Below are 56,817 nucleotides of genomic sequence, written 5' to 3' on the forward strand. Positions count from 1 at the left end.
AGCTTGAGGCCGTGTCCCTCGATGACCTGGCCGGTGTCGGGCTTCTCGGCGCCGCCGAGCAGCCGCAGCAGGGTCGTCTTGCCGGCGCCGTTCAGCCCCAGGATGACGACGCGCGAGCCCTTGTCGATGGCCAGGTCGACATCGGTGAAGATCTCCAGCGATCCGTACGACTTCGACAGGCCCTCGGCCATCAGGGGGGTCTTGCCGCAGGGTGCGGGCTCCGGGAAGCGGAGCTTGGCGACCTTGTCCGACTTCCGCTCGGCCTCGAGGCCGGCGAGCAGCTTGTCGGCGCGGCGGGCCATGTTCTGCGCGGCGACGGTCTTGGTGGCCTTGGCCCGCATCTTGTCGGCCTGCGAATGGAGTGCGGACGCCTTCTTCTCGGCGTTCTGCCGCTCGCGCTTGCGGCGCTTCTCGTCGGACTCGCGCTGCTGCTGGTAGAGCTTCCAGCCCATGTTGTAGACGTCGATCTGGGCGCGGTTGGCGTCCAGGTAGAAGACCTTGTTGACGACCGTCTCCACGAGGTCGACGTCGTGGGAGATCACGATGAAGCCGCCGCGGTAGGACTTGAGGTAGTCGCGCAGCCAGACGATGGAGTCGGCGTCGAGGTGGTTCGTCGGCTCGTCGAGCAGCAGCGTGTCCGCGTCCGAGAAGAGGATGCGGGCCAGCTCGACACGGCGGCGCTGACCGCCGGAGAGCGTGTGCAGGGGCTGGCCGAGGACCCGGTCGGGCAGGTTGAGCGCGGCGGCGATGGTGGCGGCCTCGGCCTCGGCGGAGTACCCGCCCTTGGTGAGGAACTCCGTCTCCTGGCGCTCGTACTGCCGCATGGCCTTCTCGCGGGTGGCGCCCGAGCCGCCCGCGATGCGCTGTTCGTTCTCCCGCATCTTGCGGATCAGGGTGTCGAGGCCGCGGGCGGAGAGGATGCGGTCGCGGGCGAGCACGTCGAGGTCGCCGGTGCGCGGGTCCTGCGGCAGGTAGCCGACCTCGCCGGAGCAGGTGACGGTGCCCGCGGCGGGGATGCCCTGACCTGCGAGGACCTTGGTGAGCGTGGTCTTGCCCGCGCCGTTGCGGCCGACCAGACCGATGCGGTCGCCCTTGGCGATGCGGAAGGTGGCGGACTCGATGAGGACACGAGCGCCGGCGCGCAGCTCGATACCGGAGGCGGAAATCACGGACAGACTCCTGGGCAGGGTCGTTGACGGACTGGACGGCTGATGACGTTCCCGCCGTCTAATGCGCGAGGAGAATGGCCATGGGCCAAGTCTAACGGGGCTGTGCAAGCACTTTTTCTGCGTGCGGGTGTCCGGTGCCCGGCCGCCCGTTGCCCAGCGGTGTCCTGCGGGGTGTGACCCGGCCGAGGTCGTCCACGGCGACGATCTGGCCCGTCCAGGCGGCGTCGGCGGCGCACGGCTGCGCGAGCAGCAGTGTTCCGCCGTGGCGCGCGGCCCGTCCGGGGGTGAAGGCGCAGCCCGGCTGGGCGGGCAGGACCCAGCGCAGATCCCCGTCGGCGGTGCGGTAGGCGGCGATCCGCTCCGGGGTGATCACGGCGAGCATGCGGGCCGCCGGGCCGAGCGTCCGCAGGACGCCGCGTCCCCCGCGGGCGGCGAGCCAGCCGGCGGCTCCGGGCAGGGCGCGATGCCAGCGGACCGAGGCGCCGTCCGGCGCGGTGTCGGTGACCAGCCCGTCGTCCCAGAGGGTGATCGCGTGCACGCGCGCGTGGAGCACGGCCAGGGGGCGCCGCCCGGCACGGGTGTAGGTCCAGCGGGGGCTTCCGGTCGCCCCGTCGTACGCCTCGACGGCGTTGCCGCCGGTCCGCAGCCGGACCGGTGCCGTGTGCTCCACGCGCGCGGGGACGGTGAGGTGGTCGCCGTAGGGGGCGGGCCTGGCCCGGTGGGCCGCGGCCAGGAGGGGAACGGCGAGGAGAAGGGCGACGGCGGCGGGGAGGAACCGGCGCAGGATTCGGGGAACGGTTCGCGGGTACAGGGGACGCGCCGTGGTGGTCACCCGGCCGGAGTCAGTGGCCGACCCCTTGTACGGGGCCGCCGGATCCGGCCTGGTCTTCTCGATCGGCAGTACGACCACCCTTGTCCCCCTGCGGTTGCCCGGCCCCACGGATCAGGCGCAGAGCGTAGGCGGGGCCGGGTGGCGGGGGCGTCGGGACACGGCGGCCGGACGGGGGCGCGTCGCCCGTTCGGACGTCCGCCCGACGCTGGACAGGGCGCCGCACAGAGGATGGCCGCCGCGGAACGACAGACCCAGAGGGTGGTACGCCCATGCAGTTCGACGACGACGCACGTCTGGACACCTCGGAGGTGCAGGATGTGCGGGGCAGCCGGATTCCCGGCGGCGGCGCCACCATCGGCGGTGGCGTCGCGGGCGTGATCGCCCTCCTTCTGGGCCTGTTCTTCGGGGTGGGCCCCGACCAGCTGGGGCTCTCGTCGGACGACGGGCCCGCCCCGGCCTCCTCCTCCCTCGACCAGGTCCGCCAGGACTGCCGGACGGGGCGGGACGCCAACGCCAAGGAGGACTGCCGCGTCGTGGCGGTGGTCAACAGCGTCCAGGACTACTGGGGGCAGGAGCTGGAGCGCCGCGGTGCCGCGTACACCTCGTCGCCGACGGTGTTCTTCAGCGAGCGGGTCGGCACCGGGTGCGGGACGGCGACGTCCGCCGTCGGGCCCTTCTACTGTCCCGGGGACCGCAAGGTCTATCTGGACCTGGACTTCTTCGGTGAGCTGCGGTCGAAGTTCGGTGCGCGGGGCGGCCCGTTCGCGCAGGCGTACGTGGTGGCCCACGAGTACGGACACCATGTGCAGGACCTCACGGGAACGCTGGGCCGGGCGCAGGACGGGCGCACCGGCGCGGACAGCAACTCGGTACGGGTGGAGCTGCAGGCCGACTGCTATGCGGGCGTGTGGGCGCATCACGCGACCACCGCGAAGGACGAGTCCACCGGTCGGCCGCTGATCACCAGCCTCACGGCCGCCGACATCAGTGACGGCCTGGACGCGGCGGCGGCCGTCGGCGACGACCGGATCCAGGAGAAGTTCCAGGGCGGGGTGAACACGGACTCGTGGACGCACGGCTCGGCGGAGCAGCGCCAGCAGTGGTTCCGCGAGGGTTACCGCACCGGCGACATGACGCGGTGCGACACGTTCCGCTGAGGCGCGGCGTCTCCGCCGAGGCGGGGTGCGGGCCGTCGTCCGCTCGCCGGGGCGTTGTCAGTGGGCGGTGGGAGACTGTGGAACAGGTCACATCGGGCACGGAGACGAGAGGGAGTGGTCGGTATGGCGGGCAGGGACGGCAGCCGCCCGAGCATCTACCCGACGCTGCTGTACGCGGACGCCAAGGCGGCGATCAGGCAGCTGACGGAGGCCTTCGGCTTCACCGAGCTGTCGGTGTACGAGGGTGAGGACGGCGCGGTGACGCACGCGGAGCTGGTGCAGGGCAACGGCGCGGTGATGCTGGGCTCCAAGGGTCGCGGCGGCGTCTTCGACACGGCCATGAAGGACGCCGGGCCCGCCGGGGTGTACGTGGTGGTCGACGACGTCGACGCACATCACCAGCAGGCCGTGGACCACGGCGCGGAGATCCTGATGCCCCCCACGGACCAGGACTACGGGTCCCGGGACTATATGGCCCGCGACCTCGAGGGCAACATATGGAGCTTCGGGACGTACGCCCCGGAGACCGCGGCGTAGCCGCCTCGCCCGAGACCGGGCGTGGGCGCCCGGGACGGGGGCGCAGACGTCCGGGAGATGGGCCGTAGACGTCCGGGACTGGGGCGTGGGGGCCCGCGGCCGGGGCCTGGGCCCCTCCGTCAGCTCCCTCCGGTGTGCACCTGGAACGCGGCCCGGCGCACGGCCTTGGCGAGGGCGGGGTCCGGGTGGGCCGCGGCGAGCGCGACCAGCACCTGGACGGTCCGGGGGTGCCCGACCGCGCGCACCTCGTCGAGCAGCGCCGGCACGGTCGGCTGCACGGCGGACTCCAAGTGCCGCACGAGCAGCGGGGCTTCCCCGTGGTCGGCGACGGCGGCCGCCGTGTCCACCCACAGCCAGGTGGCCTCCTCCCGGGTGAGCACCTCGTGGACGTCCTCCGGGTCGTGGCCCTCGTGCTCCGCGAGCCACAGCAGTGCGTAGGGGCGCAGCGGGGTCTCGTCGGAGACGGCGCGCACGTCGGGCTCGGCGGGGGCACCGACGACGCGCAGGGCCTCGAAGGCGAGACCGCGCAGCAGGGCGTCCTCGCCGCGGGCGGCGTTCAGGAGTTCGGTGACGGCGCTGCCGACGGGACGGGCGGCGAGCCACGCCCGGTACTCGGCGCGGGCCGCGTTGGGGCGCAGTTGGGCGCAGCCGCGGAGCATGTCCTCGGCGGGCTGCTCGATGTTCCCCGCGGGGCTCTGCGCGGCGACGCAGATCTGCTCCAGCTTGACCCAGACCGCCCAGCTGCCGAGCGGGGTGAGCGTGGCCTGCCCGTCGGCGAAGGTGAGAGCGCCCACGGAGGCGAGGGCGCGCAGGGCCCAGTCGAGGAGGGGGGCGGGCGGGGTGTCGGCGACCTCGGTCTCCGCGGCCGGTTCGGGCCGGGGGCCGTACGGGATCTCGCAGCGCTCGGTGCGCAGTTCGGAGACGCGCTGTTCGAGCAGGTCGAGCAGCTGGGCCATGTCCACGGGTCCCGCGGACAGCTGGAGGAAGGAGAGCACCTGGGGCATCGCGGAGACGACCTCGGCGACGGCGGCGGGCTCCCGGCCCGCGGGCTCCGGATACGCCAGCGACCAGGCGTCGAACAGAGCGACCCAGCCGCGCAGGACGGCACTGTCGTCGCGGTTCCAGGCGCGCAGACGCCAGCCGGGGCGCGCGCTGTTGCCGTGCACCTCGATGAGGCCCGCCAGGCGTGCGGTGTCCCAGTCGGCGCAGACCTGAGCGGGGGTCAGTCCGAGTTCGGCGGCGGCGCGTTCGGCGGTGGCCGCGGAGAGGGTGCCCCTGTCGTCGGGGGTCGCGCCGTCGCGGCCGGGACGCAGCGCTGCGTCGGCCCAGCGGGCGACACGGGCGGCGCCGGCCAGACCGGCACGGGCCATACGGGCCAGCTCCGAGGGCGCCGGCGTGCCCTCGGGCGGCCGGGGTGCGGGGCGGCGTGAGCGGCGCTGGGTCACCGCTCGGGGAGCGGCGGCGAGGGGTCGCGGGCGGACGAGTCGGAGCCTGGAGTCGCGCGGGTTACGGGACGTCACAGGTGCAGTCTTCCGGTTGACAGTCCGAAAACCCAAACGGAATGCCTCGGCGGCCGATCGGGGAGGTCGCCGCACGGGGGTGCGCGGGGTGCGCGGGGCGTGCGAGCAGGCTCTCGCGCGAGGCGGAAACGGAAGGGATGGGGTGTCGGGGGTGAGTGTTCTCGGCCACCGGGGTGTCCCGTCATGCGGCGTCATGCCCCGTCACGCCGACGCGCACTGACGTGACGGGACACCCCTGGGCCGGGCCGGGAAGACGTTAAAGCTCTCCGGCTTCCGGGGGCTTCACATCAGCGGGGTCAGGAAGCGGCGGAGTGCTTCCTCGTACTCGGCCGGGTCGGCGTTCCACATGGCGCCGTGCGGAGCGTTCCGTACGGTGTGCAGGGTGACCAGGTCCGGGCGGCTCCTGGCGAAGCGGCGCGAGGTGCTCCAGGGGGCGATCACGTCGTCCGGGCCGTGCAGCAGCAGGACCGGGACGGTGAGCCGCGCGGGGTCCGCGACCTCGCGGGTGCGGTCGCCGTGCAGGCTCGTGCGCCCCTGCGCGGCGCGGACCGCGAGGGGCAGGAGTGCGGCGGGCGTGCGGCGGGCCGAGGCGAGGGCGCGCAGCGTCGCCTCCCAGCTCAGCACGGGCGAGTCCAGCACCAGTCCGGAGATGCGGTCGCGCAGCGCGGAGTGCGCCGCGGCGTGCAGCGCCATCGTGGCTCCGGTGGACCAGCCGTACAGGATGACGTGCTCGGCCCCTTGCTCCACGACGAAGCGGATGGCCGCGTCCAGGTCGCGCCACTCGGTCTCGCCGAGGTGGTTCAGCCCGTCCTGCGGGCGGGGCGCGCCGAGGTCGCCGCGGTAGGCGAGGTCCAGGACCGGGATATACCTGCGCTGCAGGAACGGCATGACGTTCATCGGGTGTTCGCGGGTCGTGCCGAGGCCGTGCACGGTGATCACCCAGGTGTCGCGGGCGCCGGGCACGAACCAGGCGGGCAGCGGGCCCGGCTCGCCGGGGATGTCGACGTCGACGTGCTCCAGGCCGAGGGCGGCGCTCGGGTCGCCCACGTGGAGGTTCGGGGTCAGCCACACCTTGTCGCCGGGTTTCAGGGTGCCGTGGGTGACGCGCTCCAGTCGGCGTACGACGGTGTCGGCGGGGTGCGGGGCGGTGTCCAGGACGGGGCCGACGACGGCGTGGGAGCCGTCGCCGCCCAGCCCGTACGTGCCCGGGCGGAGCGAGGCCAGGTCGCGGGTCAGCGCGATCTGGCCCGCGGCCGTGGAGTGCACGGTGAGGCGGGGTTCGGAGGGCAGGGGCCGGCCCGGTGGTGCCTTCAGCGCGGCATCGCTGGCGAACCGGCCGGCGGCGACGGATGCCGCGCCGGCGGCAAGGGCAACGGTGACGGCGGCGGCCGTCGCTCTGACAGTGCGCACCGGTCCAGTCTCCCGGGGGAGCCCGCTCTCGGCCAGCGGGCGGGGGCTCGGCGTTTCCCGCCGGCCCCGGGAGCCGCGTTCCGCCCGCCGGGGCCGGGGGCTCTGTCCCGGCCTGGGGCCGGGCCGGTGGGGCGTCCCGCCCCCGCGGCGCCCACCGGGGGGGCCTCCGGGGGCGGAGGGTGATTGTGGCACCGCCGAGTAGGTCCGCCTCGGCCGAGCGCCGCGGCGGGAGGAACACCTCGCCCCGGCGGGGCTCCCCGGGGGCGGGGGTGGCTCGGCACCGCCGGATGCGTCCGCTTCGGGCGAGCGCCGTCGCGGCGGGAGAATTCCTACCCCTGCCTCGGTAGAGCGGTAACGACCGCCGGGGCGGGGGTGGCTCGGCACCGCCGGGTGCGTCCGCCTCGGGCGAGCGCCGTCGCGGCGGGAGAATTCCTACCCCTGCCTCGGTAGAGCGGTAACGCCCGCCGGGGCGGGGGTGGCTCGGCGCCGCCGGGTGCGTCCGCTTCGGGCGAGCGCCGTCGCGGCGGGAGAATTCCTACCCCTGCCTCGGTAGAGCGGTAACGCCCGCCGGGGCGGAGGCGGGTCGGCACCGCCGGGTGCGTCCGCCTCGGGCGAGCGCCGTCGCGGCGGGAGAATTCCTACCCCTGCCCCGGTAGAGCGGTAACGACCGCCGGGGCGGGGGTGGCTCGGCGCCGCCGGGTGCGTTCGACGGCGGGCCTCGCCGGTTACTCCGGCTGGCCGTAGTGGGACAGGTGGGCGGTCGCCTCCGCGGCCTGCGCGGGGGTCAGGAGGGTGGGGGTGAGGCCGGGGACGGACGAGGCCGTCAGCCAGACGCGGCACATCCACTCCAGCTGGGCGGTGCGGTCGTAGGCCTGGGCGAGCGTGGCGCCGTGGGCGATCGTGCCGTGGTTCTGCAGGAGGCAGGCGGAGCGGTCGACGAGGGCCCGGAGCATGTTCTCGGCCAGCCGCTCGGTGCCGTACGTGGCGTACGGGGCGACCCGCACCTGTCCGCCGAGCGTGCCGGACACGTAGTGGATCAGCGGCAGCTCGCGGACGAGCGTCGAGACGGCCGTCGCGTGGACGGCATGCGTGTGCACGACGGCACGCGCGTCGGTGGTGCGGTAGACCGCGAGGTGCATGGGCAGCTCGCTCGTCGGCCGCAGCGACCCGCGCACCTGGCGCCCGTCCAGGTCGACTCCGACGAGGTCGGCGGGTGTCAGCCGCTCGTACGGCACCCCCGTGGGCGTGACCAGCACGGTGTCCCCGACGCGGACCGAGACGTTGCCCGACGTGCCGACGACCAGCCCGTCGGCGACGGTACGGCGGGCCGTCGCCACGAGTTCGCGCCAGGCCTCCGCCAGCCGCTCCTCGGGGTCCGGCGCCTGCCGCTCCCCCGCGTCGCGGGGCCCCGACCGTCCGGACCGGTCGTCCCGTGCGTCCCACCTCTGCTCAGCCATGGCGCGATCCTCCCAGGGCGGGTGTCCCGTCCGGCGGCGAGGACGAGCGTCGCCGCGGTCCGAGTGACCAGAATCTCCTCGGCGGGTCCCCGCGCGGGCTGCGCCACCTCGCGCGGGGCCAGGAGCCCGGGATTCCGCCTGCCGCGGGACGCCTCGGGTGCCAATTCCACACAAGCGGAGGGACGCCACGCCGATCGGGACACCGCTTTGCCCGCCCCAGTTCATCTTCCGTTCACCCAGGTTGCCTACGTTCCCATTGCCACTGACGTCCAACAGAAGCCTGGGTAAATGGAACACATCACGCTTCTCCTCGGGATCGTGATCGTCACCGCTCTCGTGTTCGATTTCACGAACGGTTTCCACGACACTGCCAACGCGATGGCGACGACCATCTCGACCGGCGCTCTGAAGCCCAAGACGGCGGTGGCGATGTCCGCCGCGCTGAACCTCGTCGGCGCCTTCCTCTCCGTGGAGGTCGCCAAGACCATCTCCGGCGGCATCATCAACGAGGAGGGCATCCGTACGGAGGTCATCTTCGCGGCTCTCGTCGGCGCCATCCTGTGGAATCTGCTGACCTGGCTCCTGGGTCTGCCCTCCAGCTCCTCCCACGCACTCTTCGGCGGCCTCATCGGCGCCGCGGTGATGTCGGCCGGCTGGTCGTCGGTGAACGGCTCGACCGTCGTCACCAAGGTGCTCATCCCCGCGGTCGCCGCACCGGTCGTCGCCGGACTCGCCGCGATGCTGGCCACGCGCCTGACGTACCGGATCGGGCGGCGCGCCGACGAGAAGGCGACCGCCAAGGGGTACCGCGCGGGCCAGATCGCCTCCGCGGGCCTGGTCTCGCTGGCCCACGGCACGAACGACGCGCAGAAGACCATGGGCATCATCACCCTCGCCCTGGTCACCGGCGGTGTCCTCGCGCCGGGCTCCAACCCTCCCACCTGGGTCATCGTGTCGGCCGGCATGGCCATCGCGCTCGGTACCTACCTGGGCGGCTGGCGCATCATCCGCACCATGGGCAAGGGCCTCACCGACCTCGCGCCGCCGCAGGGCTTCGCCGCCCAGACCAGCGCCGCCACGGTCATCCTCGCCTCCTCGCACCTGGGCTTCTCGCTCTCCACCACGCAGTCCTGCTCCGGCGCCGTCATGGGCTCGGGCCTCGGCCGCAAGGGCGGGGTCGTCCGCTGGTCGACCGCGAGCCGCATGTTCATCGCGTGGGGCCTGACCCTGCCGGCCGCCGGACTCGTCGGCGCCGGTGCCGAGTTCCTCACCCAGCAGGGCACCTGGGGCATCGTCACCACGGGCGCGCTGCTCGTGGCCGGCGCCGGAGTCATCTGGACGCTCTCGCGCCGCCAGCCGGTCACCATGGCCAACGTCAACGACGGTCAGGACGAGCCCGCGGGCGTCGTGACCGCCGCGATCGCCGCGGTCACCCCGCCGCCGGCCGGCCCGGTCGCCACGGCCGACCTCGGCCTGACGGCCACCATCCCGGCCCCGGACGCCGGCGCCCCCACCGAGCCCACCCGCCCGGCCACGGTCTAAGGAACGAACAGCATGAACATCGACTGGGCAGCCCTCGGCTCCGTCTTCGGAGCCAGCCTCGTGGTCACCGTGGCCCTCGTCGGCCTCTTCACCCTCGGCATCGTCGGCCTCTCCAAGCGCGAGTCCGGGGCCACCCGGGGCGGTTCCGCCGCCCTCGCGGTGACCGGCGCGTACGCCTGCTTCGCCGCGTGCGCGGCGGCCGTGGCGTACGGCATCTACCTGATCGTCGCCTGACGACCGGGCCGATACCCGACAAAAACCGAACAACACGGCATCACTTCACGTGGGGTGCGGGACGGAACACCGTCCCGCACCCCACCTGCGTGTGGGGCTTCGCACACTCTCCCTTCGCAGGTCAACAGCAAGTTGACGGCTGTTCTGACCCCGTGGTGGACTGCCGGAGCCAACTACGGCGGCAGGAGAGGAAGCCGGTGCGAATCCGGCGCGGTCCCGCCACTGTCACCGGGGAAGAACGCCCCCGGGAGCCAGGAACTCTCACCGCCGGTCTCTTCGAACCAGGGCGCGGACACCCTGAGTGAGGACATATCGCCATGCGCGGCTGCCCGTTGCGGGTCCTGACGACGAGTACGAGGGTGCTGCCGCACCCCACGGCGGGCTGAGCCCGTGCGTGCCGATCGCGTCTTCGCGTACGGCGCCACCGCCGGCCTCCTCGGCGACCTGCTCCTCGGCGACCCCCGCCGCGGGCACCCGGTCGCCGCGTTCGGGCGGGCCGCGGGCGCCGTGGAACGGGTGCTGTGGCGCGACCACCGCGGATGGGGCGCGCTGCACACCGCGGTCTGCGCCGGCGGCGCCACCGTTCTCGCGGCCTTCGCGAGCCGCCGTGTGCGCACCTCCCCCGCCGCCTCCGTCGCGCTGACCGCCGCCGCCACCTGGGCCGTCGTCGGGGGCACCTCCCTCGGCCGGGAGGCCAGGACCGTCGGCGGCGCGCTGGCCGCCGGGGACGTCGACGCCGCCCGCGAGCGGCTGCCCCACCTGTGCGGGCGGGATCCGCAGGCGCTGGACGCCGACGGGATCGCCCGGGCCGTGGTCGAGTCCGTCGCGGAGAACACCTCCGACGCCGTCGTGGGTGCCCTGGTCTGGGGCGCCGTCGGCGGTGTGCCCGGGCTCGTCGCCTTCCGGGCCGTGAACACGCTGGACGCGATGGTCGGGCACAGGTCCGCCAGGTACCGCCGCTACGGGTGGGCCTCCGCGCGGCTCGACGACGTCGCCGGCTGGCCGGGGGCCCGGCTGACCGCCGTACTCGCGGCCGTCGCGGGCGGCGATCCGCGCGCTGCCGTACGCGCCTGGCGTGCCGACGCCGCCAGGCACCCCAGCCCCAACGCCGGTCCCGTGGAGGCCTCCTTCGCGGGAGCCCTGGGCGTACGGCTGGGCGGGACCCTCTCGTACGGGGGACGGGTCGAGCACCGGCCCGTGCTGAACGGCGACGGGCGGGCCGTGGCCGTCCACGACATCGAGCGGGCCGTACGGCTGTCCCGGCGGGTGAGCCGGCTCGCGCTGGGCGTGTGCGTCGCCGGGCGGCTGCTCGCGCAGGGACTCACGAAGGGGCGTACCCGATGAGCGGCGGACTGCTGATCGCCGGCACCACCTCCGACGCCGGCAAGAGCGTCGTGACCGCCGGGATCTGCCGGTGGCTGGTGCGCCAAGGCGTGAAGGTGGCGCCCTTCAAGGCGCAGAACATGTCCCTCAACTCGTTCGTCACGCGCGAGGGGGCGGAGATCGGGCGGGCGCAGGCCATGCAGGCACAGGCCGCCCGTGTGGAGCCGACCGCGCTGATGAACCCGGTGCTGCTCAAGCCGGGGAGCGACCGCAGCAGCCAGGTCGTGCTCATGGGGAAGCCGGTGGGCGAGATGAGTGCGCGCGGCTACCACGGGGGCCGCCAGGAGGCACTGCTCGGGACCGTGCTGGACTGCCTGGCCCAATTGCGGGGCACGTATGACGCGGTGATCTGTGAAGGGGCAGGCAGTCCTGCCGAGATCAACCTGCGCCGTACCGACATCGTGAACATGGGCATCGCCCGGAACGCGCGGCTGCCCGTCCTCGTGGTCGGGGACATCGACCGCGGGGGCGTGTTCGCCTCCTTCTTCGGGACGGTGGCCCTGCTGTCGCCCGAGGACCAGGAACTCGTCGCAGGCTTCCTGGTCAACAAGTTCCGCGGGGACGTCTCCCTGCTGGAGCCGGGGCTCGACATGCTGCGCGGTCTCACCGGCCGGCCCTCGTACGGCGTCCTGCCTTTCCGGCACGGACTCGGCATCGACGAGGAGGACGGACTGAGGGTTTCGCTGCGCGGGACCGTTCGGGAGTCCGTCGTGGCGCCGCCCGTCGGCGAGGACGTGCTGCGGGTCGCGGTCTGCGCGGTCCCGCTGATGTCCAACTTCACGGACGTCGACGCCCTCGCCGCGGAACCGGGCGTCGTGGTGCGGTTCGTGGACCGGGCGGAGGAACTGGCCGACGCCGACCTCGTCGTCGTACCGGGCACCCGGGGGACGGTGCGGGCCCTTCAGTGGCTGCGGGAGCGCGGCCTCGCGGACGCGATCGCCCGGCGGGCCGCCGAGGGGCGTCCGGTGCTCGGGATCTGCGGCGGCTTCCAGGCCCTCGGCGAGCACATCGAGGACGACGTCGAGTCGCGGGCGGGGCACGTCGACGGGCTCGGACTGCTGCCCGTGCGCGTGCGGTTCGCGCGGGAGAAGACCCTTACGCGGCCCGTGGGCGAGGCGCTCGGCGAGCACGTCGAGGGCTACGAGATCCACCACGGGGTCGCCGAGGTCACCGGCGGCGAACCCTTCCTGGACGGCTGCCGGGTCGGCGCCGTCTGGGGCACGCACTGGCACGGCTCGCTGGAGTCGGACGGGTTCCGGCGCGCCTTCCTGCGGGAGGTGGCGGCCGCCGCGGGCCGCCGCTTCGTGCCGGCCGCCGGCACGTCGTTCGCCACGCTGCGCGAGGAGCAACTGGACCTGCTCGGCGATCTGATCGAGGAACACGCGGACACGGACGCGCTGTGGCGGCTCATCGAGTCGGGCGCTCCGACAGGACTGCCTTTCATCCCACCAGGAGCACCCGCATGAGCACAGTGTTGTTGTTGTCGACCGCCGACACGGATCTGCTGGCGGCCCGGGCCTCCGGCGCCGCGTACCGGATCGGCAACCCGAACCGCGTCGACGTCGCCGGGGAACTGCCCGCGCTCGTCGCGGGCGCGGACGTCGCCGTCGTACGCCTGCTGGGCGGCAAGCGGGCCTGGGAGGACGGGCTCGCCGCGCTCAGGGCGTCGGGCGTGCCGACCGTGCTGCTCGGCGGGGAGGCGGTCCCCGACGCGGAGTTGATGGCGGAGTCGTCCGTGCCCGCCGGTGTCGTGGCGGAGGCGCTGCGCTACCTCGTCGAGGGCGGCCCGGAGAACCTGGCGGAACTCGCGCGGTTCCTCTCCGACACCGTGCTGCTCACCGGCAAGGGCTTCGAGGAGCCGAGGAAGACGGCCGAGTTCGGTGTGCACGGCGAGCGGGACCTGGCCGAGGGCCGCCCGACCGTCGGCGTGCTCTTCTACCGGGCCCACGAGCTGTCCGGCAACACGGCCTTCGTCGACACACTGTGCGACGCCATCGAGGCACGCGGCGCCAACGCCCTCCCGGTGTTCTGCGGTTCGCTGCGCGACGCGGACCCCGGGCTGTACGAGATCCTGGGGAAGGCCGACGCCCTGGTCGCCACCGTGCTCGCGGCGGGCGGCACGCACGCCTCCGAGGCCTCGGCCGGCGGGGACGAGGAGGCCTGGGACATCGGGGCGCTCGCCGACCTCGACATCCCCGTCCTGCAAGGGCTCTGCCTCACCTCCTCGCACGCCGCCTGGGACGAGTCGGACGCGGCTCTCTCCCCCATGGACGCGGCGATGCAGGTCGCGATCCCGGAGTTCGACGGGCGCCTCATCACCGTGCCGTTCTCCTTCAAGGAGCAGGGCCCCGACGACGTCCCGGTGTACGTCGCCGACCCCGAGCGGGCCGCGCGGGTCGCCGGGATCGCCGTGCGCCACGCCCTGCTGAAGCACAAGCCGAACGCGGAGAAGAAGCTCGCGCTGGTCTTCACCGCCTACCCGACCAAGCACTCCCGGGTCGGCAACGCGGTCGGGCTCGACACCCCCGCCTCCGCCGTCCGTGTCCTCGACGCGCTGCGGGACGCGGGGTACGCCCTGACGGAATACCCGGACAACGGCGACGAGTTGATCCACCGGCTCATCGCGGCCGGCGGCCACGACGTCGAGTGGCTCACCGAGGAACAGCTGGCGTCCGCGCCCGCACGGGTGCCGCTCGCCGACTACCGGGCGTGGTTCGACACGCTCGATCCGGGGCTGCGCGACGGCATGCTGGAGGCGTGGGGCGAGCCGCCCGGCTCGCTGTACGTCGACGGCGACGACATCGTGCTGGCCTGCCTGCAGTTCGGGAACGTCGTCGTGATGATCCAGCCGCCGCGCGGCTTCGGCGAGAACCCGATCGCGATCTACCACGACCCCGACATGCCGCCGTCGCACCACTACATGGCGGCCTACCGCTGGCTGGAGAACTCGTTCGGCGCCGACGCGGTCGTGCACATGGGCAAGCACGGCACGATGGAGTGGCTGCCCGGCAAGGGGCTCGGGCTCAGCGGCGGCTGCGCCCCCGACGCCGTACTCGGCGAACTCCCCCTGGTCTACCCGTTCATCGTCAACGACCCCGGCGAGGGCACCCAGGCCAAGCGCCGCGGGCACGCCACGGTCGTCGACCACCTGGTGCCGCCGATGGCGCGTGCCGACACCTACGGCGACCTCGCCAAGCTGGAGCAGCTCCTCGACGAGTACGCCCTGGTGTCGGACCTGGACCCGACCAAGGCGCCCGCGGTGCGCGCGCAGATCTGGACGCTGGTCAAGGCGGCCGAGCTGCACCACGACCTGCACGTCGACGAACAGCCGGACGACGAGACGTTCGACGAGTTCGTGATGCACATCGACGGCTATCTGTGCGAGATCAAGGACGTGCAGATCCGCGACGGGCTGCACGTCCTCGGCGGCGGGCCTCAGGACGAGGCGCGGGTCAACCTCGTGCTGGCCGTGCTCCGCGCCTCGCAGGTGTGGGGCGGCCAGGCCAACGCCCTGCCGGGTCTGCGGGCGTCCCTCGCGGACCATTTCGGACTGTCGGAGAAGGAGCTGCTGGCCGAGCCGGGTGCGCCGGTGAAGGTGCCGGCGGAGCTCACGGACCTCGTCCAGGGGCCCGCGCGGACCGGCGCCGACGCCGTCGACCTGCTGGAGCAGCTGTGCCGCCGGATCGCCGAGGGCATGGAGGAACGCGGCTGGGAGACGTCCGGGAGCGCCGCTCTCGTGCGCGAGGTCCTCGGCGCCGACCTGCCCGAGGCGGTCGCGGTGGTGGAGTTCGCCTGCCGCGAGGTGGTGCCGCGACTGGCCCGTACGACGGACGAGATCACGCACATCCTCAAGGCGCTGCGCGGCGGTTACGTCCCGGCGGGCCCGTCGGGCTCGCCGACCCGCGGCCTGGTGAACGTCCTGCCGACCGGCCGCAACTTCTACTCCGTCGACCCCAAGGCGATCCCGTCCCGGCTGTCCTGGGAGGTCGGGCAGGCGCTCGCCGACTCGCTCGTGGCGCGCTACCTCCAGGACAACGGCGAGTACCCGACGTCCGTCGGCCTCACCGTCTGGGGCACGTCGGCGATGCGCACGCAGGGCGACGACATCGCGGAGATCCTCGCGCTGCTCGGCTGCCGTCCGGTGTGGGACGACGCGTCGCGCCGCGTGACCGGCTTCGAGATCGTGCCGTTGGCCGAGCTGGGCCGGCCGCGCATCGACGTCACCGTCCGCATCTCCGGCTTCTTCCGGGACGCGTTCCCGCACGTGATCGCTCTCCTCGACGACGCGGTGCGGGCGGTGGCCGAGCTGGACGAGCCCGCGGACGCCAACTACGTGCGCAGGCACGCCGACGAGGACACCGCCGAGCACGGCGACCGGCGGCGCGCCACGGCCCGTGTCTTCGGCTCGAAGCCGGGGGCGTACGGCGCCGGGCTGCTGCCGCTCATCGACGCGCGCAACTGGCGCTCGGACGCGGACCTCGCCGAGGTGTACGCGGTGTGGGGCGGTTACGCGTACGGGCGCGGGCTCGACGGGCGGGCGGCGCGCGGCGACATGGAGACCGCGTTCCGGCGGATCGCCGTGGCCGCGAAGAACGTCGACACCCGCGAGCACGACCTCGTGGACGCCGACGACTACTTCCAGTACCACGGCGGGATGGTCGCCATGGTGCGCCATCTGACGGGCACCAGCCCCGAGGCGTACGTCGGCGACTCGGCCACTCCGGACCAGGTGAAGACCCGCACCCTCGGCGAGGAGACGCACCGCGTGTTCCGGGCGCGGGTGGTCAACCCGCGCTGGATGGCGGCGATGCGGCGGCACGGCTACAAGGGCGCCTTCGAGATGGCGGCGACCGTCGACTACCTCTTCGGGTACGACGCGACGGCCGGCGTGGTCGACGACTGGATGTACGAGAAGCTCAGCGCGGAGTACGTCTTCGACGCGGAGAACCGGGACTTCATGAAGAAGTCCAACCCGTGGGCGCTGCGCGGGATCACGGAGCGGCTGCTCGAAGCGGCCGAGCGCGGCCTGTGGGCGGAACCGGACGCGCAGACGCTGGAGCGGCTGCGCGCCACCTATCTGGAGCTCGAAGGCGATCTGGAGGGCGACGACCAGTGAGTACCCCGTTCCCGTTCACGGCCCTCGTCGGTCAGGACGACCTGCGGCTCGCGCTGCTGCTGAACGCCGTCTCCCCGGCGGTCGGCGGCGTGCTGGTGCGCGGCGAGAAGGGCACCGCCAAGTCGACCGCGGTCCGGGCTCTTTCGGCGCTGATGCCGAAGGTGGACGTCGTCGCCGGGTGCCGCTTCTCGTGTGCGCCGGGCACGCCCGACCCGGCGTGCCCGGACGGGCCGCACGAGGTGGGGCCGGGGGTGTCCCGGCCGGCCCGCATGGTCGAGCTGCCCGTCGGTGCCTCCGAGGACCGGCTGGTGGGCGCGCTGGACATCGAACGCGCCCTGTCCGAGGGCGTGAAGGCCTTCGAACCCGGCCTGCTGGCGGACGCGCACCGCGGGATCCTGTACGTCGACGAGGTCAACCTGCTGCACGACCACCTGGTCGACCTGCTGCTGGACGCGGCGGCGATGGGTGCCTCGTACGTGGAGCGCGAGGGCGTCTCGGTGCGGCACGCCGCCCGTTTCCTGCTCGTCGGCACCATGAACCCCGAAGAGGGCGAGCTTCGGCCGCAGTTGCTTGACCGCTTCGGGCTGACCGTGGAGGTCGCGGCCTCCCGGGAGCCCGACCAGCGGGTGGAGGTCGTGCGCAGGCGGCTCGCGTACGACGACGACCCGGACGGGTTCGCGGCGCGGTGGGCGGACGAGGAGTCGGCGGTACGGGCCCGGATCGTGGCCGCCCGAGACCTGCTGCCGTCCGTGCGGCTCGGGGACGGCGCGCTGCGGCAGATCGCGGCGACCTGCGCGGCCTTCGAGGTCGACGGGATGCGGGCCGACATCGTGATGGCGCGGACGGCGACCGCGCTGGCCGCGTGGGCCGGCCGGACCGAGGTACTGGCGGAGGACGTGCGGCAGGCGGCCCTGCTGGCGCTGCCGCACCGGCGCCGGCGCAATCCGTTCGACGCGCCCGGGCTCGACGAGGACAAGCTCGACGAGACGCTGGAGGAGTTCGGCGGGCAGGACGGCACGGACGGTGACGACGACCCGGACCCGGACGGGCCCGGTGGCGGCGGGCAGCCCCCCCAGGGCGGTCCCGAGGGCGGTCCCGGGGACGGTCCGCAGGAGGGCCCGCAGGACGCGGCCGACGGCACGGAACCGGGCGGTGACGAGGCCGCGCGGCCCCAGGCGGGCGAGAGCGGGCAGCCGGGGCCGTCCGGTGCCGGTGAGCAGCAGCCCGTACGGGCCGGGGAACCGTTCCGCACCAAGGCGCTGAGCGTGCCGGGGCTGGGCGAGGGCGCCGCCGGGCGGCGGTCCCGGGCGCGGACCGAGCACGGCAGGACCACCGGGTCGCGACGGCCGCGCGGGACGCTCACCAAGCTGCACCTGGCGGCGACCGTGCAGGCGGCGGCGCCGCACCAGCGGGCGCGCGGCCGGTCGGGGCGCGGTCTGGTGATACGGCGGGACGATCTGCGCCAGGCCACCCGGGAGGGGCGCGAGGGCAACCTCGTCCTGTTCGTCGTGGACGCCTCGGGGTCGATGGCGGCGCGGCAGCGGATGAGCGCCGTGAAGGGTGCGGTGCTGTCGCTGCTGCTCGACGCCTACCAGCGCCGGGACAAGGTGGGGCTCGTGACGTTCCGCGGGTCGGCCGCCGACGTGGCGCTGCCGCCCACCTCCTCGGTGGACGCGGCGGCGGCGCGGCTGGAGTCGCTGCCCACGGGCGGGCGGACACCACTGGCGGCGGGCCTGCTCCGGGCGCACGACGTGCTGCGGGTCGAGCGGCTGCGGGACGCGGCACGGCGGCCCCTGGTCGTCGTGGTCACGGACGGCCGGGCGACCGGCGGCCCGGAACCGGTGGCGCTCGCGGGCCGCGCGGCCCGGCTGTTCGCGGCCGACTCCGTCGCCTCGGTGGTCGTCGACTGCGAGACGGGGCCGGTGCGGCTCGGTCTCGCGAGGCAGCTCGCGGCGGAACTGGAGGGCACCGCGGTGACGCTGGACGAACTGCGGGCCGACTCGATCGCCGGCCTGGTCCGGGACGTGCAGGGAAGCAACAGGAGGGCCGCGTAATGCCGCAGGGACAGCCGAGCGCCGTACCGGACGACGGGCTGACGACACGTCAGCGGCGCAACCGTCCGCTGGTCGTGGTGCACACCGGGATCGGCAAGGGAAAGTCCACCGCCGCCTTCGGGCTCGCGCTGCGCGCCTGGAACCAGGGCTGGCCTATCGGGGTGTTCCAGTTCGTCAAGTCGGCGAAGTGGAAGGTCGGCGAGGAGAACGCGCTGCGGGTGCTCGGCGCCAGCGGCGAGGGCGGCACGGTCGACTGGCACAAGATGGGCGAGGGCTGGTCCTGGGTCCAGCGCGACGCGCAGCTGGACAACGAGGAGAAGGCCCGCGAGGGCTGGGAGCAGGTCAAGCGGGACCTGGCCGCCGAGACCTACCGGCTGTACGTCCTCGACGAGTTCGCCTACCCCATGCACTGGGGGTGGATCGACACCGACGAGGTCGTGTCCGTGCTGCGGGACCGGCCGGGGACGCAGCACGTCGTGATCACCGGGCGCAACGCTCCGGAGAAGCTGGTGGACTTCGCCGACCTGGTGACCGACATGTCCAAGGTCAAGCATCCGATGGACACCGGGCAGAAGGGCCAGAGGGGCATCGAGTGGTGACGAGCGTCCCCCGGCTGGTCGTCGCCGCGCCCGCCTCGGGCAGCGGCAAGACCACCGTGGCCACGGGGCTGATGGCGGCCTTCGCCTCGCGGGGGCTCGCCGTGTCCCCGCACAAGGTGGGGCCGGACTACATCGACCCCGGGTACCACGCGCTCGCCACCGGGCGGGTGGGGCGCAACCTCGACGCGTACCTGTGCGGCGCCGAGCTGGTCGCGCCGCTCTTCGCGCACGGCGCGCGCGGGTGCGATCTCGCCGTCGTCGAGGGCGTGATGGGCCTGTACGACGGGGCGGCGGGGCAGGGCGAGCTGGCGTCCACCGCGCATGTCGCGAAGCTGCTGCGGGCGCCGGTGGTCCTGGTCGTCGACGCGTCGTCGCAGTCGCGGTCGGTGGCCGCGCTGGTGCACGGCTTCGCCTCCTGGGATCCCGAGGTGCGGGTGGCCGGGGTGATCCTCAACAAGGTGGGGTCCGACCGGCACGAGACGCTGCTGCGCGAGGCGCTCGACGCGTCCGGGGTGCCCGTGCTCGGGGTGCTGCGGCGGGCGCCGCAGGTGGACACGCCGTCCCGGCATCTGGGGCTCGTGCCGGTCGCCGAGCGGCGGGACGGGGCGGTGGAGGCGGTCGCCGCGATGGCCTCGCAGGTGTGCCGGGGGTGTGACCTGGAGGCTCTGCTCGCGCTGGCGCGCAGTGCGCCCGCGTTGTCCGGTGCGGCCTGGGAGGCGGGCGAGGCACTGGCTTCCTGCGCCCCGGCGTCCCGTGCCGTCCCGCTGCCGGGGGCCGGGGCCCCCGGATCCCCGCTGCCACCTGGACGGCCGCGTCCTGAAGCGCCGGACGGGCCGGAACGTTCCCGGCCGGGGCCGAGGACAACGGTCGCCGTCGCCGGGGGGCCCGCCTTCACCTTCTCCTATGCCGAGCATGCCGAGTTGCTCACCGCGGCGGGGGCCGAGGTCGTCACCTTCGACCCGTTGCGGGACGAACGGCTGCCCGAGGGCACCGGCGGGTTGGTGATCGGGGGCGGCTTCCCCGAGGTGTACGCGCCCGAGCTGTCCGCCAACGAGCCGCTGCGCGAGGCCGTCGCGGAGCTGGCGCTCGGCGGGGCGCCGGTCGCCGCGGAGTGCGCGGGGCTGCTGTACCTGTCCCGGGAGCTGGACGGGCAGCCCATGTGCGGGGTGCTGGACGCCTCGGCCCGGATGGACGAGCGGCTCACCCTCGGCTACCGGGACGCCGTCGCCGTGTCCGACAGTGTGCTCGCCGAGGCGGGGACCCGGATGCGCGGGCACGAGTTCCACCGGACCGTCGTCGAACCGGGCGCCGGGGCGGCTCCCGCCTGGGGTGTGCGCGCCCCGGCACGGCGGGTCGAAGGTTTCGTACAGCAAGGTGTGCACGCGAGTTACCTGCACACGCACTGGGCGTCCACGCCCGGTGTCGCCCGTCGGTTCGTGGAGAGGTGCCTGACGTCATGAGCAGCAAGCTGATCGGGGTCGGGGTCGGCCCCGGCGACCCGGAACTGGTGACCGTCAAGGGCGTCAACGCGCTGCGGGCGGCGGAGGTCGTCGTCGTGCCCGTGCTGGACACGGGCGAGCGGGGGCGCGCCGAGGCGACGGTGCTGCACTACGTGCCCGAGGAGAAGGTCGTACGGGTCGTGTTCGCGCTCAACGAGCGGACCGACCGGGGGCGGCGCGAGGCGGCCTGGGACGCCGCGGGCGGGCGGGTCGCGGGGCTGCTGGAGCAGCACGGCACCGTCGCCTTCGCCACCATCGGCGACCCCAACGTGTACTCGACCTTCACCTATCTCGCCCAGACCATCGCCGAGGCACTGCCCGGCACGGTGATCGAGACCGTGCCCGGCATCACCGCCATGCAGGACCTCGCCGCCCGTTCGGGTGCCGTCCTCACCGAGGGCACCGAACCGCTGACCCTCGTCCCGGTGACCGCGGGCGCCGCCGTCCTCAAGGACGCGCTGCACGGGCCGGGCACGGTCGTGGCGTACAAGTTCGGACGGCAGGCGCAGGAGGTCGCGGCGGCGCTGCGCGAGACCGGACGCCTCGACGACGCCGTGTGGGGGTCCGCCCTCGGGCTGCCGGAGGAGTCCGTGCGGCCGGCCGCCGAACTCGACGGCGGGGCGCTGCCCTACCTCTCCACGCTGATCGCGCCTCCCCGGCGCGACGGCGGGCGGGGCGGGAAGCTGTGAGGCGCCGGGACCGGCACCCGCCGGCCCGCCGCGCGCCGTCAGCTCGCGATGCCCACCACGAGCCAGATGAACGCCGCGCCCGCCACCGTGCACAGCAGGGTGGAGCGGGCCGGGTGCTCGTGGTGCGCCTCGGGCAGGATCTCCGCGGCGGCGAGGTAGAGCAGCACGCCGCCGAAGAGACCGAGGTAGCAGCCGAGCGCTTGCTCCGGGATGCTGACGAAGAGCGTCGAGGCGGCGCCGGCGACCGGGGCCACCGCGTCCGCGACGAGCATGGCGATCGCCTTGCGGCGGTCGTTCCCGTACAGGCTCGTGATCGTGTAGGTGTTGAAGCCGTCCGCGAAGTCGTGGGCGATCACGGCCAGTGCCACCGCGAGGCCCATCCCGCCGCCGACCTGGAACGCGGCGCCGATCGCCACGCCGTCCATGGCGCTGTGCCCGACCATCGCGGCCGCCGCCGTCAGACCCACCTCGGGCGTCCGGGAGTCGTGCTCCGCGCCGCCGTGGGCGACCCGGCGGGTGGCGAGCAGCCGTTCCCCCAGATGGGCGAGCAGGAAGCCGGCCACGAACAGCAGCAGGGCGGCCGGTACGCCGAAGATCTCCTCACCCGCCGCCTCCAGCGCCTCGGGGAGCAGATCCAGGCCGACCACGCCCAGCATCAGGCCGCCGGCCAGGCCCAGCACCAGGTGACGACGGTCGGTCACACGCTGTGCCGTCCAGCCGCCGGCCAGCGTCATCAGGAACGCGCCGAGCGCGACGAAGACCGCCATACGCCCTTGCTATCCGATCGACCCCCGTTCACGCACGTCCGACGGCTGCCCGCCCCCTGACTTCCGCGCCACGCGCACCCGGCAGTTCGTACATCTGTAGGAGAGGACCGATTCCCATGGCCGATGCCCCCACCGGCAAGGTGACCTTCGTCGGTGCCGGCCCCGGCGCCGCCGACCTGTTGACGTTCCGCGCCGCGCGCGCCATCGCGGACGCGGACATCGTGATCTGGGCGGCCAGCCTGGTGCAGGCGGAGGTCCTCGACCACGCGCACGAGGGCGCCGAGATCCTGGACTCGGCGACGATGTCCCTGGAGGACGTCGTCGCCGTGTACGAGCGGGCCGCCGCGGAGGGGCTGAAGGTGGCCCGTATCCACTCCGGCGACCCCGCGCTGTGGGGCGGCACGCAGGAGCAGGTCGACCGGTGCGCCGAACTGGGCGTCGAGACGGAGATCGTCCCCGGTGTCTCGTCCTTCTCCGCCGTCGCCGCGCTCGCCCAGCGGGAGCTGACGATCCCCGAGGTCGCGCAGTCCGTGATCCTCACCCGGCTCGGCGGAGGCAAGACGCCGATGCCGCCCGGGGAGGATGTGCGGGAGTTCGCGAAGCACGGCACGACGATGGCGCTGTTCCTGTCGGCCGCCCGCAGCGGGCAGCTGGTCAGGGAACTCCTGGAGGGCGGCTATCCCACCTCGACGCCGGTCGTGGTCGCCTACCAGGCGACCTGGCCGGAGGAGCTGGTGGTGAAGTGCACGATCGGCACCCTGGAGGAGACCGTCAAGGAGCACAAGCTCTGGAAGCACACCCTCTTCCTGGTCGGACCGGCACTCGACGCGAGCGGCACCCGCTCGCACCTGTACCACCCCGGCCACTTCCACGGTTTCCGCAAGGCCGACCCCGAGGCCCGCAAGGCGCTGCGCGCACGAGGTGCGACGACGTGATCACCGTCGTCGGTACGGGGACGGGGGCGCCCCTCTCCACGGACGCCGAGGCCGTCCTCGCGGGGGCGGGGCTCGTCGTCGGCGGCCTACGGCATCTGGCGGCCGGCCCGCTGCCGGACACGGCGGAGCGGATCGTGCTCGGGCCGCTGGCGCCCGCCCTGGACGCGATCGAGCGGCACCTGGACGAGCACGGCGACGAACGGCCGGTCGTGGTGCTCGCCTCCGGAGACCCCGGGTTCTTCGGGATCGTGCGGGCGCTGGCCGAACGGTTCGGATCCGGGAACCTGACGGTCTCCCCCGGCGTGTCCTCCGTCGCCGCCGCCTTCGCCCGGCTCGGCCTGACCTGGGACGACGCGGTCGTGGTGAGCGCCCACGGGCGTGACCTGCGCACCGCCGTCAACGTCTGCCGCGCGCACCCCAAGGTGGCCGTGCTGACCGGGCCCGGCGCCGGGCCCGCCGAGCTTGGCGCCGCGCTGGCCTACCGCTCAGGCGAGCGGGTCCTCGTCGTGGCGAGCCGCCTCGGCGACGTGGGGCACGAGCGGGTGGAGCGGGTCACGCCCGCCGAGGCGGCGGCCCGCGACTGGGGCACGGCGGTGAGTGTCGTCGTGTGCCTGGACACCTCGTACGCCCCGGCACCCGCCCGTACGGTGGCGGGGCCGCCCCCCGGACCCGGCCGATGGGCCCTGGCCGAGAGCGAGTTCACGCATCGCGACTCGATGATCACCAAGTTCGAGGTGCGGGCGCTGGCGCTGGCCCGGCTCGGCCCGCAACTCGGCGACCTCGTCTGGGACGTGGGATCCGGTTCCGGTTCCGTGGCGGTCGAGTGCGCGCGGTTCGGTGCCGCCGTCACCGCGATAGAGAAGACGCGGGACGGGGTGGAACGCATCCGCGCCAACGCGGCGGCGCACGGCGTGGACGTGCAGGTCGTGCACGGCGCCGCGCCCACGGTGCTGTCCGACCTGGACGATCCGGACGCCGTCTTCGTCGGCGGCGGGGGACGCGAGCTGCCCGGCATCGTCACGGCGTGCGCGCGCCGGGCCCGGCGGGCGGTCGTGGTCGCCATGGCCGCGCTCGACCGGGTGCCCGCGGTCCGTGACGCGCTCACCGCCGCCGGGTTCGACTGCGACGGCGTGCTGTTGCAGTCCTCCCGGCTGGCGCCGCTGCCGGGCGACGTCACCCGGCTCGCCGCGACCAATCCCGTTTTCCTGCTGTGGGGCGTCCGGCCTCCGGCCCGTACCGAAGGAGTCCCTCAGTGATCGGCCTGATTTCCGCGACGGCGGCGGGCGCGGCCGCCCGTGACCGGCTGGCCGCGGCCTGGCCCGGGCGCACCCGGGTGTACGACGGGTCCGGCGGCTCCGTCGGGGACGCCGTGCGGCTGGCCTTCGCCGAGTGCGACCGGCTGGTGTGCTTCCTGGCCACGGGCGCGGTGGTGCGGCTCGTCGCGCCGCTGCTGGGTGACAAGACGTCCGACCCGGGGATCGTGTGCGTCGACGAGGCCGGACGGTTCGCCGTGTCCCTGGTCGGTGGCCACGCCGGCGGCGCGAACGAACTCGCGCGGGAGGTCGGCGCGGTACTGGGTGCCGAACCGGTGGTGACCACCGCGACGGACGCGGTCGGCATGCCTGGTCTCGACATGCTCGGGTTCCCCGTGGAGGGGGATGTCGCGGCGGTGTCGCGGGCGCTGCTCGACGGGGAGCCCGTCGCGCTGGACGCGGAGCTGGCCTGGCCCCTTCCGCCGCTGCCCGTGGGGACGCACGGCGCGTACCGGATCCGCGTCACCGACCGGGCCGTCGGGCACGCCGAGCACGAGGTGCTGCTGCGGCCGCCCTCCCTCGTCGTCGGCGTCGGGGCCTCCAGGGGTGCCCCCGTGGACGAGGTGCTCGCCCTGGTCGAGGACGCGCTGCGGGACGCCGGACTGTCCGTGCGGTCCGTCGCCGAGCTCGCCACCGTCGACGCCAAGGCCGACGAGCCCGGTATTGTCGGGGCCGCCGAACGGCTCGGGGTGCCCGTGGTGACGTACCCGGCCGAGGAGCTGTCGGCGGTCGAGGTGCCGAACCCCTCGGACGCGCCCCTCGCCGCGGTCGGCACGCCGTCCGTGGCGGAGGCCGCCGCGCTGGCCCGCGGGGGTGAACTCCTCGTCCCCAAGCGGAAGTCGGTACGGCCGGACGGGCAGCCCGCGATGGCGACCTGTGCCGTCGTACGGCGGGCGGCGCGCGGCCGGCTGGCGGTGGTCGGGCTCGGTCCTGGAGCCCGCGACCTGCTCACCCCGCGGGCAGCGGAGGAACTGCGGCGCGCCGCCGTGCTCGTCGGACTCGACCAGTACGTCGACCAGATCCGTGACCTGCTGCGCCCCGGCACCCGGATCCTGGAGTCCGGGCTCGGCGCCGAGGAGGAGCGGGCCCGCACCGCGGTCGCCGAGGCCCGCCGCGGGCAGGCCGTCGCGCTGATCGGCAGCGGGGACGCCGGCGTGTACGCGATGGCGTCACCCGCGCTGGCCGAGGCCTCCGACGACATCGACGTGGTCGGGGTGCCCGGCGTGACCGCCGCGCTCGCGGCCGGAGCGATCCTGGGCGCGCCCCTCGGGCACGACCACGTGTCGATCAGCCTGTCCGACCTGCACACGCCGTGGGAGGTCATCGAGCGGCGGGTGCGCGCCGCCGCCGAGGCCGACCTCGTCGTGACCTTCTACAACCCGCGCAGCCGGGGCCGCGACTGGCAGCTGCCGAAGGCCCTCGCGATCCTCGCGGAGCACCGGGAGCCGTCGACGCCGGTCGGAGTCGTACGGAACGCCTCGCGCCCGGACGGCAGCAGCCGTCTCACCACGCTGTCGGAACTCGACCCGGCCGTGGTGGACATGATGACCGTGGTGACCGTGGGCAACACGGCGACGCGTGAGATCGCCGGGCGGATGGTCACGCCGCGCGGCTACCGCTGGCAGGAGGAGCCCAAGTGAGGCCGAGCAACCAGGAACTGCCCGCGAGCCGGGTCGTGCACCCCATCGAGCAGGAGTCCTTCCGGCGGCTGCGGGCCCGCCTGGACACCTCCGGTTTCCCGCCGCTGACCCGGGCGGTCGTGGAACGGGTGATCCACTCGGCGGCCGACCTCGAGTACGCCGACGATCTCGTCATGGACGAGCGGGAGCTGGAGCGGGCGCACGCCGCGCTGCACTCCGGGGCGCCCGTCGTCGTGGACGTGGAGATGGTCGCGGCGGGGATTACCCGGCGCGACACCGTGTGCCGGCTGAAGGACGCCAGGTCCGGGCCCGGGCTGACCCGTTCGGCGCACGCGATCCGCCTCGCCCTCGAGGACGTCGGCCCCGGCGCGATCTGGGTCATCGGCTGTGCGCCGACCGCCCTGGAGGAGCTGCTCACGCTCCGCGCCGATCCCGCGCTCGTCATCGGTCTGCCCGTCGGTTTCGTCGGCGCGGCCGAGTCCAAGGCCGCGTTGCGCGAGAGCGGGCTGCCCGCTGTCAGCAACGTGTCCGAGAAGGGCGGTTCCGCGGTCGCCGCGGCCGCCCTGAACGCCCTGCTGTACCACCCCGTCGCAGCGGCCGCCGGGGCCGCTTCGACCGCCGAGGCCGCACCGGCCGCCAAGGAGAAATCGTGACCATTCCTGCCCCCGCCCTGCTCATCGCCGGACACGGCACCCGGGACGAGGCCGGAGCCGAGGCCTTCCGCGCCTTCGTACGGGAGCTGGGGCGCCGTCACCCCGAACTGCCCGTCGCCGGCGGGTTCATCGAGCTGTCGCCGCCCCCGCTCACCGAGGCCGTGGGCGAGCTCGTGGAGCAGGGGGTACGGCGGTTCGCCGCCGTCCCGCTGATGCTGGTGTCCGCCGGGCACGCCAAGGGCGACATCCCGGCGGCGCTGAACCGCGAGAAGGAGCGGCACCCCGGGATCTCGTACACGTACGGGCGCCCGCTGGGGCCGCACCCCGCGCTGCTGGCCGTGCTGGAGCGGCGCATCGACGAGGCACTGGGCGCCGGACCGACGCGTACGCCCCAGGACCGCGCCGACGTCACCGTGCTGCTCGTCGGGCGCGGGTCCACCGACCCGGACGCCAACGCCGAGGTGTACAAGGCGGCGCGGCTGCTGTGGGAGGGCCGGGGCTACGCCGGTGTGGAGACCGCGTTCGTGTCGCTGGCGGCGCCCGACGTGCCGTCCGGCCTCGACCGCTGCCTCAAGCTGGGCGCGCGGCGCGTCGTCGTGCTCCCGTACTTCCTCTTCACCGGGATCCTCCCGGACCGGGTGCGGCAGCAGACCGAGGGCTGGGCCGCCGCGCACCCCGAGGTGGAGGTCCGCCCCGCCGACGTGATCGGCCCCGAGCCGGAGCTGCTCGACCTGGTGATGGAGCGTTACCGGGAGGCGGTCGAGGGCGACCTCCGGATGAACTGCGACTCGTGCGTCTACCGCATCGCCCTGCCCGGTTTCGAGGACAAGGTCGGCATGGCGCAGCAGCCGCACTTCCACCCGGACGACGACGGCCACCACCATCACGGGCACCACGGAGACCCCGCGCACTCGCACTCCCATGCCCACTGAGGGCACGCCCGGTCCCGGAGCCGACACTGCCGCTGACGCCGCCGGGGGGGCCGCTCACGATCTGCGTCACCACGGTGACGCGGAGGTCCGGGACGACGGCTCCGCGCTCACCGATCTGGCCGTGAACGTCCGTGCGGACACGCCCCCGGTGTGGCTGCGCGAGCGGATCGCCGAGTCGCTGGCGGGGCTCGCCGCGTACCCGGACGGGCGGGCCGCGCGGGCCGCGGTGGCCGCCCGGCACGGGCTCCCCGTGGAGCACGTGCTGCTCACCGCCGGCGCGGCGGAGGCCTTCGTCCTGCTCGCCCGTGCGCTGAAGGTGCGTCACCCCGTGGTGGTGCACCCGCAGTTCACCGAGCCGGAGGCGGCGCTGCGGGACGCCGGGCACACCGTGGAGCGGGTGCTGCTGCGCGAGGAGGACGGTTTCCGGCTCGACCCGGCGGCCGTCCCGCGGGACGCGGATCTGGTCGTGATCGGCAACCCGACCAACCCGACGTCCGTGCTGCATCCGGCCGGGGTGATCGCCGGACTCGCCCGTCCCGGGCGGATGCTGGTCGTCGACGAGGCGTTCATGGACGCGGTGCCCGGCGAGCGCGAGGCCCTCGCCGGGCGGACGGACGTGCCCGGGCTCGTGGTGCTGCGCAGCCTCACCAAGACGTGGGGGCTGGCGGGGCTGCGCATCGGGTACGTGCTGGCCGCCCCTGAGACGGTCAGGGAACTGGAGCGGGCCCAACCGTTGTGGCCGGTCTCCACGCCCGCTCTGGCCGCGGCGCGGGCGTGTGTGTCCTCCCAGGCCCTCGCGGAGGCCGGTCACGCGGCGCACCGCATCGCCGCGGACCGGGCCCACCTGGTCGCCGGACTGCGGGAGTTCGCGTCCGACGGGCTGCGGGTGGTGGAGCCGGCGGAGGCACCTTTCGTGCTCGTGCGGCTGCCCCGGGCGGGGGCCGTGCGCCGTCACCTGCGGGACCTGGGCTTCGCCGTGCGGCGCGGCGACACCTTCCCGGGACTGGGCGAGGAGTGGCTGCGGCTCGCGGTGCGGGACCGGCCGACGGTGAATCGTTTCCTTCAGGCGCTGGACCGGGCGGTGACGCGGGCCGGCGGGTGAGGCGAGGGGTCCGCTGCGGGGGCCGTGACGCCCCGGTGCGCGAAGCGAGGTGCTCAACGAGCCCGTCGGCCCTTCGTCACGCCGCGTCGACCGGGGAGGTGCGCGCGAGGTCAGCCGACGGGGTTGCCGTTCACGATCACCCGGCGCGGTGCGGCGAGCACGCGGACGTCCGCGCGGGGATCCTCGGCGTAGACCACGAGGTCCGCGGGTGCCCCCTCATCGAGTCCCGGCCTGCCCAGCCAGCGCCGGGCGTCCCATGCGGTCGCGGACAGCGCCGCCAGCGGCGGGATGCCCGCGGTGACGAGTTCGGCGACCTCGCCCGCGACCAGTCCGTGCGCGAGGGAGCCTCCGGCGTCGGTGCCGACGTAGACCGGGATTCCGGCGTCGTACGCGGCCCGTACCGTGTCGTAGCGCCGCTCGTGCAGCCGTCGCATGTGCGCCGACCAGACGGGGTACTTGGCGTCACCGCCCGCCGCGAGCCGCGGGAAGGTGGCGATGTTGACGAGCGTGGGGACGATCGCGACGCCCCGCTCGGCAAAGAGCGGGATGGTGTCCTCGGTCAGACCGGTCGCGTGCTCGACGCAGTCGATGCCCGCCTCGACCAGGTCCCGCAGGGAGTCCTCGGCGAAGCAGTGGGCGGTGACGCGGGCGCCGAGCCGGTGGGCCTCGGCGATGGCCGCCTCGACGGCGTCCCGCGGCCAGCAGGCGCTCAGGTCGCCCGTACCGCGGTCGATCCAGTCGCCCACCAGCTTCACCCAGCCGTCGCCGCGCCGGGCCTCCCGGGCCACGTACGCGACGAGGTCCCCGGGCTCGATCTCGTGGGCGTAGCCGCGGATGTAGCGGCGGGTGCGGGCGATGTGCCGGCCCGCCCGGATGATCTTCGGGAGGTCGTCGCGGTCGTCGATCCAGCGGGTGTCGGACGGCGAGCCGGCGTCCCGGATCAGCAGGGTGCCCGCCTCGCGGTCGGTGAGCGCCTGCTTCTCCGCGACGTCCTCGGGCACCGGCCCGTGCGGTCCGAGCCCGACGTGGCAGTGCGCGTCGACGAGACCGGGCAGCGCCCAGCCCCGCACGGTGCGGACGTCGTGGGCGCCGGCGGGGCGCGCGTAGGAGATCCTCCCGCCGACGACCCACAGTTCGTCCCGGACGTCGTCGGGGCCGACGAGCACCCGCCCCTTCACGTGCAGCACCGCGCGATCACTCATGACCGCACCCTAGTTCCTGGCCCGCGCGCCCCGGCTAGAGGCCCTTCTCGGCCGTCCCGGCCGTGCCCTCCTCCACGTCCGCCATCGCCGGGTCCAGCAGCCGGGACAGGAAGTGCCGGGTGCGTTCGTGGCCGGGGTTGCCGATGACCTGTGCGGGGGCGCCCTCCTCGACGACCACACCGCCGTCCATGAAGACGACCCGGTCGGCGACCTCGCGGGCGAAGCTCATCTCGTGGGTGACGACCATCATGGTCATGCCCTCGTTCGCGAGCATCCGCATGACGGCGAGCACGTCCCCGACGAGCTCCGGGTCGAGGGCCGAGGTCGGCTCGTCGAAGAGCATCACCTCGGGGCCCATCGCCAGCGCCCGGGCGATCGCCACCCGCTGCTGCTGGCCGCCGGACAGCGAGGCGGGGTACGCGTCGGCCTTCTCGGACAGGCCGACCCGGCGCAGGTTCTCGGCGGCCACCCGGGCCGCCTGCGCCTTGTCGCGGCGAAGGACCCGGCGCTGCGGCAGCGCGAGGTTCTCGGTCACCGTGAGGTGCGGGAAGAGGTTGAACGCCTGGAAGACCATGCCGATCCGGCGGCGGACGGCGTCGATGTCGACGTCGGGGTGCGTGACCTCGGTGCCGCCGACGAAGACCTGCCCCTTCGTGGGCTCCTCGAGGAGGTTCACGCAGCGCAGCAGGGTCGACTTGCCGGAACCGGAGGGGCCGATCACGCAGACCACCTCGCCGGTGCCGATCTCCAGGTCGATGCCGCGCAGCACCTCGTTGGCGCCGAAGGACTTGTGCAGCCCCTTGACCTGGATCTCCGGTGTGCTGGACGTGCTCACTTGGTGGCCTCCCCGGCCTTGGCCTCCAGGCGCCGCACGACGAAGCCGAGCGGCACGGTCACGAGCAGATAGCACAGGCCCGCGACCAGGATCGGCGTGGAGTTGGCGGTCTGGCTGGCCAGGTCGCGGCCGAACTTGGTGAGTTCGCGCTCCTCCAGCGTGACCCCGAGGAACAGCACCAGCGAGGAGTCCTTGAAGAGGAGGACCAGTTCGTTGGTGAGCGGCGGGATCACGATGCGGAACGCCTGCGGGATGATGATCGAGACCATGGCCCGGGCGTGCGAGAAGCCCAGGGAACGGGCCGCCTCCATCTGCCCCTTGGGAACCGCTTGGATGCCGGCGCGGATCGTCTCCGCCATGTACGCGGCGGAGACCAGGCCGAGGGCGAGCGCCACCTTGCCGTAGGTGCCGCCCGGGATCTCCGTGCCGGGGAACGCCAGCGGTACGGCGACGCCCACGAAGACGAAGATCAGCAGGGCCGGCAGTCCGCGGAAGACCTCGATGTAGATGCCGGAGAGCCAGCGGTAGGGGCCCACCGGCGACAGCCGCATGAGGGCGATGACCATGCCGAGCACGAGGCCGAAGACGAAGCCGGACATCGTGTACAGCACGGTGTTCTTCAGGGCCAGCGTGATGACGTCCGGGAACATCTGCCGGACCAGGTCCCATTGCGCGAACTGGTTCTTCAGCCGCCCCCAGTCCGCCGTGAGCGCGAAGGCGATCAGGGCGGCGACGAACACGACGTACTGGACACCGCGCGACACGGCGCGTTTCTGCCGCCGGGTCAGGCCGGACTTGCGGGGCTGGACCGTGGTGCCCGCTTCACTCATGAGGCGGACGGGGAGGCGGTCGCCGCGGACTCGTCGTACGGGCCGATCCACTTCTCGTACAGCTTCTTGTACGTGCCGTCGGCCTTGGCGTCCTTGAGCGCCTTGTTGACCGCGGCGACCAGCTTGGTGTTGCCCTTCTTCACCGTGAAGCCGTACTGCTCACCGGTGTTGAGGTTGCCCACCACCTTGAAGGCGTCGGCGTTCGCCTTGTCCTTGAGCCAGCCCTGGACGACCGGGTAGTCGATGATGACGGCCTGGACCTGGCCGGAGCGCAGGCCGTTGATGACCGCGTCCGAGGACTCGAAGGAGACCGGGTCGAAGCCCTGCTTCTTCGCGTAGTCCTCGCCCGTGGTCTGCGCCTGGGCGCCGAGCTTCTTGCCCTTGGACTTCACGTCGGCGAGGGAGTTGACGCCGCTCTTCCTGTCGACCAGGACGGCCTGCGTCGCGTCGAAGTACGGGTCGGAGAAGTCGACGTTCTTCTTGCGCTCCTCGGTGATCGTCATGCCGGCGGCGGCGAGGTCGCACTGGCCGGAGTTGAGGAACGCGCCGGTCTTGAAGTTCTCGAACGGTGTGTCGACGATGGCCTGCTTCACGCCGAGGTCCTCGGCGACCAGGTCGATGAGGGAGACGTCGAAGCCCTGCACCTTGCCGTCGACCTCCGACTGGAAGGGCGGGTACGGCAGGTGGGTGCACGTGGTGAGCTGACCGCCCTTGACCAGCGTGACCCCGCCGGCGGTGGTCTTCTTGCCCCCGTCGTCGTCCGAGGAGCAGCCGGCCACGAGCAGCAGCCCGGCCGTCGCGGTGGTGGCGGCCAGAATGCGGGTCCGGCGTCCGAGGACCGAGTTCACGGGGGACCTCCTGTGAGGGAACTGAGGCTTCTGATTATAAGGAAAGGTTTGGGTTGCTCAAATCAATCCGATGGTCACTGGGCCGTCCGGCCTCGGATCCCGACCCCGGAGGGGGCACGGAGCACCGAACGCGGGCCCGCCCGGACCTTGCCGGGGCCGCCGCGGGACCGCCCGTTACGCTCATACCGCGTATCCACGTACTGGAATCCGCGTACTGGAACCCGTGAGTGAAGAGAGCGTCGCCGTGACCCACCCCTTCCTGGACCTGGCCCCCTTGACCGCGGCGCACTTCGCGTCGATCGAGGACCGGGTGGCCCGGCTGCTGTCCACCGGGCAGGACGTCGTGATCATGCAGGGCGAGGCGCTGCTTCCGCTGGAGGGCGCGATCCGCGCCACCGCGGGACCGGGGACGACGGCTCTCAACATCGTCACGGGCCCGTACGGGCAGACGTTCGGCGACTGGCTGCGGGACTGCGGGGCGCGGGTGATCGACCTCGCCGTGCCGTTCCACGCGGCCGTCACGGCCGGGCAGGTCCGAGCGGCGTTCGCCGAGCACCCGGGGATCGACTTCGTCTCGCTCGTGCACGCCGAGGCGGCCACCGGCAACACGAACCCGGTCGGCGCGATCGGCGAGGTGGTACGGGAGCACGGCGCGCTGTTCTACCTGGACGCCGTCGCCTCGATCGGCGCCGAGCCGGTGCTGCCGGACGCCTGGGGCGTGGACCTGTGCGTCATCGGGGCCCAGAAGGCGATGGGCGGGCCCGCGGGCGTGTCGGCGGTGTCCGTGAGTGAGCGGGCGTGGGCGCGGATGGCGGCGAATCCCGCGGCCCCGCGCCGGTCGTACCTCTCCCTTCTGGACTGGAAGGAGCGGTGGATCGACGGCGGCCGCAAGGCGCTGCTGCACGCGCCCGCGCAGCTGGAGATGCTGGCGCTCGAGGCGTGCGTCGAGCGCATCGAGGCCGAGGGGCCGGCCGCCGTGATGGCCCGCCACGCCTCGGCGGCGGCGGCCACGCGCGCGGGCGCCCTCGCACTGGGCGGGGGCATCGAGCCGTACGTGCACGAGGTGTCGGACGCCGCGCCCGTGGCGACCACGCTGCGGACGCCGCCCGGGATCGACGCGTCGGGGCTGGTGGCGCGGGCCCTGGCCGCCGATCCCGCGCTCCCGCTGGTCGCGGGCGGGGGCGCGCTCGCCAAGGAGATGATCCGGGTGAACCACTACGGTCCGGACGCGACGCGCGGTGTCGTGCGGGCCTGCCTGACGGCACTGGGGTCCGCGCTTGCCGAGCTGGGCGGCGCGGTGGACCTGGAGGCGGCGGGGCGCGCGGTGTCCGACGTGTGGGAGTGATCCCGGCCCCGTGGGCCCCGCGCCCGGGGCCTCCCCCGGGCAAGTGATGCGCCCCGGCCGTCCGGCTGGGGCGTACCCCTCGGACGCGCGCGTCGGCCCCTTCACGTGAGGCGTCCCACGACGTCGGAGCATGCCGCGCGCGGGGACGGCCCATCTCTCCGAGTTGCAGAAATCCGCCACGTCCGCAGAAATGCAGCGCAATGCAAAGCGCTTTTCCCCGCCCATTCACTCAGCATTTTCCGGAATAGCTTTCGCTTTGCTCTTCTGCCCGCTTTCGCTGATGCTAAACGCAAAGATTTCGCGAACGCCGGCCGAGGGAATCCGGGCAGGTCGCATCCACGCCACCGCGCTGTGATGCACTCCACAAGACGTCCATTTCCTCCCCCCTTATACGGACAGAACGCTGGATATCGCCTCGACCGAACCGGGCGGCTCGCGCCCGCGTGATAACACATGCCCGGCGTGTTCGTAACCCCGGCCGACGATGCAATTTCAACTTTCGCTGGGTAAATTCAATCGGCATGACCGCCGCACCAGCAGACCTGCAAGCGGAATTCCTGGGAATGCCCGAGGGCCTCCGGATCGACCGTCCGGAGGTGGCCGACGGGGCCGCGCTCTGGCGCATCGCCAAGGACTCCGGAAACCTCGACCTGAACTCCTCGTACAGCTACCTCCTGTGGTGCCGTGACTTCGCCGGCACCTCGGCGGTGGCCCGGGACGCGGAGGGGAACCCCGTCGGTTTCGTCACCGGCTACGTCCGCCCCGAGCAGCCGCACACGCTGCTCGTGTGGCAGGTGGCCGTCGACGGCGACTACCGCGGACGCGGACTGGCCGCCGCGCTGCTCGACGGGCTGACCGCCCGGCTGGCGAGCGACAGCGAGCGCAGGCCCGAGTTCGTCGAGACCACGATCACGCCGGGCAACACCGCCTCCGAGCGCCTGTTCGCGTCGTACGCCGCACGCCACGGCGCGGCCCTGGAGCGGGAGGTCCTGTTCGACACCGGGCACTTCCCGGACGGGCCGCACGACCCCGAGGTGCTCCACCGCATCGGACCGCTGTCCCTCTGAACCGCCGTCCCCCTCCGGCATCCCCCACGACTTCATCTCCCAGGAGGAGATTCGCTGTGACCATCACCCAGCCCGACCTGAGCGTCTTCGAGACCGTGGAGTCGGAGGTGCGCAGTTACTGCCGCGGCTGGCCCACCGTCTTCGACCGCGCCCAGGGCAGCCGCATGTACGACGAGGACGGGCACGCCTACCTCGACTTCTTCGCGGGCGCCGGGTCGCTCAACTACGGCCACAACAACCCCGTGCTCAAACGCGCCCTGATCGACTACCTGGAGCGCGACGGCGTCACCCACGGTCTCGACATGTCGACGACCGCCAAGCGCGCCTTCCTGGAGTCCTTCCAGAACCTGATCCTGCGCCCGCGCGACCTGCCCTACAAGGTCATGTTCCCGGGCCCGACGGGCACCAACGCGGTGGAGTCCGCGCTGAAGCTGGCCCGCAAGGTGAAGGGCCGCGAGGCCATCGTGTCCTTCACCAACGCCTTCCACGGCATGTCGCTGGGCTCGCTCGCCGTCACCGGCAACGCCTTCAAGCGCGCCGGCGCCGGCGTCCCGCTCGTGCACGGCACCCCGATGCCGTTCGACAACTACTTCGACGGCCAGGTCCCGGACTTCCTCTGGTTCGAGCGGCTGCTCGAGGACCAGGGCTCCGGTCTCAACAAGCCCGCCGCCGTGATCGTCGAGACGGTGCAGGGCGAGGGCGGCATCAACGTCGCGCGCCCCGAGTGGCTGCGGGCCCTGGTCGACCTGTGCGAGCGCCAGGACATGCTGCTGATCGTCGACGACATCCAGATGGGCTGCGGCCGCACCGGGGCGTTCTTCTCCTTCGAGGAGGCGGGCGTCACCCCGGACATCGTCACCGTGTCCAAGTCCATCAGCGGCTACGGACTGCCCATGTCGCTGTGCCTGTTCAAGCCCGAGCTGGACATCTGGGAGCCGGGCGAGCACAACGGCACCTTCCGCGGCAACAACCCGGCGTTCGTGACCGCCGCCGCCGCCCTGGAGACGTACTGGACCGACGGGGCCGCGATGGAGAAGCAGACCCGGACCCGCGGCGAGCAGGTCGAGCAGGCGCTGATCTCCATCACCGAGGAGAACCTCGCCGACATCAAGGAGTACCGGGGCCGCGGCCTCGTCTGGGGCCTGGAGTTCAAGGAGAAGGAGCGGGCCGGCCGGGTCGCGCAGCGCGCCTTCGAGCTCGGTCTGCTCATCGAGACCTCGGGCCCGGAGAGCGAGGTCGTCAAGCTGCTTCCGGCGCTGACGATCACGCCCGACGAACTGGATGAGGGCCTGCGCACCCTCGCCCGCGCCGTCCGCGAGACCGTCGCCTGACCGCGTACGCACCACAGAAAGGCAGCAACTCACCGTGATCGTCCGATCGTTCAAGGACATCGAGGGCACCGACCGTCATGTGAAGGCCAAGTCCGGCACGTGGGAGAGCAAGCGCATCGTGCTGGCCAAGGAGAAGGTCGGGTTCTCCCTCCACGAGACGACCCTGTACGCGGGCACCGAGACGTCGATGTGGTACGCGAACCACATCGAGGCGGTGCTCTGCGTGGAGGGCGAGGCCGAGCTGACCAATGACGAGACCGGCGAGAAGCACTGGATCACGCCGGGCACGATGTACCTGCTGGACGGCCACGAGCGGCACACCATGCGGCCCAGGACCGACTTCCGGTGCGTCTGCGTCTTCAATCCGCCGGTCACCGGGCGGGAGGACCACGACGAGAACGGCGTGTACCCCCTGCTGACCGAGGAGGTCTGACCGCCTGCGCACCGCGTTCCGGGCCGGCACCCCTGGGGTGCCGGCCCGGGCGGTTCTCCGCCGGCGGTCAGCCGGCGAGGACGTCGAGCAGCCGGTCGACGTCGGCGGGGGTGTTGTAGAGGTGGAAGGCCGCCCTCAAATTGCCCGCGCGGTCGGAGACTTCGACGCCCGCCCGGCTCAGTTCGGGCTGCCGGTGGCCGAGCCGCGGGACGGAGACGATGGGTGAGCCGGGGGCCGGCACGGGCGCGTGCCCGAGCCGGTCGAGCCCCGCCCGGAACCGGTCGGCGAGCGCGAGGTCGTGCGCCCGTACGGCGTCCACGCCCAGTTCCCCGATCAGGGCCAGCGAGTGGCGGGCTCCCGCGTACGAGAAGAGGCTGGGGCTCTCGTCGAACCGCCGTGCGGAGTGGGCGAGTTCCTCGACCGGGCCGTAGCAGCTGTCCCAGGGGCGCTCGCCCGCGACCCAGCCGGCGAAGACGGGGGTGAGGCCGCCGAAGTCCTCCGGGACGACCAGGAAGGCCACGCCCCGCGGGCAGAGGAGCCACTTGAAGGCGACGGAGGACACGAAGTCGTACGCGTCCGCGTCGATCGGCAGCCAGCCCGCGGCCTGGGACACGTCGACGTACGTCCGCGCCCCGTGCGTGCGGGCCGCCTCCCTGATCGCGACCAGGTCGGCGACCCGGCCGTCCGCGGACTGCGCGGCGCTGACGGCGACCAGTGCCGTGCCCGGGCGGACCGACTCGGCGATCCGCTCCAGCGGCACCGCGCGCACCTTGAGGTCGCCGCGCACGTGGAAGGGGTTCACGACCGAGGTGAAGTCCGCCTCGGCGGTGAGCACTTCGGCGCCCGCGGGGAGCGAGGCGGCGATCAGACCGGTGTAGACGGCGACCGAACCGCCGGCCGCCACCCGGCTGCCGGGGACGCCGGCCAGCCGGGCGAAGGCGGCCCGGGACGCCTGCACGTCCGCGAACATGTCCTGCGGCCGGCCCGCCGCCACGGACTCGACGCCGGCCCGTACGGCGTCGACCGCGCGGACCGGCAGCAGTCCGGTGCTCGCCGTGTTCAGATAGGTGTTCTTCGGGGCGAACTCGGCTCGTACGAGGCTCTCGAAGGTCTCCATGGGACCACTCTGCGGCCCCGCGAAGCCCCCGTCCATTGCCCGTTTCTGCGGGCTTTCACCAAGAAACGCTTATACGTGCGCCCCGACCTGCGGTTTCTCCGTCGGCCGGGTGCCCGGTCCGCGGGTTCAGTTCCCCGGGACGGCGCAGCCGTCGGGGCCGCAGGCCTGCGCGTCGCCGCCCGGCTCCTGGATCAGCGTCAGCGCCGGCCGCTCGCCCCAGGCCTGGGCCAGGGCCTGGGTGAAGACCTCGGTGGGCTGGGCGCCGGAGATGCCGTACGTGCGGTCGAGGACGAAGAAGGGGACGCCGGTCGCGCCCAGCTCGGCGGCCTCGCGCTCGTCCGCGCGCACCGCTTCGGCGTAGGCGGCCGGGTCGGCGAGGACCGCGCGGGCCGCGTCCGCGTCGAGGCCGGCGGCGACGGCCAGCTCCACGAGCCGTTCGTCGTCGTCGAAGACGGACCGCTCCTCCGCGAAGTTCGCGCGGTAGAGGAGGTCGATCAGTTCGTCCTGGCGGCCCTGCTCCCCGGCGAAGTGCAGGAGGCGGTGCATGTCGAAGGTGCTGCCGTGGTCGCGGCCCTCGGTGCGGTAGTCCAGGCCCTCCGCGGCGGCGTTCGTGCCGAGGTTGTTCTCGGCGGCCTGCGCCTGTGCCTCGCTCATCCCGTACTTCCTGGCCAGCATCGGCAGGACGAGTCCGGTGTCGCCCTTGGCGCGCGTCGGGTCCAGCTCGAAGGAGCGGTGCACCACCTCGACCTCGGCCCGGTGCGGGAAGGCGGCGAGCGCCTTCTCGAAGCGGGCCTTGCCCACGTAGCACCACGGGCAGGCGATGTCGCTCCAGATCTCGACGCGCATTCTTCGGCTTCTTCCAGGTCGTACGGGTACGGAGACGCCCTCCGCCACATACGTGAACGTTCAAGCGGCTGGGGTCATTCCCCCGGCACCGCGTAGCGCAGGACCAGGTGGTGATCGTCCTCGGCGGGCGGGTGCTCCGGGTCCGGGACCCAGCCCCGGCGCGCGTAGAAGGCCCGGGCGCGCAGGTTCTCCACGTGCACGTCCAGCGAGGCCGCGCGCTTCCCGTCCGCCTGCCACTCCTCGACACAGGCCGCGTGCAGCGCGGTGCCGAGGCCGGTCCGCCAGTGATCGGGGTCGACGTGGAACTGGAAGAGCTTCACGGTGTCGCGGGGCGCGCCCTCGGGGGTGCGGAAGGAGGCGAGGGCGGCGATCCGGCCGCGCTCGACCAGGCACAGCACGTGTCCTTCCGGGCGGTCGATGGCGCTCCGCCAGTTGGCGAGCCAGTCCGTGCCGTCGTCGGGGAGGCCGTCCGGGTAGTACGTCGCCCGGGCCCGGGCGTGCAGGGCCGCGACCGCGGGGGCCTCGGCGGGCAGCGCGGTCCTGATCACCCGGTGCACCCGGGCCACACGGTCTCCGATCACGCAACGGAGGACGTGACGGGCGGCGCGATGGTTCCGCGCCGACCGGACCGGGTGCGGCGGGCGGCCCGGTGCTCAGCTGCCGTCCCGCAGGTCCTTCGGCCAGGTGGGGCGGTACTCGATGGCGTCGTACGTGACCACGCAGCCCTCGCCGAGGGGCGACTGCGTCATGAAACCGACGAGGGCCGCCCCGGACGCTTCCTCGTCGGCCAGGGTGAACAGCCGGACGAAGGTCCAGCGGACGCCGTCGTCGGAGGCGTGGAAGGCGAAGGCACGACCCGTGCGGCTGATCCGGAGCCAGACGGAACCGCCCTCGACGGTGAAGGAGTTGGCGTCGTCGGAGTGCCCCCGGGTGACCACCGTGCAGACGGTGGGCACGTCCGGGGAGTACTCCAGGCAGAGCTTCGCCCAGGCCCGCTCCGCCACGTGCACGTAGAGCACCCCGGCGTCGAAGGAGGCGGTGAACCCGACCGTGACGCGGGCCACCAGCTGGAAGTCGCCCTCGGGCGCGCCCAGCAGCCGGGGCGCGTCGGTGGCCGGGTCCAGGGCCTCACCGGTGGGCGGCACGAAGCGGTCCTGCCGCGCGCCCGCCCGTCCGGTGAGCACTCCGTCCTCGTACGACCAGTGGCCGTCCGGCCCGTACGTGCGCAGGGGGAAGGGGAGTTCGGGAAGTTCGAGGTCCATCCGCCGAGTCTGCCAGGGGGGCGGGGTCAGCGTTCGAGCCGCCCGTCGTAACGGCGGGGCAGCCCCAGCGGGTTGTCGTCGCGCAGCTCCGGCGGCAGCAGGGCCTCGGGAGCGTTCTGGTACGCCACCGGGCGCAGCCAGCGCTCGATCGCCGTACCGCCCACGGAGGTCGAGGTGGAGGTGGTCGCCGGGTAGGGCCCGCCGTGGTGCTGGGCCGGCGCGACGGCGACGCCGGTCGGCCAGCCGTTGACCAGGACACGGCCCGCGAGCGGGGTCAGCTCCGCGAGGATCTCGGCGCCGCGCCCCTCGCCGGCCGCTTCCTCGGTGGAGAGGTGGACGGTGGCGGTCAGGTTGCCCGGCAGCCGGGAGAGGACCGCGCCGGCCTCGGCGTCGTCCTCGTAGCGTGCGACGACCGTGAGCGGGCCGAAGCACTCCTCGAGGAGCAGGTCGTGCTCGCCCTCGGCAGCCAGCTTGTGCGCGGGCACGGTCAGGAAGCCGGGGCTCACCGTGTGCTCGCCGCCCGCGCCGGGGGTGACCGGGGACTCGACGCCTTCGAGGCCGGTGCGTTCGGCGACGCCCGCGAGGAAGTTGTCCCGCATCCGGTGATCGAGCAGGACCCCGGCCTCGGTGTCGCTGACGGCGTCGGTGAGGGACTTCAGCAGCCGGTCACCGGCGTCGCCCGAGGGTGCCAGTACCAGGCCGGGCTTCACGCAGAACTGGCCGACGCCGAGCGTCATCGAGCCCGCGAGCCCGGTGCCGATCGCCTCGGCGCGCTCGGCGGCGGCGGCTTCGGTGATGACGACGGGGTTGAGCGAGCCGAGCTCGCCGTGGAAGGGGATCGGCACGGGGCGCGCGGCCGCCGCGTCGAAGAGGGCACGGCCGCCGCGGACCGAGCCCGTGAAGCCGGCTGCCGAGACGAGCGGGTGCTTGACGAGTTCGACGCCCGCCTCGAAGCCGTGGACCAGGCCGACGACGCCCGCGGGGATGTCGTGCCGGGCGGCGGCCCTGCGCAGGGTCGACGCGACCAGCTCGGACAGGCCCGGGTGGTCGGGATGGGCCTTGACGACGACCGGGCAGCCCGCGGCGAGCGCGCTGGCGGTGTCGCCGCCGGCGACCGAGAAGGCGAAGGGGAAGTTCGACGCCGAGTAGACGGCGACGACGCCCAGGGGCACCTTGTAGCGGCGCAGGTCCGGTACCGGCGGGGTCGCGGTGTCGTCGGGGTGGTTGATCACGACGTCGAGGAAGGCGCCCTCGTCGACGATGTCCGCGAAGGCCCGCAGCTGGTAGCAGGTGCGGGCGAGTTCGCCGGTGAGGCGGACCGGGCCGAGCGCGGTCTCCGCGTCGGCGGCCTCGACGAGCCGGTCCTTGGCCTCTTCGAGCAGGTCGGCCGCCGTGCGCAGGAAGGCGGCGCGTACGGTGCGGTCGGCGAGTGCACCTCTGGCGGCGTGCGCGGCGCGGACGGATTCGTCCACCTCCTGGGCCGTGGCCTCCACCGCGACCTGCTCACGCTGCTTCCCGGTACGGGGGTCGACACTCCAGACTGGTGCTGCTGCCACCGCGGGTTCCTCCAGATGTGATGCCGTACTTCCTGTGTCACGCACCAGCCGCGTTCGATATACTGAACGCCGTCTCTGATGGTGAATATGCTGTTGGAGACTATTTCGCGTCCAACGAAGGGGTCAAGCGCGATGTCGGCAGTCGAGACAGGCGGCGGGGCACAGGTCAAGTCCGCGGTACGGACCGTGGAACTGCTCGAGTACTTCGCCGGCCGGCCCGGAATGCACTCCCTGGCCGCCGTCCAGGAGGCCGTCGGCTACCCCAAGTCGAGCCTGTACATGCTGCTGCGCACGCTGGTGGAGCTCGGCTGGGTCGAGACGGACGCGACCGGCACGCGGTACGGCATCGGCGTCCGCGCCCTGCTGGTCGGCACGTCCTACATCGACGGCGACGAGGTGGTGGCCGCGGCCCGGCCCACGCTGGACCGGTTGTCGGACGACACCACGGAGACGATCCACCTCGCCCGGCTCGACGGGACGAACGTCGTCTATCTCGCCACCCGCCAGTCGCAGCACTACCTGCGCCCCTTCACCCGGGTGGGACGGCGGCTGCCCGCCCACTCCACCTCCCTGGGCAAGGCGCTGCTCGCCACCCACACCGACGAGCAGGTCCGCAAGATGCTCCCGGAGACGCTGCCTGCGCTGACCGAGCACACCATCACCGACCGGGAGAAGCTCATCGAGGAGCTGCACCAGGTGCGGGAGCAGGGCTTCGCGGTGGACCGCGAGGAGAACACGCTGGGGCTGCGCTGCTTCGGCGTCGCGATCCCCTACCGCACGCCGGCGCGGGACGCGATCAGCTGCTCCGTGCCGGTGGCGCGGCTCACGCCCGCCCACGAGCAGATGGTCAAGGACGCGCTGTTCGACGCCCGTGACCGGCTCACCCTTGCGACGCGGAGGCTCTGAGGTGGAGGTGGTCCTGCGCCCGGTGCACGACAGCGATCTGCCGGTCTTCTTCCGGCTGTCGAACGACCCCGAGTCGAACCGCATGGCCGCGTTCACGGCCGGTGACCCGGCCGACCGGGACCGGTTCGACGCCCACTGGCGCCGCGTCCGCGCCTCGTCCGCCGTGGTGCGCACGGTCCTCGCGGACGGCGACGTGGTCGGCAGCGCCGCTGTGTACGGCGAGCCGGGTGAGCGCGAGGTGACGTACTGGATCGACCGCGCGTACTGGAGCCGGGGCATCGCGACGCGGGCCCTGCGCGCCCTGCTCGCGCTCGTCCCCGAGCGGCCGCTTCAGGCCCGCGCCGCCGCGGACAACACGGCGTCCCTGCGGGTCCTGGAGAAGTGCGGCTTCCGCGAGACCGCCCGCACCCGCGGTTACGCCGACGCCCGCGCCGAGGAGATCGACGAGGTCGTCCTCTCCCTGCGGGCCTGACCCCCGGGCCGGGGAAATCGGCGCCGGCGTCCTCACCCCGCGGGCCCGGCCTCCGGGCCAAGGAGCTCGACGACGTCGTCCTGACCCCCGGCCCGAGGGGCTCCACGAGGTCGTCCCGACCCCGGTGGGCCTGCTCCCCCGGACACCGGGACGGCTCGCAGGACGGACGACCTTCCTCTCCCCCGCACGGCGGAGGCGGATCGTCGGCACGCAGGACGCGGGGCGGGAGGCCGCCGCGGGACCGTGAGGGCATGTCGCTTCCACCGGGTTCCTCCACCGCCCCCGTCACCGAACCCTCCCGGGCCTCCGCGCGCGGCCGGGCCGACCGCGTCCGCCACGTCCTGCGCGCCGTCGCCGTCGTCTCCTGCCTCCCGTATCTCGGCCTGAAGACCGCCTGGATCGCGGGCAGTCACCTCGGCATCCCCGAGGGCAGCTCCCTGCTGGAGCACCGGGCGCAGATGGCCGTGGCCAACGCACTGACGGTGCTGATGGACGGCGCCGTCATCGTGATCGTCCTGCTGCTGACCCGGCCCTGGGGGCGGCGCGTGCCGGCGTGGCTGCTCGCCGTCCCGATGTGGGTGGCGACCGGGCTGCTCGTGCCGGTCATGACCGGGTTTCCGTTGCAACTGCTGGTCAGGGCGCTCGGCGGTTCCGTGCCGGAGTCCGGGGACGCCGGCAAGGAACCGTTCCTCGACGAGTGGGTGTTCGGGGTCGTGTACACGGGGTTCATCGTGCAGGGCCTCGCGCTGGGCACACTGTTCGTCCTGTACGCGCGGGACCGCTGGGGGCACCTGTGGCGCGGCCGGGTACGGGAGCTGCCCGCGAGCGCCGTGGGATCCGCCCAGCGGGCGACCGCCGTCGCCGGGGCGGTCCTCGCCCTGTTCCCGGTCACCGCTCATCTGCTGTGGGCCTGCGGCAGTTCGGCCGGACTGAGCACCGGGCGTGCCGCGGACCGGACCGGTGACTTCTACGTCCTCGAGGTCCTGGACGCCGGGTTCCTGCTGTCCGCCGTCGCCGGCGCCTGGCTGCTCGCGTTCCGGCGGGGGCGCGCGCTGCCCGCGCGGGTGCCGCTGGCACTCGCCTGGACCGGTTCCGCGGCCACCGCCTGCTGGGGCGGCTGGCTGGCGCTGGCGAGCCTGGGCCCGGTGGACGACATTTCCCGGCGCCCCACGGAGGCGATGACCCTCACCTACGCTGGGCAGATGATCGTCGGCATGCTCGTGGTCACCATCGGCGCGCACTTCCTCGCGGAGCGGTCCGTCCGGGCGGAGCGGCCGGTGTGAGCGGGTTCATCCGGTTCCTGTTCGGACGGCGGGCGCGGCGGCGGTGGATCCACCTCATCCTCGGCGGCGCGCTCGCGATGCCGTACGTCTTCGTCGGCGAGCTCGTCGTGGGACCGCTGACGGACGCGCAGTACGTCTTCAACTCTCTCCCCCTCCAACTCGCCTCCTTCGCGCTCGGGTTGCCGCTCGCCGCGATCACCGCGCTCTTCCCGCCGGCCCGGCCGCTGTCGGTGGCCGTCGTCCGGGCGCTGTGCGGTGTCGAGGGCGACGGGCTCGCCGAAGGGCCCGCGCGCACCCGGGCGGCCCGGCGCCGCACCGCCGCCTGGTTCACGCTGCATCTGGGTCTCGGCGGGGTCATCGCCGGAATGTCCCTGGCCGTACCGCCGTTCGCGGCCGTGCTCATCGCGCTGCCCGCCGTCGCCGGGCTGCGCGACTCCCGCCTCGGGCTGCCCGAAGTCCTGGACGCGCCCTGGGCGTTGGCTCTCTCTCCGGTCGCCGGGGCCGCGTCGCTGATCGCGCTGGCCGCCTGCGCGGCCGGGGCGGGCCGCCTGCTGGCCCGCGCCGCGCCCGTCCTGCTGGGGCCGGCCCCGGAGGACCGGCTCGCGGCGGCCGAACGGCGCGCCGCGGACCTCGCCGTACGCAACCGCCTCGCCCGCGAGCTGCACGACTCCGTCGGCCACGCGCTCAGTGCGGTCACCCTCCAGGCGAGCGCCGCCCGGCGTGTCCTGAACACCGACCCCGGCTTCGTCCGCGAGGCGCTCGCCGCGATCGAGGACACCACCCGTCGCACGGTGGGTGAACTGGACGCGGTGCTCGGGATACTGCGGGAGGGCGACACGCCGCAGGACGCGGGCGCCGGTGCCCGCTCCGCCGCCCCCGCTCCCACGCTCGCCGATCTCGACGGACTGCTGCGCCGCATCCGCGCCGGCGGTCTCCCCGTCACGGCGGCCGTCGAGGCGGACCCCGGGTCGGTGCCCCCGCTGGTCTCCCGGGAGGCGTACCGCATCGTGCAGGAGGGGCTCAGCAACGCGCTGCGGCACACCGGGCCGCGGACCCAGGTGCGCCTGCGGATCGCCCGCGACGGCGAGGAACTGGAGATCACCGCCGAGAACCCGGTCACGGGCGTCCCCGCGTCCCGCCCGGGCGGCGGTCACGGTCTGCGCGGCATCGCGGACCGGGCCCGGCTGCTGGGCGGCACGACGCAGGCCGGTCCGGTGGACGGGGTGTGGCGCCTGTACGTCCGACTCCCGCTGGAGGGACCCGCATGAGCGGCCCGACGATCCGCATCGTCCTCGCGGACGACGAGCGCATGGTGCGCACCGCGCTGCGCGCGATCCTCTCCGCCGAGGACGGCCTGGAGATCGTCGGGGAGGCGGCGACCGGCGCCGAGGCGGTGTCGGTGGTGCGCCGACTGCGGCCGGACGTCGTCCTGATGGACGTCCGCATGCCGGAGACCGACGGCATCCGCGCCACCGAACAGATCCTCGCGACACTCGACGACCCGCCCCGCATCGTCGTGGTGACCACGTTCGAGAACGACTCCTACGTCTATGAGGCGCTGCGGGCCGGGGCCAGCGGCTTTCTGCTCAAGCGGGCCGACGCGGACGCCCTCGTACAGGCCGTCCGGCTGGTCGCGCGCAGCGACAGCCTGCTGTTCCCGGCGGCGGTACGGGCGCTGGCCGCCGCACACGCCCGCCCCGAGCCGCCCGCGTGGACGGCGAGACTCACGGACCGCGAGCGCGACGTGCTGCGGCTGATGACCACGGGCCTGACCAACGCGGAGATCGCCGCGCGGATGGGGGTGGGCCCCGCGACGGTGAAGAGCCATGTGGCGGCCGTGCTGGCGAAGACGGGCACCCGGGACCGCACGCAGGCGGTGATCGCCGCCTACGAGGCAGGCTTCGTGCGGAGCTCCGCCTGAGGGCTCCGCTTCATGAACGGCGGATGAGAAATCCGGACGGAAGGGAACGATTCGCGCCCACCCGTTCGTCCTCCTGAGCGCGATGAACAAGACGATCAGACGTGCCGCCGTCTTCACCCTGCTGCTCGTGATCACCCTGCTGGTCAGAGCGACCTGGGTGCAGTTCTACGACGGAAGGGCACTCGCGGACGACAAGCACAACCGGCGGAACGCGATCGAGCAGTACGCGCACCCGCTCGGGGACATCATCGTGGCCGGCGACGCGATCACCGGCTCCGCACGGACGAAGGGCGGCGACCTCGCGTACAAGCGCACGTACACGGACGGCAGTCTGTACGCGGCGGTGACGGGCTACAGCTCCCAGGTCTACGGGGCGACCCAGCTGGAGGGCATCTACCGGAGCCTGCTCGACGGCACGGACAACCAGCTGAAGAACCCTCTGGACACCCTCACGGACAAGCGCGCCGCCCCGGGTGACGTCGTCACGACGATCGACCCGGACGTGCAGAAGGCCGCGTACGAGGCCCTCGGCGACAAGAAGGGCGCGGCGGTCGCGATCGACCCCGAGACCGGCCGGATCCTCGCGGCCGTCTCCACGCCGTCGTACGACCCCGGCCTGCTCAGCACCGGGAACGACAGCGTCTGGAAGAAGCTGACCCGGTCCTCCGGCAAGCCGATGACGAACCGGGCGCTGCGCCAGCCGCTGCCGCCCGGTTCGACCTTCAAGCTGGTCGTGGCGGCCGCCGCGCTGGAGGACGGCCTGTACGCGGACGTGGACACGCGGACGGACAGCCCGAACCCGTACACGCTGCCGGGCACGACCCGGGTCCTGGCGAACGAGAACGCCTCCGCCCCCTGTGAGAACGCCTCGATCCGGGTCGCCCTCCAGTACTCCTGCAACAACGTCTTCGCGAGGATGGCCGTCGCTCTGGGCCAGGACAAGGTCCGGGCGATGGCGGAGAGGTTCGGCTTCGACGACGAGACGCAGGACGTGCCGGTGCGCGCGTACCCGAGCGGGTATCCGAAGGACATGGACCCGGCGCAGACGGCACTGACGGGCATCGGCCAGTTCGACGTGACGGCGACCCCCCTCCAGATGGCCATGGTCTCGGCGGCCGTCGCCAACGACGGCAAGCTGGTCTCGCCGCACATGGTGGCGCGGACCAGCGACGCCGACGGCAACGTGCTGAAGGACTACGACGGCAGCACGGAGACCCGAAGGATCGTCAGCTCCGCCACGGCCGGGCAGCTGCGGTCAGCGATGCGCACGGTCGTCGAGGACGGCACGGGCACGAACGCGCGGATCGACGGCGCCACCGTGGGCGGCAAGACCGGTACGGCCCAGCACGGCGAGAACAACAGCAAGACGCCGTACGCCTGGTTCACGTCGTACGCGAAGTCGGACTCCAACGGCAAGGAGGTCGCCGTGGCGGTCCTGGTCGAGCAGTCCGACGCGGCCCGCTCGGAGGTCAGCGGCAACGGCCTGGCCGCCCCGGTCGCGAGGGCCGCGATGCGGGCGGCCCTGGAGGACTGAACCGGCGGCGCACCGACGAAGGGCCGCCCCCGCTCCCGGGGGCGGCCCTTCGTCGCGCTTGCTCTCCTCACGGACACCCGCCGCAGCGTTCCCGTGTCGCACCGCGTGCGGGCTTCTCCCGTGTCACGTCATCGAGTTCGGCCTGCCATACGCTGTTCGAAGACTCGTACGAAACGCTGGTACGCTCTCGGATCTCGCCCCGGCGGACCATCGGTCGGCGCCGGGGTCGAACGGGAGCCGTAAACGCACGCACCCGCACCGGTTGCCGAGAAGCCGCGAGGAGAGGTCGCCCGTGGGCACTGTCGTCGACGACGCCGCCTCCGTGGAGTTCCACGCCTTCTTCGAGCGGCACTACGCGGAACTGGCCCGCCTGGCGCACCTGTTGACGGGTGAGGCGGACGCGGCCGACGATCTCGCCGCGGACGCGCTGCTCGCGCTGTGGCACCGCTGGGACCGGGTCCGCGCGGCGGACCGTCCGGTGGCGTACGCGCGGGGTGTGGTCGCCAACCTGGCCCGTAGCCGCATCCGCAGCGCGGTGCGCGAGCGCCGGCGGGTCACCCTGTTCTGGGCGCAGCGCGAGGACAGGGTCGAGAACCCCGACGTACCGGGTGTGGTGGACGTCCAGGAGGCGCTGCGCCGGCTGCCGTTCCGCAAGCGCGCCTGTGTGGTGCTGCGGCACGCCTTCGACCTGTCGGAAAAGGACACGGCGCTCGCACTCGGGGTCTCGGTCGGTACGGTGAAGAGCCAGACCTCCAAGGGCATGGCCGAACTGCAGCGGCTTCTCGGCACGCAGGAGGCGCCGCAGCGCGTGCACGCGGCGGTGCTGCGGACGGGCGGAGCCGGAGGAAGGGACCGATGAGGGAGGCGCAGGACGTGCACGACGAGCTGCGCAGCGGGCTGCGGGAGGCGGCCGCGGCGCACGAGCCCGACCGTGCGCGCATCCTGGCCCGCGTCGAGCGCGGGATGGCGGGGGCCGGCGAGCGGCCCTCCCGTGCGGCCCGCCCCCCGGTGCTCGGCTGGACCCGGGTCGTCGGGGCGACCGCCGCGGTCGCCGGGGTCCTCGCGGTGGGCGGGTACGCGGTCGCCTCGGCCGTGCGGGACGAGAGTCCCGCCCAGCGCGCCGCCGCGGTCTCGCCGGTCCCCGATCCCTCCCCGGGTGCGACGAGCCGGGCACCACTGCCGCCGGACCCCGCGCACGGCTCCGGTCCCCCGGAACAGTCGCGGAAGCCGCACACGCCCGCGTCCCGCCCCCCGTCGCCCGGGAAGTCCGCGTCGGCGACGCCGCGCCCGCCCGCGGCGGGCGTCGAGGACGGCCCGCTGTGGTCGGACGGCTCGGTCGACCCGCACAGCAACGACTTCTGGGCGCAGAGCGACGTGACCCTCAAGACCGGTGAGCGACTCACCTCGCTCACCGTCGAGTTGAGGATCGCGCAGACGGGCGGGGTGACCTCGGCCGGTGCCTGGCGTTCGCTGCCCGAGGCCGACTTCACGCTGACGGTGACCGAGCGCGGGGGCTTCCTCGTCTACACGTGGGTGCTGAAGTCCGGCCGCAGCGTGCCGCCCGGCGAGTGGGTGTTCGCGGGCCAGTACGACCATGCCCGCGGCGGCCGGGACGCGAAGGACGACAGCTACGCGGCGACCGCCGGGACCGCGGACGGGACGCTGCGCGTGGCGGGCGACTTCGCGCGCCGGAACGCCGACGACGACTCCTGAGGGCGACGCCTGGAGTGGACGTCCGCGCGCCCTGCGGAGAAGCCGTGCGAAAAAAGATCGGCGGACGCGGCAACCCTTTCCCGGCGGGCGGCGACCAGGAGACGTAAAGATCTCCTCCCACCCCAAGGAACACCGTTCATGACTGCACGAGTTGAACAGCGCGTACGCCACCGTCGCAGGGTCACCAGGCGGCGCGCGGTCGTCGGCGGCGCGGCCGCGCTGGGCCTCACCGGCGCGGCGATCGTCACGGCCTCGATGCTGGGTACCGCCGGCGCGGCGACCCCCTGGCCGGACGCGAAGGGCAGCAAGGCCGTGCCGAAGACGATCGAGGTCTCGGGCACGTACGACGGCAAGCTGCAGAAGTTCTACGGCAGCGGCGACCTCGGCGACGGCGGTCAGGGCGAGGGCCAGGCCCCCATCTTCGAACTGGCGGACGGCGCGGTCCTGAAGAACGTCGTCATCGGCACCCCGGGCGCGGACGGCGTGCACTGCACGGGCAGCTGCACCCTGCAGAACGTGTGGTGGCTGGACGTCGGCGAGGACGCGGCGAGCTTCAAGGGCAAGTCGTCGTCCGCCACGTACACCGTGACCGGCGGCGGCGCGAAGTCCGCCTCGGACAAGGTGTTCCAGTTCAACGGCGCCGGCAAGCTGACCGTGACCGGCTTCCGGGTCGAGAACTTCGGCAAGCTGGTCCGCTCGTGCGGCAACTGCTCCAAGCAGTACAAGCGCACGATCGTCGTCAACGACGTCGACGTGACCGCGCCGGGCAAGACCCTGGTCGGCATCAACTCCAACTACGGGGACACCGCGACGCTCACCAAGGTGCGCATCCACGGTGACAGCGGCAAGAAGATCAAGCCGTGTGTCCGCTTCCAGGGCAACAACACCGGCAAGGAGCCCAAGCAGCTCGGCAGCGGCCCCGACGGCACTTACTGCAAGTACCAGGCGTCCGACGTCAGTTACGACTGACGTCCGCCCGCTTCCCCGAGACCCGTCGGCCGGGCCCCCCTCGGCCGGCCGGAGGCACGCCTCCGCCGGTGACGACCGGCGGGGGCGTCCGCCTTCCCGGGTCCGCGCGGTGGCCCCGGCCGTCGCCGGCCAGGCACCGGCGACCGAAGACCGCGTTGGCGAGGGCCGGTCAGCAGCGTGCGTCGGGACTCCAGTCACCGAGATGGGCCGCACGCGTGTGCGACGCGGCTTCCGTGTCCGTGAGTTGGGGCCGGTTCTCCGGGACGGGTGCCGCGGCGCCCGGGCCCGTGTTGCGGTACTCGGCGAAGCGCTGGTTCTGCCAGGGGTGGCCGGCGGACATGTTCGCGTAGGGCGCGGCCGCGTCGATGCCGGCGCCGATGCGGGTGTCGCGGACGGTCAGCATCGGGCGGGCGGTGGGGTCCGAGCTGGGCACCCAGGGGCGGGCCAGTTTGTAGTACGCGTCCGGCGCCGCGCTCGTGATCCGGCTGCGGGTGACCAGGTAGCCGCGCGGGTTGGCGGCCGCGGTGGACGGGGCGAAGACGAAGCCGTAGGGGGCCGTGGCCAGGTCCGCGCGGTTCAGGGTGTGGAAGTGGCAGTGCTCGTACACCGCCGTGGCCCGGCCGAAGACGAAGTCCACGTCGCCCTCGACGTAGCAGTGGGCGTAGTACTGGCGGGCGAAGGTGCCGAGTGCCATCGAGTCGGCGTACAGCGTGTCCTGGTGACCGAGGAAGCGGCAGTGATGGAAGGCGGAGCGGTCGCCCTGCACCTTGATCGCGACGGCCTGGGTGCCGGTGATCTCCGGGTGGCCGGCGCGCAGCCAGTCGTTGGCGAAGGTGATCCAGCGGGCGGTGAAGCCGTCGGCCTGCACGGTGGTGGTGGCGGACCCGCTGGTGCCGTAGGTGCCACCGCCGGGCTTCGGGGTGCCGTTGGCGTTGTCGTACACGACGACGACGTCGCGCGGGTTCTCGGAGGCGCCGATCCAGGTCATGCCGGTGCGGGCGGCGTCGACGGCGACCGTCTCGCGGTAGGTGCCGGGGGCGATGACGAGCGTGGTGCCGCTCCCCGGCGCGGCGGTCACGGCGGCCTGGACGGTGGTGAAGTCGCCGGCGCCGGACGCGTCCACGTACAGGGTCCGCGCGGTGAGGCGGGCGGCGGGTGAGCCGTACCGTCCGAAGGGGCGCCGGGTGGCGGCCCCTGCGGGGGTGCCGACGCCGAGTGCGAGAGCGGCCCCGGCGCCGGCGGCGAGGAAGGTCCGGCGGCTGGGGGCGGTGCGTGGGTGGTGCGAGAGCATGGCGATGCTCCTTCGCTGTGCGGCTCGGGGGTGTGCGGCGGATGCCGGAGGCGAGGTGGCGGCTGTGATGGCGGCGGGGAGGCCGGCCGGAGCGGCACGCCCCGGGGTGCGGGGGTGTGCGGAGCCGCTCCGGCCGGCCGGCCGGGGGTGCGCGGGTCAGCAGATCCTTCCGGCGCCCGCGCGGTGGCCGACGATGCCCGGCACCGCCTTCGGCGAGTCGACCCTGGTCCGCAGGGTCGGCGTCCAGCCGGCCCCCGACTGGAGGGTCTCCGCCGGGATCTCCGCGTTGTGCACGGCGATCAGGTCGACGGGCACGCCGTTGACGTGGTTGCCGACGGCGGTGACCGGGGCCTCCTTCCACTTCTTCAGGATCCTGGCGGCGCTGATGCCGGCCGGCAGGGTGAACGCGTTCTTCTCGGCGACGAGCTGGGACTCCATTCCGATACCGAAGCTGTAGGCGTACGACGCGTCGGCGACGTAGTGGTTGTTGTACGCGTCGACCTGCCCGAAGCGGACGCGCGGGGCGCGCTCGACGAGTCCGGAGAACAGGTTGTGGTGCAGGGTGACCTTGAGGTGCCCCCGGTCGACGGCGGCGGTGGCCGCGCTGTCGCTGTTGCCGATCATCAGGGTCTTGTCGTGCTCGGTGAACACGTTCCAGGAGGCCGTGACGTAGTCGGCGCCCTTCACGATGTCGAGTTCGCCGTCGTGCTGCTGGTAGATCATGCCGAAGTACTTCGGCAGCGAACTGTCGGGGTGGGCGCCGTCGGTGAACGTGTTGTGGTCCAGCCAGACGTGCGTGGAGCCGTACACCACCGCGCTGTCGTACTCGGAGTTCCAGTTGCCCGTGTCGCCATCGGTCGGGTCCCACTGCGGGAAGCAGTCGAGGGGGCTCTCGACGGTGAGGTTGCGGACGATGACGTTGTCGACGCCCGTGATCTGCAGGCTCGCCCCCTTCAGTCCGGCGTTCCTCCCCAGGCCGATGATGGTGGTGTTGGCCGGGACGGCGACCTTGATCGCTCGGGCCTGGTTGTCGGCGGAGATCCGGCGCAGGCCCTCCGGGCTGTCGGCGGGCTCGCCGTCCAGATTCGTGTCCAGGCCCCAGTTCTGCGGGGAGTACTTCTCCAGGTAGGCGTCGAAGTCGTAGCCGTCGGCCGCGAAGGAGGAGCAGCCGTCGGCGTTGGCGTCGATCGTGCCCCGGACCTTGATGATCCTCGGTGCGGTGCCGCCCTCCTTCAGCGCGGTCCTGAACTCGTCCCAGGTGGCGACGGTCCGTACGTGTGCGGCGTCGGCGCGGGCCCCGCCGGTGGTGCCCGTACCGGCGGAGCCCCAGCCGTCGCCGGCGGGGAGGGTCTGGCGGCCGGGGTCGCGGCCCTGCGCCTGGGCGGGGGTGCCGGTGACGGCCAGCACCAGGGCGGTGCAGCCGGCCAGCGACGCGGCGACACGTTTGCCGCCTATGACACGTCCATGACACTTCTGTGTACTCATCGTGCGGCTCTCTCTCGGTCAGGCGGTGGGCCAGGTGATCCAGGACCCGGGAATCTCGTCGTCGAGCCGGCGCACGTCCCGGGGTGCGACGACCCGATGGCGCAGCAGCTCGCCCGCGACGAGGCGGGCCACGGCGATGGCGCCGGGCGGGTTGAAGTGGGTGTTGTCCTGCTCCGTCGCGGTCCAGTTGAAGTACGTCTTGGTCTCCTCGACACCCAGCCTCTGCCACAGGGCGATCGACAGGGCCTGGATGTCCAGCAGCGCGACGCCCTCCTCCGCGGCGAGGGAACGCATCGCCGCCGGGTAGTCGCCGTGGGTCGGCAGGGCGTTGCCGGCCGTGTCGAACTTCCTGCGCTCGACGGAGGTGGCGAGCACCGGCCGCGCGCCGCGGGCCCGCGCCCCGTCGAGATACTGCCGCAGACAGTCCTGGTACGTGGTCCAGGGCTCGGTGTAGCGGGTGGGGTCGGCGCTCTTCTCGTCGTTGTGGCCGAACTGGACGAGCAGCAGGTCCCCGGGCCGGATGGCGGCGAGGACGGCGTCGAGCCGGCCCTCGTCGATGAAGCTCTTCGAACTGCGGCCGTTCACGGCGTGGTTGGCGACGTCGAGGTCCTTGTGCAGGAAGAACGGCAGCGCCATGCCCCAGCCGGTCTCGGGCGCCGCGTCGGCGTACTTCTGGGCGGCCGTGGAGTCGCCGGCGATGTGGAGGGTGCGCTTGCGCCGGGATCCCGGCGACGAAGGGGCCGCTGACGCGGGGGCCGCCGCGGCGGCGGCGAGCGGGACGGCGGCGAGGGCCGCCGCGGTGGCCTGTCGGCGGGTGAGGGACACGTCGGGGTGCCTCGCTTTCGGCTCTTTCCAGGAGGAGTTCCGGGCTGGTCTTTCCAGGAGGAGTTCCGGGCTGGAGGAAGTGAGGGGCGGGGCCGGCGGCGGCGTGTGGACCGCCGCCGGCCCCCGCATCCGGGGAGCGGTGCTGCTACTTCTTCTGCTGCTTCCACTCCGCCTGGGCCTTGTTGAGCTGGTCGGCCAGGGTGTTCAGGAACTCCTTGGCCGACATCTTGCCGAGCAGGACCTTCTGGAAGTTCGGCTCGTTGTCGGTCTTGGAGATGGTGTTCCAGTCCGGCAGGTAGTACGGCAGCTGCACGATCTTGGTGCTGCCGCTGTTCAGTGCCTCGGCCGCGAGCTTGGTCGGCTCGGCCTTCTGGATCCACGCGTCCTTGGCGGCCTCGGTGTTCGAGGGGATGGCGCCCGCCGACTCGTTCCACTTGCTGTTGGACTCGTGCGCGGCGGCGAACTCGATGAAGCGCCAGGCGGCCGACTTGTTCTTGCTGGACTTGAACAGGGCGAGTCCGTCGACGGGGTTGGAGACCTGGACGCGGGTGCCGTCGTCCGTGGTCGGGTTGGGCAGCCCGCGGAACTTGCCGTCACCGAGCGCCTTCACGTGGTCCTGGTAGGAGCCCAGGTTGTGGCTCAGCATGCCGATCTTGCCGCTGTCCCACTGGGCGACCATCTTGGTGAAGTCGTTGTTGACGTCCGCGGAGGGGGTGTTCTTCTTGTAGAGCGCGGCGTACTTCTCCAGCGCGGCCACGTTCTTCGGGTCGTTGACCGTCGTCTTGTCGCCGTCCCAGAACTCGGTGATCCCGGTCTGGCCGTACATCGCGTCCAGGGCCTGGGCGATGGAACCGGCGCCGCCGCGGATGGTGTAGCCGAACTCGTTCTTGCCCTTGTCCGTGAGCTTGTCGGCCGCCTCGTAGAACTTGGACCAGGTGGTGGGCGCCTCGAGACCGGCCGCCTGGAACAGGTCGGTGCGGTAGTACAGCACACCGTTGCTGGCGGAGGTGGGGACGGTGAACAGCTTGTCCTGGCCGCCGGCGACCTTCACCGATTCGAGCATGCCCTGGTTCAGCTTGCCGTCGAGCGGGCTCTTCGCGAGACGGGAGTCGAGCGGTTCGAGGGCGTTCTGCGCGGCGACCCCGGCGAGCATCGCGGCGCCGACCCCGCCGACGTCCGGCAGGCCGCCGCCCTGGATGGCGGTGTCGTACTTGGACTGGACGCTCTCGGCAGGGATCCCGACGTAGTTGACCTTGATGTCGGGGTACTTCTTCTCGAAGTCGTCGATGATGTCCATCCAGATGTCACGGCGGACGGCCGTGTTGTTGTCCCAGAAGGTGACCTCGCCCTTGCCCGAGCCCTCGTCGCCCTTGTCGCCGCCGGCACCGCTGCCGTCGTCGCCGCAGGCGGTGGCGGTCAGGGCGAGCACGGCGCTCGCGGCGACGGCCGCGGCGGCGCGGTACCCGCCTCGGCTGTTTCTCCGGATGCTGATCTTCATGGTCGGCTCTCTTCGTCTGGATCCAACGGGGTGGTGGGGGTCTGCGGGTGGCGCCACGGACGCGCGGTCCGCGGGCCCGGGCGGCGCCGCGCGGTCCGCGGGCCCGGCCCGGGACTCGGCGTCGACGGGTGTGGTGCGGCCTCAGCGCCGGACATGGGGTGCCCAGCCGTCGTCGCCCGCCAGGTAGGCGGTGACCGTGCGGGTGGCCGCCTCGGCGTCCGACAGCTGCGGCCGGTCGGCGGTCACGGTCGCGCCGGGGCCGTAGGTGCGGTACTCGGCGAAGCGGGCGTCCTTCCAGGAGAAGCCGCTCATGTCGGTCCACGGCGAGGACTTGACCGCGGCCGGCAGTTCGGTGTCCCGGATCAGCACCTGGGCGACGGCGGCCGGTTCGCCGCCGGGGTGCCAGGGCCGGCCGAGGTGGAAGGAGCCCGCGGGCGCGTCGCTCACGATCCTCGACCGGGTGATCAGGAACCCGTACGGGTTGCCCTGCCACGTCGAAGCGGCGGTGATGTAACCGTTGTTGGTGGCGGAGCCGCGGCTGAGCGCCCTGATGACGGAGCGTTCGACGACGGTGGTCGCGCGTCCGTAGAGGAAGTCGACGTCGCCCTCGACGTAGGAGTCGCGGACGTAGACCCGGCTGATCACGTCCAGCTTGGGGCTGTCGGTCATCAGGGTGTCCTGGTTGCCGAGGAAGGCGGTGTTCTCGAAGACGATCCGGTCGCCCGTCGTCTTCATCGCGAGGGCCTGCTCGGCGCCGTACTCGTACGCGGCCTCGTCGAAGTCGTTGCTGAAGGTGAGGTTCCGCGCGGTGACGTCGTTCGCGGCGATGCGCACGGTGGCGCTTCCCGTGGAGCCGCCGAACTGGGCCGGGGTGTCGTGGACGATGACGGTGTCGGAGCGGCTCCGCCCGGTGCCCTGGAGCACGATCCGCGGCTTGGCGGCCGGGACGACGACCTTCGCCCGGTACGTGCCGGGGGCGATCGCGACGGTGACCGGGCTGTCGTTGCCGTCGGGCACCGCGTCCACGGCGGCCTGCACCGTCGGGTAGTCGGCGGGGACGTGCAGCACGGTCCCGATCCGCTCCTGGGGCCCGGAGAACCGCCGCAGCAGCGCGGGCACCGCGCGGGCCGGGTCCAGCCGGTAGTCGTAGAAGTCGCGCGGGTCGAAGGCGGTCCCCCACGCGTCACGGCGGCCGGTGGTGTTCCTCAGGACCGAGCCCCGCTGCACCAACTCGGCGGTGGCGTCGGCCTGGTAGGGGTGCTGGACGCCGTCGTAGTAGCTGTTCTCGATGACCATCCGGGTGCGGCCGCGCGACCAGTTGCCGTACGTCCACACGGGGTCGCTGTCCTCGGTCTGCGCCGAGAGGTAGTTGTTGTACAGGTGCGCGTAGGCGCAGTTGTCGGCGGAGGGGTTGCGCTGCTTCGTGCCGGTGAACCAGTTGTGGTCGACGGTGATCTGCGTCTTGACGTTCTCGGTCCAGCCGATGCCGAACGCCTTGTTGTGGTGGTCGAAGCGGTTGTAGGAAACGGTGACGTACTGGCTGTCCTTGCGGATGTCGAGCAGTCCGTCGCCCATGTGCGTGAACCGGTTGTGGTCGATCCACACGTGGTCGACGGAGTCCATCTGGATCGCGTCGAAGTCCTGCGTCTTGCCGTCCCAGTCGCCCTCGACGTACGAGTCCCGGATCGTCAGGTTGCGGATGATCACG

50 protein-coding genes and 1 riboswitch (2 of these 51 cut by a window edge) are annotated in these 56,817 nt (G+C 73.1%); of the genes, 30 read left to right on the forward strand and 20 right to left on the reverse strand.

Translation table 11 applies throughout. The annotated features are described in order from the left end of the window. A protein-coding gene (locus tag ACFYP4_RS32125; protein ID WP_388790243.1) for an ABC-F family ATP-binding cassette domain-containing protein crosses the window boundary here: on the reverse strand, nt 1–1,169 show its 5' portion. Its footprint begins 430 nt before the window's first position; 1,169 of the gene's 1,599 nt are visible here — the first part of the coding sequence; it begins with the start codon at nt 1,167–1,169; its stop codon lies off the left edge, out of view. A gap of 91 nt (nt 1,170–1,260) precedes the next feature. Next, nucleotides 1,261–2,079 carry a hypothetical protein gene (locus ACFYP4_RS32130; protein WP_358853403.1) on the reverse strand — a complete coding sequence of 273 codons (819 nt, stop codon included), beginning with the start codon at nt 2,077–2,079 and terminating at the stop codon, nt 1,261–1,263. A gap of 191 nt (nt 2,080–2,270) precedes the next feature. Between ACFYP4_RS32130 and ACFYP4_RS32135 the strand changes: the two genes are divergently transcribed. Both ACFYP4_RS32135 and ACFYP4_RS32140 read left to right on the forward strand, forming a co-directional pair. Continuing rightward, nucleotides 2,271–3,158: a neutral zinc metallopeptidase gene (locus ACFYP4_RS32135; RefSeq protein ID WP_358853402.1), complete on the forward strand. Its 888-nt coding sequence runs from the start codon at nt 2,271–2,273 to the stop codon at nt 3,156–3,158. Between the two features lie 123 nt (nt 3,159–3,281). Continuing rightward, nucleotides 3,282–3,695 (forward strand): VOC family protein, encoded by a 414-nt coding sequence (locus ACFYP4_RS32140; RefSeq protein WP_358853401.1) that lies wholly within the window; start codon nt 3,282–3,284, stop codon nt 3,693–3,695. Between the two features lie 119 nt (nt 3,696–3,814). Here the strand turns inward: ACFYP4_RS32140 and ACFYP4_RS32145 are convergent, their stop codons facing one another. The 3 genes from ACFYP4_RS32145 to ACFYP4_RS32155 all read right to left on the reverse strand — a co-directional run bounded on the left by ACFYP4_RS32145 (nt 3,815) and on the right by ACFYP4_RS32155 (nt 8,082). Further along, the gene (locus ACFYP4_RS32145) at nt 3,815–5,215 is read right to left on the reverse strand and encodes a hypothetical protein (protein WP_388790248.1); all 1,401 of its coding nucleotides are present in this window, start codon (nt 5,213–5,215) and stop codon (nt 3,815–3,817) included. Nucleotides 5,216–5,497: 282 nt separating this feature from the next. After that, nucleotides 5,498–6,625, reverse strand: a complete 1,128-nt coding sequence (locus tag ACFYP4_RS32150) for an alpha/beta hydrolase family protein (protein ID WP_388790251.1) — start codon at nt 6,623–6,625, stop codon at nt 5,498–5,500. A 725-nt stretch (nt 6,626–7,350) separates the two neighbouring features. Beyond that, nucleotides 7,351–8,082: a class II aldolase/adducin family protein gene (locus tag ACFYP4_RS32155; RefSeq protein ID WP_388790254.1), complete on the reverse strand. Its 732-nt coding sequence runs from the start codon at nt 8,080–8,082 to the stop codon at nt 7,351–7,353. Between the two features lie 288 nt (nt 8,083–8,370). Here ACFYP4_RS32155 and ACFYP4_RS32160 point away from each other — a divergent pair, with 288 nt between their 5' ends. The 9 genes from ACFYP4_RS32160 to cobI all read left to right on the forward strand — a co-directional run bounded on the left by ACFYP4_RS32160 (nt 8,371) and on the right by cobI (nt 21,198). After that, complete coding sequence (locus ACFYP4_RS32160; protein WP_358855082.1) at nt 8,371–9,624, forward strand: inorganic phosphate transporter; 1,254 nt, start codon at nt 8,371–8,373, stop codon at nt 9,622–9,624. Nucleotides 9,625–9,636: 12 nt separating this feature from the next. Next, the gene (locus ACFYP4_RS32165) at nt 9,637–9,858 is read left to right on the forward strand and encodes a hypothetical protein (protein ID WP_358855081.1); all 222 of its coding nucleotides are present in this window, start codon (nt 9,637–9,639) and stop codon (nt 9,856–9,858) included. A gap of 138 nt (nt 9,859–9,996) precedes the next feature. Further along, a riboswitch (cobalamin riboswitch) is annotated at nt 9,997–10,140 on the forward strand. 108 nt (nt 10,141–10,248) lie between these two features. Continuing rightward, on the forward strand, nt 10,249–11,202 hold the full coding sequence (locus ACFYP4_RS32170; protein ID WP_358855080.1) for a cobalamin biosynthesis protein: 954 nt from the start codon (nt 10,249–10,251) through the stop codon (nt 11,200–11,202). After that, nucleotides 11,199–12,707, forward strand: coding sequence for a cobyric acid synthase (locus ACFYP4_RS32175; RefSeq protein WP_358855079.1), 1,509 nt, complete (start codon nt 11,199–11,201; stop codon nt 12,705–12,707). Before ACFYP4_RS32170 ends, ACFYP4_RS32175 begins: the two co-directional genes overlap by 4 nt. Next, nucleotides 12,704–16,357 carry a cobaltochelatase subunit CobN gene (cobN, locus tag ACFYP4_RS32180; RefSeq protein WP_388790259.1) on the forward strand — a complete coding sequence of 1,218 codons (3,654 nt, stop codon included), beginning with the start codon at nt 12,704–12,706 and terminating at the stop codon, nt 16,355–16,357. Before ACFYP4_RS32175 ends, cobN begins: the two co-directional genes overlap by 4 nt. Then, the gene (locus tag ACFYP4_RS32185) at nt 16,354–18,411 is read left to right on the forward strand and encodes a putative cobaltochelatase (RefSeq protein WP_388790262.1); all 2,058 of its coding nucleotides are present in this window, start codon (nt 16,354–16,356) and stop codon (nt 18,409–18,411) included. The genes cobN and ACFYP4_RS32185 overlap by 4 nt, the downstream gene beginning before the upstream one ends. After that, nucleotides 18,411–19,010 (forward strand): cob(I)yrinic acid a,c-diamide adenosyltransferase, encoded by a 600-nt coding sequence (cobO, locus tag ACFYP4_RS32190; RefSeq protein WP_358855076.1) that lies wholly within the window; start codon nt 18,411–18,413, stop codon nt 19,008–19,010. The genes ACFYP4_RS32185 and cobO overlap by 1 nt, the downstream gene beginning before the upstream one ends. Continuing rightward, nucleotides 19,004–20,470 carry a cobyrinate a,c-diamide synthase gene (locus ACFYP4_RS32195; RefSeq protein ID WP_388790265.1) on the forward strand — a complete coding sequence of 489 codons (1,467 nt, stop codon included), beginning with the start codon at nt 19,004–19,006 and terminating at the stop codon, nt 20,468–20,470. Before cobO ends, ACFYP4_RS32195 begins: the two co-directional genes overlap by 7 nt. Continuing rightward, entirely contained in the window at nt 20,467–21,198 is a 732-nt protein-coding gene (gene cobI / locus ACFYP4_RS32200; RefSeq protein ID WP_388790268.1) for a precorrin-2 C(20)-methyltransferase, read from the forward strand. The genes ACFYP4_RS32195 and cobI overlap by 4 nt, the downstream gene beginning before the upstream one ends. Before the next feature lie 38 nt (nt 21,199–21,236). Here cobI and ACFYP4_RS32205 read toward each other — a convergent pair whose 3' ends face one another. After that, nucleotides 21,237–21,965: a ZIP family metal transporter gene (locus ACFYP4_RS32205; protein ID WP_388790271.1), complete on the reverse strand. Its 729-nt coding sequence runs from the start codon at nt 21,963–21,965 to the stop codon at nt 21,237–21,239. Between the two features lie 116 nt (nt 21,966–22,081). Between ACFYP4_RS32205 and cobM the strand changes: the two genes are divergently transcribed. Genes cobM through cobC form a run of 6 tightly spaced genes read left to right on the forward strand, consistent with a single transcriptional unit; the run spans nt 22,082 to nt 28,540 of the window. Continuing rightward, complete coding sequence (cobM, locus tag ACFYP4_RS32210) at nt 22,082–22,900, forward strand: precorrin-4 C(11)-methyltransferase (protein WP_388790274.1); 819 nt, start codon at nt 22,082–22,084, stop codon at nt 22,898–22,900. Further along, nucleotides 22,897–24,156 (forward strand): precorrin-6y C5,15-methyltransferase (decarboxylating) subunit CbiE, encoded by a 1,260-nt coding sequence (gene cbiE, locus ACFYP4_RS32215; protein ID WP_388790277.1) that lies wholly within the window; start codon nt 22,897–22,899, stop codon nt 24,154–24,156. Before cobM ends, cbiE begins: the two co-directional genes overlap by 4 nt. Continuing rightward, on the forward strand, nt 24,153–25,853 hold the full coding sequence (cobJ, locus tag ACFYP4_RS32220; RefSeq protein ID WP_388790280.1) for a precorrin-3B C(17)-methyltransferase: 1,701 nt from the start codon (nt 24,153–24,155) through the stop codon (nt 25,851–25,853). The genes cbiE and cobJ overlap by 4 nt, the downstream gene beginning before the upstream one ends. Further along, complete coding sequence (locus ACFYP4_RS32225) at nt 25,850–26,506, forward strand: precorrin-8X methylmutase (protein WP_388790284.1); 657 nt, start codon at nt 25,850–25,852, stop codon at nt 26,504–26,506. The genes cobJ and ACFYP4_RS32225 overlap by 4 nt, the downstream gene beginning before the upstream one ends. Continuing rightward, entirely contained in the window at nt 26,503–27,438 is a 936-nt protein-coding gene (locus ACFYP4_RS32230; protein WP_358855068.1) for a sirohydrochlorin chelatase, read from the forward strand. Before ACFYP4_RS32225 ends, ACFYP4_RS32230 begins: the two co-directional genes overlap by 4 nt. Then, nucleotides 27,428–28,540, forward strand: coding sequence for an Rv2231c family pyridoxal phosphate-dependent protein CobC (gene cobC / locus ACFYP4_RS32235; protein WP_388790289.1), 1,113 nt, complete (start codon nt 27,428–27,430; stop codon nt 28,538–28,540). Before ACFYP4_RS32230 ends, cobC begins: the two co-directional genes overlap by 11 nt. A gap of 110 nt (nt 28,541–28,650) precedes the next feature. Here the strand turns inward: cobC and ACFYP4_RS32240 are convergent, their stop codons facing one another. From ACFYP4_RS32240 to ACFYP4_RS32255, 4 genes are read right to left on the reverse strand one after another with little or no spacing between them, the layout of a single operon-like run. Beyond that, on the reverse strand, nt 28,651–29,742 hold the full coding sequence (locus ACFYP4_RS32240; RefSeq protein ID WP_358855066.1) for an amidohydrolase family protein: 1,092 nt from the start codon (nt 29,740–29,742) through the stop codon (nt 28,651–28,653). 34 nt (nt 29,743–29,776) lie between these two features. After that, nucleotides 29,777–30,577, reverse strand: coding sequence for an amino acid ABC transporter ATP-binding protein (locus ACFYP4_RS32245; protein WP_388790292.1), 801 nt, complete (start codon nt 30,575–30,577; stop codon nt 29,777–29,779). Further along, nucleotides 30,574–31,407, reverse strand: coding sequence for an amino acid ABC transporter permease (locus tag ACFYP4_RS32250; RefSeq protein ID WP_358855064.1), 834 nt, complete (start codon nt 31,405–31,407; stop codon nt 30,574–30,576). Before ACFYP4_RS32250 ends, ACFYP4_RS32245 begins: the two co-directional genes overlap by 4 nt. After that, nucleotides 31,404–32,255 carry a transporter substrate-binding domain-containing protein gene (locus tag ACFYP4_RS32255; protein ID WP_358855063.1) on the reverse strand — a complete coding sequence of 284 codons (852 nt, stop codon included), beginning with the start codon at nt 32,253–32,255 and terminating at the stop codon, nt 31,404–31,406. Before ACFYP4_RS32255 ends, ACFYP4_RS32250 begins: the two co-directional genes overlap by 4 nt. Before the next feature lie 244 nt (nt 32,256–32,499). Between ACFYP4_RS32255 and ACFYP4_RS32260 the strand changes: the two genes are divergently transcribed. The 4 genes from ACFYP4_RS32260 (at nt 32,500) to ACFYP4_RS32275 (ending at nt 36,431) form a co-directional block, all read left to right on the forward strand. Next, a complete protein-coding gene (locus ACFYP4_RS32260) occupies nt 32,500–33,600 on the forward strand; it encodes an aminotransferase class V-fold PLP-dependent enzyme (protein WP_358855084.1) in 1,101 nt (366 codons plus the stop codon). 521 nt (nt 33,601–34,121) lie between these two features. Further along, complete coding sequence (ectA, locus tag ACFYP4_RS32265; RefSeq protein WP_358855062.1) at nt 34,122–34,667, forward strand: diaminobutyrate acetyltransferase; 546 nt, start codon at nt 34,122–34,124, stop codon at nt 34,665–34,667. A gap of 56 nt (nt 34,668–34,723) precedes the next feature. Then, nucleotides 34,724–35,998 carry a diaminobutyrate--2-oxoglutarate transaminase gene (gene ectB, locus ACFYP4_RS32270; RefSeq protein WP_358855061.1) on the forward strand — a complete coding sequence of 425 codons (1,275 nt, stop codon included), beginning with the start codon at nt 34,724–34,726 and terminating at the stop codon, nt 35,996–35,998. 34 nt (nt 35,999–36,032) lie between these two features. After that, nucleotides 36,033–36,431, forward strand: coding sequence for an ectoine synthase (locus tag ACFYP4_RS32275; protein ID WP_358855060.1), 399 nt, complete (start codon nt 36,033–36,035; stop codon nt 36,429–36,431). 67 nt (nt 36,432–36,498) lie between these two features. Here the strand turns inward: ACFYP4_RS32275 and ACFYP4_RS32280 are convergent, their stop codons facing one another. The 5 genes from ACFYP4_RS32280 to ACFYP4_RS32300 all read right to left on the reverse strand — a co-directional run bounded on the left by ACFYP4_RS32280 (nt 36,499) and on the right by ACFYP4_RS32300 (nt 41,212). Continuing rightward, complete coding sequence (locus ACFYP4_RS32280; RefSeq protein ID WP_388790297.1) at nt 36,499–37,548, reverse strand: aminotransferase class V-fold PLP-dependent enzyme; 1,050 nt, start codon at nt 37,546–37,548, stop codon at nt 36,499–36,501. A gap of 126 nt (nt 37,549–37,674) precedes the next feature. After that, nucleotides 37,675–38,394 (reverse strand): DsbA family oxidoreductase, encoded by a 720-nt coding sequence (locus ACFYP4_RS32285; protein WP_358855712.1) that lies wholly within the window; start codon nt 38,392–38,394, stop codon nt 37,675–37,677. A 74-nt stretch (nt 38,395–38,468) separates the two neighbouring features. Beyond that, on the reverse strand, nt 38,469–38,975 hold the full coding sequence (locus tag ACFYP4_RS32290) for a GNAT family N-acetyltransferase (protein WP_358855711.1): 507 nt from the start codon (nt 38,973–38,975) through the stop codon (nt 38,469–38,471). A gap of 72 nt (nt 38,976–39,047) precedes the next feature. Then, nucleotides 39,048–39,656: a DUF1349 domain-containing protein gene (locus ACFYP4_RS32295; protein ID WP_358855710.1), complete on the reverse strand. Its 609-nt coding sequence runs from the start codon at nt 39,654–39,656 to the stop codon at nt 39,048–39,050. Between the two features lie 26 nt (nt 39,657–39,682). After that, nucleotides 39,683–41,212, reverse strand: a complete 1,530-nt coding sequence (locus ACFYP4_RS32300) for an aldehyde dehydrogenase (NADP(+)) (protein WP_388790301.1) — start codon at nt 41,210–41,212, stop codon at nt 39,683–39,685. 132 nt (nt 41,213–41,344) lie between these two features. Here ACFYP4_RS32300 and ACFYP4_RS32305 point away from each other — a divergent pair, with 132 nt between their 5' ends. The 9 genes from ACFYP4_RS32305 (at nt 41,345) to ACFYP4_RS32345 (ending at nt 50,010) form a co-directional block, all read left to right on the forward strand. After that, nucleotides 41,345–42,118 carry an IclR family transcriptional regulator gene (locus ACFYP4_RS32305; RefSeq protein ID WP_358855708.1) on the forward strand — a complete coding sequence of 258 codons (774 nt, stop codon included), beginning with the start codon at nt 41,345–41,347 and terminating at the stop codon, nt 42,116–42,118. Nucleotide 42,119: 1 nt separating this feature from the next. Then, entirely contained in the window at nt 42,120–42,590 is a 471-nt protein-coding gene (locus ACFYP4_RS32310; RefSeq protein WP_358855707.1) for a GNAT family N-acetyltransferase, read from the forward strand. A 251-nt stretch (nt 42,591–42,841) separates the two neighbouring features. Continuing rightward, the gene (locus tag ACFYP4_RS32315) at nt 42,842–43,873 is read left to right on the forward strand and encodes a hypothetical protein (protein ID WP_388790305.1); all 1,032 of its coding nucleotides are present in this window, start codon (nt 42,842–42,844) and stop codon (nt 43,871–43,873) included. Next, the gene (locus ACFYP4_RS32320; protein WP_358855705.1) at nt 43,870–45,141 is read left to right on the forward strand and encodes a histidine kinase; all 1,272 of its coding nucleotides are present in this window, start codon (nt 43,870–43,872) and stop codon (nt 45,139–45,141) included. The genes ACFYP4_RS32315 and ACFYP4_RS32320 overlap by 4 nt, the downstream gene beginning before the upstream one ends. After that, complete coding sequence (locus ACFYP4_RS32325) at nt 45,138–45,794, forward strand: response regulator transcription factor (protein WP_358855704.1); 657 nt, start codon at nt 45,138–45,140, stop codon at nt 45,792–45,794. Before ACFYP4_RS32320 ends, ACFYP4_RS32325 begins: the two co-directional genes overlap by 4 nt. Nucleotides 45,795–45,876: 82 nt before the next feature. Then, entirely contained in the window at nt 45,877–47,328 is a 1,452-nt protein-coding gene (locus tag ACFYP4_RS32330; protein WP_388790309.1) for a peptidoglycan D,D-transpeptidase FtsI family protein, read from the forward strand. 292 nt (nt 47,329–47,620) lie between these two features. Continuing rightward, on the forward strand, nt 47,621–48,187 hold the full coding sequence (locus ACFYP4_RS32335; protein WP_358855702.1) for a SigE family RNA polymerase sigma factor: 567 nt from the start codon (nt 47,621–47,623) through the stop codon (nt 48,185–48,187). Further along, complete coding sequence (locus tag ACFYP4_RS32340) at nt 48,184–49,041, forward strand: hypothetical protein (RefSeq protein ID WP_358855701.1); 858 nt, start codon at nt 48,184–48,186, stop codon at nt 49,039–49,041. Before ACFYP4_RS32335 ends, ACFYP4_RS32340 begins: the two co-directional genes overlap by 4 nt. A gap of 138 nt (nt 49,042–49,179) precedes the next feature. Continuing rightward, nucleotides 49,180–50,010 (forward strand): pectate lyase, encoded by an 831-nt coding sequence (locus ACFYP4_RS32345; protein WP_358855700.1) that lies wholly within the window; start codon nt 49,180–49,182, stop codon nt 50,008–50,010. 169 nt (nt 50,011–50,179) lie between these two features. Here the strand turns inward: ACFYP4_RS32345 and ACFYP4_RS32350 are convergent, their stop codons facing one another. The 5 genes from ACFYP4_RS32350 to ACFYP4_RS32370 form a co-directional block, all read right to left on the reverse strand. After that, a complete protein-coding gene (locus ACFYP4_RS32350; RefSeq protein ID WP_358855699.1) occupies nt 50,180–51,301 on the reverse strand; it encodes a pectinesterase family protein in 1,122 nt (373 codons plus the stop codon). A 156-nt stretch (nt 51,302–51,457) separates the two neighbouring features. After that, complete coding sequence (locus tag ACFYP4_RS32355) at nt 51,458–52,786, reverse strand: polysaccharide lyase family 1 protein (protein WP_388790314.1); 1,329 nt, start codon at nt 52,784–52,786, stop codon at nt 51,458–51,460. An 18-nt stretch (nt 52,787–52,804) separates the two neighbouring features. Further along, entirely contained in the window at nt 52,805–53,611 is an 807-nt protein-coding gene (locus ACFYP4_RS32360) for a rhamnogalacturonan acetylesterase (protein ID WP_358856029.1), read from the reverse strand. Between the two features lie 145 nt (nt 53,612–53,756). Further along, nucleotides 53,757–55,109 (reverse strand): sugar ABC transporter substrate-binding protein, encoded by a 1,353-nt coding sequence (locus ACFYP4_RS32365; RefSeq protein ID WP_358853842.1) that lies wholly within the window; start codon nt 55,107–55,109, stop codon nt 53,757–53,759. A 141-nt stretch (nt 55,110–55,250) separates the two neighbouring features. Beyond that, nucleotides 55,251–56,817 carry the 3' portion of a pectinesterase family protein gene (locus tag ACFYP4_RS32370; protein WP_358853843.1) on the reverse strand. It continues 437 nt past the right edge of the window, so 1,567 of the gene's 2,004 nt are visible here — the last part of the coding sequence; its start codon lies beyond the right edge, outside the window; the stop codon is at nt 55,251–55,253.

Source organism: Streptomyces sp. NPDC005551 (genome assembly GCF_042871785.1).
Taxonomy (GTDB): Bacteria; Actinomycetota; Actinomycetes; order Streptomycetales; family Streptomycetaceae; genus Streptomyces.

What these genes read in the sequence shown, in the direction of transcription:
- ACFYP4_RS32345 (WP_358855700.1), top strand. Translation starts at nt 49,180, where the DNA reads ATGACTGCACGAGTTGAACAGCGCGTACGCCACCGTCGCAGGGTCACC.
- ACFYP4_RS32240 (WP_358855066.1), bottom strand. Translation starts at nt 29,742, where the DNA reads ATGAGTGATCGCGCGGTGCTGCACGTGAAGGGGCGGGTGCTCGTCGGC.
- ACFYP4_RS32165 (WP_358855081.1), top strand. Translation starts at nt 9,637, where the DNA reads ATGAACATCGACTGGGCAGCCCTCGGCTCCGTCTTCGGAGCCAGCCTC.
- cobN (WP_388790259.1), top strand. Translation starts at nt 12,704, where the DNA reads ATGAGCACAGTGTTGTTGTTGTCGACCGCCGACACGGATCTGCTGGCG.
- cobI (WP_388790268.1), top strand. Translation starts at nt 20,467, where the DNA reads ATGAGCAGCAAGCTGATCGGGGTCGGGGTCGGCCCCGGCGACCCGGAA.
- ACFYP4_RS32140 (WP_358853401.1), top strand. Translation starts at nt 3,282, where the DNA reads ATGGCGGGCAGGGACGGCAGCCGCCCGAGCATCTACCCGACGCTGCTG.
- cobC (WP_388790289.1), top strand. Translation starts at nt 27,428, where the DNA reads ATGCCCACTGAGGGCACGCCCGGTCCCGGAGCCGACACTGCCGCTGAC.
- ACFYP4_RS32330 (WP_388790309.1), top strand. Translation starts at nt 45,877, where the DNA reads ATGAACAAGACGATCAGACGTGCCGCCGTCTTCACCCTGCTGCTCGTG.
- ectA (WP_358855062.1), top strand. Translation starts at nt 34,122, where the DNA reads ATGACCGCCGCACCAGCAGACCTGCAAGCGGAATTCCTGGGAATGCCC.
- ACFYP4_RS32315 (WP_388790305.1), top strand. Translation starts at nt 42,842, where the DNA reads ATGTCGCTTCCACCGGGTTCCTCCACCGCCCCCGTCACCGAACCCTCC.
- ACFYP4_RS32325 (WP_358855704.1), top strand. Translation starts at nt 45,138, where the DNA reads ATGAGCGGCCCGACGATCCGCATCGTCCTCGCGGACGACGAGCGCATG.
- cobM (WP_388790274.1), top strand. Translation starts at nt 22,082, where the DNA reads ATGGCCGATGCCCCCACCGGCAAGGTGACCTTCGTCGGTGCCGGCCCC.
- ACFYP4_RS32305 (WP_358855708.1), top strand. Translation starts at nt 41,345, where the DNA reads ATGTCGGCAGTCGAGACAGGCGGCGGGGCACAGGTCAAGTCCGCGGTA.
- ACFYP4_RS32295 (WP_358855710.1), bottom strand. Translation starts at nt 39,656, where the DNA reads ATGGACCTCGAACTTCCCGAACTCCCCTTCCCCCTGCGCACGTACGGG.
- ACFYP4_RS32155 (WP_388790254.1), bottom strand. Translation starts at nt 8,082, where the DNA reads ATGGCTGAGCAGAGGTGGGACGCACGGGACGACCGGTCCGGACGGTCG.
- ACFYP4_RS32250 (WP_358855064.1), bottom strand. Translation starts at nt 31,407, where the DNA reads ATGAGTGAAGCGGGCACCACGGTCCAGCCCCGCAAGTCCGGCCTGACC.
- ACFYP4_RS32175 (WP_358855079.1), top strand. Translation starts at nt 11,199, where the DNA reads ATGAGCGGCGGACTGCTGATCGCCGGCACCACCTCCGACGCCGGCAAG.
- ACFYP4_RS32135 (WP_358853402.1), top strand. Translation starts at nt 2,271, where the DNA reads ATGCAGTTCGACGACGACGCACGTCTGGACACCTCGGAGGTGCAGGAT.
- ACFYP4_RS32285 (WP_358855712.1), bottom strand. Translation starts at nt 38,394, where the DNA reads ATGCGCGTCGAGATCTGGAGCGACATCGCCTGCCCGTGGTGCTACGTG.
- ACFYP4_RS32280 (WP_388790297.1), bottom strand. Translation starts at nt 37,548, where the DNA reads ATGGAGACCTTCGAGAGCCTCGTACGAGCCGAGTTCGCCCCGAAGAAC.
- ACFYP4_RS32160 (WP_358855082.1), top strand. Translation starts at nt 8,371, where the DNA reads ATGGAACACATCACGCTTCTCCTCGGGATCGTGATCGTCACCGCTCTC.
- ACFYP4_RS32205 (WP_388790271.1), bottom strand. Translation starts at nt 21,965, where the DNA reads ATGGCGGTCTTCGTCGCGCTCGGCGCGTTCCTGATGACGCTGGCCGGC.
- ACFYP4_RS32350 (WP_358855699.1), bottom strand. Translation starts at nt 51,301, where the DNA reads ATGCTCTCGCACCACCCACGCACCGCCCCCAGCCGCCGGACCTTCCTC.
- ACFYP4_RS32365 (WP_358853842.1), bottom strand. Translation starts at nt 55,109, where the DNA reads ATGAAGATCAGCATCCGGAGAAACAGCCGAGGCGGGTACCGCGCCGCC.
- ACFYP4_RS32340 (WP_358855701.1), top strand. Translation starts at nt 48,184, where the DNA reads ATGAGGGAGGCGCAGGACGTGCACGACGAGCTGCGCAGCGGGCTGCGG.
- ACFYP4_RS32355 (WP_388790314.1), bottom strand. Translation starts at nt 52,786, where the DNA reads ATGAGTACACAGAAGTGTCATGGACGTGTCATAGGCGGCAAACGTGTC.
- cobO (WP_358855076.1), top strand. Translation starts at nt 18,411, where the DNA reads ATGCCGCAGGGACAGCCGAGCGCCGTACCGGACGACGGGCTGACGACA.